Source organism: Chryseobacterium daeguense DSM 19388 (genome assembly GCF_000430825.1).
Classification (GTDB): Bacteria; Bacteroidota; Bacteroidia; order Flavobacteriales; family Weeksellaceae; genus Chryseobacterium; species Chryseobacterium daeguense.
Genome location: NZ_AUMT01000004.1, coordinates 1 through 57183, shown reverse-complemented (window position 1 = coordinate 57183; position 57183 = coordinate 1). Strand labels below are relative to the sequence as shown.

At 35.9% G+C, this 57183-nt stretch carries 63 protein-coding genes and 3 pseudogenes (1 of these 66 only partly in view); 34 read left to right on the top strand and 32 right to left on the bottom strand.

The genetic code is table 11. The features are described from left to right. The 4 genes from H560_RS21250 to H560_RS0106825 all read left to right on the top strand — a co-directional run. A protein-coding gene (locus H560_RS21250; protein ID WP_228372447.1) for an SDR family oxidoreductase crosses the window boundary here: on the top strand, window positions 1-619 show its 3' portion. Its footprint begins 32 nt before the window's first position; 619 of the gene's 651 nt are visible here — the last part of the coding sequence; its start codon lies beyond the left edge, outside the window; the stop codon is at window positions 617-619. Between the two features lie 52 nt (window positions 620-671). Beyond that, complete coding sequence (locus H560_RS22935) at window positions 672-839, top strand: hypothetical protein (protein ID WP_155844975.1); 168 nt, start codon at window positions 672-674, stop codon at window positions 837-839. A 40-nt stretch (window positions 840-879) separates the two neighbouring features. Continuing rightward, window positions 880-2409 carry an FAD-dependent oxidoreductase gene (locus H560_RS0106830; RefSeq protein ID WP_027379347.1) on the top strand — a complete coding sequence of 510 codons (1530 nt, stop codon included), beginning with the start codon at window positions 880-882 and terminating at the stop codon, window positions 2407-2409. Between the two features lie 80 nt (window positions 2410-2489). Continuing rightward, on the top strand, window positions 2490-3146 hold the full coding sequence (locus H560_RS0106825; RefSeq protein ID WP_027379346.1) for a DUF6766 family protein: 657 nt from the start codon (window positions 2490-2492) through the stop codon (window positions 3144-3146). A gap of 45 nt (window positions 3147-3191) precedes the next feature. On the opposite strand, the pseudogene H560_RS21245 reads toward H560_RS0106825, so the two are convergent. From H560_RS21245 to H560_RS0106785, 8 genes and pseudogenes are all read right to left on the bottom strand, one after another. Continuing rightward, window positions 3192-3596, bottom strand: a pseudogene (locus H560_RS21245) (helix-turn-helix domain-containing protein); the annotation flags it as partial. Between the two features lie 101 nt (window positions 3597-3697). Next, complete coding sequence (locus H560_RS0106815; RefSeq protein ID WP_027379345.1) at window positions 3698-4207, bottom strand: pyridoxamine 5'-phosphate oxidase family protein; 510 nt, start codon at window positions 4205-4207, stop codon at window positions 3698-3700. Window positions 4208-4325: 118 nt separating this feature from the next. Beyond that, entirely contained in the window at window positions 4326-4697 is a 372-nt protein-coding gene (locus H560_RS0106810; RefSeq protein ID WP_034752342.1) for a rhodanese-like domain-containing protein, read from the bottom strand. Further along, entirely contained in the window at window positions 4694-4996 is a 303-nt protein-coding gene (locus tag H560_RS0106805) for a DUF3817 domain-containing protein (protein ID WP_027379343.1), read from the bottom strand. The genes H560_RS0106810 and H560_RS0106805 overlap by 4 nt, the downstream gene beginning before the upstream one ends. A 2-nt stretch (window positions 4997-4998) precedes the next feature. Next, window positions 4999-5457 carry a hypothetical protein gene (locus H560_RS0106800; protein WP_027379342.1) on the bottom strand — a complete coding sequence of 153 codons (459 nt, stop codon included), beginning with the start codon at window positions 5455-5457 and terminating at the stop codon, window positions 4999-5001. A 71-nt stretch (window positions 5458-5528) separates the two neighbouring features. After that, window positions 5529-6119: a TetR/AcrR family transcriptional regulator gene (locus H560_RS0106795; RefSeq protein ID WP_027379341.1), complete on the bottom strand. Its 591-nt coding sequence runs from the start codon at window positions 6117-6119 to the stop codon at window positions 5529-5531. A gap of 76 nt (window positions 6120-6195) precedes the next feature. After that, on the bottom strand, window positions 6196-6543 hold the full coding sequence (locus tag H560_RS21240; RefSeq protein WP_051289206.1) for a MauE/DoxX family redox-associated membrane protein: 348 nt from the start codon (window positions 6541-6543) through the stop codon (window positions 6196-6198). A 36-nt stretch (window positions 6544-6579) separates the two neighbouring features. Next, window positions 6580-7464 (bottom strand): NAD(P)-dependent oxidoreductase, encoded by an 885-nt coding sequence (locus H560_RS0106785; protein WP_262486264.1) that lies wholly within the window; start codon window positions 7462-7464, stop codon window positions 6580-6582. Between the two features lie 500 nt (window positions 7465-7964). Here H560_RS0106785 and H560_RS21235 point away from each other — a divergent pair, with 500 nt between their 5' ends. Beyond that, on the top strand, window positions 7965-8306 hold the full coding sequence (locus H560_RS21235; RefSeq protein WP_051289204.1) for a helix-turn-helix transcriptional regulator: 342 nt from the start codon (window positions 7965-7967) through the stop codon (window positions 8304-8306). Window positions 8307-8321: 15 nt separating this feature from the next. Here the strand turns inward: H560_RS21235 and H560_RS0106775 are convergent, their stop codons facing one another. After that, the gene (locus H560_RS0106775) at window positions 8322-9053 is read right to left on the bottom strand and encodes an MBL fold metallo-hydrolase (protein WP_027379339.1); all 732 of its coding nucleotides are present in this window, start codon (window positions 9051-9053) and stop codon (window positions 8322-8324) included. Window positions 9054-9191: 138 nt separating this feature from the next. On the opposite strand from H560_RS0106775, the pseudogene H560_RS21230 reads away from it, so the two are divergent. The 4 genes and pseudogenes from H560_RS21230 (at window position 9192) to H560_RS0106760 (ending at window position 11057) form a co-directional block, all read left to right on the top strand. Next, window positions 9192-9887 (top strand): annotated as a pseudogene (locus tag H560_RS21230) (DsbA family oxidoreductase). Between the two features lie 10 nt (window positions 9888-9897). After that, entirely contained in the window at window positions 9898-10164 is a 267-nt protein-coding gene (locus tag H560_RS23285; RefSeq protein WP_228372435.1) for a nucleoside phosphorylase-I family protein, read from the top strand. Further along, window positions 10122-10424: a nucleoside phosphorylase-I family protein gene (locus H560_RS23280; protein ID WP_228372434.1), complete on the top strand. Its 303-nt coding sequence runs from the start codon at window positions 10122-10124 to the stop codon at window positions 10422-10424. The genes H560_RS23285 and H560_RS23280 overlap by 43 nt, the downstream gene beginning before the upstream one ends. 111 nt (window positions 10425-10535) lie before the next feature. After that, complete coding sequence (locus H560_RS0106760) at window positions 10536-11057, top strand: GNAT family N-acetyltransferase (protein WP_027379338.1); 522 nt, start codon at window positions 10536-10538, stop codon at window positions 11055-11057. A 4-nt stretch (window positions 11058-11061) separates the two neighbouring features. Here H560_RS0106760 and pdeM read toward each other — a convergent pair whose 3' ends face one another. The 5 genes from pdeM to H560_RS0106735 all read right to left on the bottom strand — a co-directional run bounded on the left by pdeM (window position 11062) and on the right by H560_RS0106735 (window position 18510). Further along, a complete protein-coding gene (gene pdeM, locus H560_RS0106755; RefSeq protein WP_027379337.1) occupies window positions 11062-11706 on the bottom strand; it encodes a ligase-associated DNA damage response endonuclease PdeM in 645 nt (214 codons plus the stop codon). A 79-nt stretch (window positions 11707-11785) separates the two neighbouring features. Beyond that, the gene (locus H560_RS0106750) at window positions 11786-14233 is read right to left on the bottom strand and encodes a ligase-associated DNA damage response DEXH box helicase (protein ID WP_027379336.1); all 2448 of its coding nucleotides are present in this window, start codon (window positions 14231-14233) and stop codon (window positions 11786-11788) included. Window positions 14234-14347: 114 nt separating this feature from the next. Next, complete coding sequence (locus tag H560_RS0106745) at window positions 14348-15928, bottom strand: ATP-dependent DNA ligase (protein WP_027379335.1); 1581 nt, start codon at window positions 15926-15928, stop codon at window positions 14348-14350. Beyond that, a complete protein-coding gene (locus H560_RS0106740) occupies window positions 15925-16950 on the bottom strand; it encodes a ligase-associated DNA damage response exonuclease (RefSeq protein ID WP_027379334.1) in 1026 nt (341 codons plus the stop codon). The genes H560_RS0106745 and H560_RS0106740 overlap by 4 nt, the downstream gene beginning before the upstream one ends. A 69-nt stretch (window positions 16951-17019) precedes the next feature. Beyond that, window positions 17020-18510 (bottom strand): aminotransferase-like domain-containing protein, encoded by a 1491-nt coding sequence (locus tag H560_RS0106735; RefSeq protein WP_027379333.1) that lies wholly within the window; start codon window positions 18508-18510, stop codon window positions 17020-17022. A gap of 65 nt (window positions 18511-18575) precedes the next feature. Here H560_RS0106735 and H560_RS0106730 point away from each other — a divergent pair, with 65 nt between their 5' ends. From H560_RS0106730 to H560_RS0106705, 6 genes are all read left to right on the top strand, one after another. Beyond that, a complete protein-coding gene (locus H560_RS0106730) occupies window positions 18576-19199 on the top strand; it encodes a hypothetical protein (RefSeq protein WP_027379332.1) in 624 nt (207 codons plus the stop codon). Further along, window positions 19192-20298 (top strand): aminotransferase class I/II-fold pyridoxal phosphate-dependent enzyme, encoded by a 1107-nt coding sequence (locus tag H560_RS0106725; protein ID WP_027379331.1) that lies wholly within the window; start codon window positions 19192-19194, stop codon window positions 20296-20298. Before H560_RS0106730 ends, H560_RS0106725 begins: the two co-directional genes overlap by 8 nt. A gap of 28 nt (window positions 20299-20326) precedes the next feature. Continuing rightward, window positions 20327-20962, top strand: coding sequence for a dethiobiotin synthase (bioD, locus tag H560_RS0106720; protein ID WP_027379330.1), 636 nt, complete (start codon window positions 20327-20329; stop codon window positions 20960-20962). Beyond that, the gene (gene bioB / locus H560_RS0106715) at window positions 20962-21945 is read left to right on the top strand and encodes a biotin synthase BioB (RefSeq protein ID WP_027379329.1); all 984 of its coding nucleotides are present in this window, start codon (window positions 20962-20964) and stop codon (window positions 21943-21945) included. Before bioD ends, bioB begins: the two co-directional genes overlap by 1 nt. Window positions 21946-22039: 94 nt before the next feature. After that, window positions 22040-23308: an adenosylmethionine--8-amino-7-oxononanoate transaminase gene (bioA, locus tag H560_RS0106710; protein WP_027379328.1), complete on the top strand. Its 1269-nt coding sequence runs from the start codon at window positions 22040-22042 to the stop codon at window positions 23306-23308. Window positions 23309-23365: 57 nt separating this feature from the next. After that, window positions 23366-24073, top strand: a complete 708-nt coding sequence (locus tag H560_RS0106705) for a DUF421 domain-containing protein (protein WP_027379327.1) — start codon at window positions 23366-23368, stop codon at window positions 24071-24073. 161 nt (window positions 24074-24234) lie between these two features. On the opposite strand, the gene H560_RS0106700 is transcribed toward H560_RS0106705, so the two are convergent. From H560_RS0106700 to H560_RS0106690, 3 genes are all read right to left on the bottom strand, one after another. Beyond that, window positions 24235-25050, bottom strand: coding sequence for a ferritin-like domain-containing protein (locus tag H560_RS0106700; RefSeq protein WP_027379326.1), 816 nt, complete (start codon window positions 25048-25050; stop codon window positions 24235-24237). Window positions 25051-25074: 24 nt separating this feature from the next. Beyond that, the gene (locus H560_RS0106695) at window positions 25075-25782 is read right to left on the bottom strand and encodes a ferritin-like domain-containing protein (RefSeq protein ID WP_027379325.1); all 708 of its coding nucleotides are present in this window, start codon (window positions 25780-25782) and stop codon (window positions 25075-25077) included. A gap of 75 nt (window positions 25783-25857) precedes the next feature. After that, window positions 25858-26427, bottom strand: a complete 570-nt coding sequence (locus H560_RS0106690; protein ID WP_027379324.1) for a fasciclin domain-containing protein — start codon at window positions 26425-26427, stop codon at window positions 25858-25860. A gap of 276 nt (window positions 26428-26703) precedes the next feature. Here H560_RS0106690 and H560_RS0106685 point away from each other — a divergent pair, with 276 nt between their 5' ends. Both H560_RS0106685 and H560_RS0106680 read left to right on the top strand, forming a co-directional pair. Beyond that, the gene (locus H560_RS0106685) at window positions 26704-27273 is read left to right on the top strand and encodes an RNA polymerase sigma factor (protein WP_228372433.1); all 570 of its coding nucleotides are present in this window, start codon (window positions 26704-26706) and stop codon (window positions 27271-27273) included. Between the two features lies 1 nt (window position 27274). After that, window positions 27275-28084, top strand: coding sequence for an anti-sigma factor (locus H560_RS0106680; RefSeq protein ID WP_027379322.1), 810 nt, complete (start codon window positions 27275-27277; stop codon window positions 28082-28084). A 60-nt stretch (window positions 28085-28144) separates the two neighbouring features. Here H560_RS0106680 and H560_RS0106675 read toward each other — a convergent pair whose 3' ends face one another. Next, window positions 28145-29413, bottom strand: a complete 1269-nt coding sequence (locus H560_RS0106675) for an NAD(P)/FAD-dependent oxidoreductase (protein ID WP_027379321.1) — start codon at window positions 29411-29413, stop codon at window positions 28145-28147. Between the two features lie 271 nt (window positions 29414-29684). Here H560_RS0106675 and H560_RS0106670 point away from each other — a divergent pair, with 271 nt between their 5' ends. Next, a complete protein-coding gene (locus H560_RS0106670) occupies window positions 29685-30674 on the top strand; it encodes an aldo/keto reductase (RefSeq protein ID WP_027379320.1) in 990 nt (329 codons plus the stop codon). A gap of 133 nt (window positions 30675-30807) precedes the next feature. On the opposite strand, the gene H560_RS22930 is transcribed toward H560_RS0106670, so the two are convergent. Together H560_RS22930 and H560_RS0106665 are read right to left on the bottom strand one after the other, a co-directional pair. Beyond that, window positions 30808-30978 (bottom strand): lmo0937 family membrane protein, encoded by a 171-nt coding sequence (locus H560_RS22930; protein WP_155844974.1) that lies wholly within the window; start codon window positions 30976-30978, stop codon window positions 30808-30810. A 139-nt stretch (window positions 30979-31117) separates the two neighbouring features. Beyond that, window positions 31118-31909: a Cof-type HAD-IIB family hydrolase gene (locus tag H560_RS0106665; RefSeq protein ID WP_027379319.1), complete on the bottom strand. Its 792-nt coding sequence runs from the start codon at window positions 31907-31909 to the stop codon at window positions 31118-31120. A gap of 305 nt (window positions 31910-32214) precedes the next feature. Here H560_RS0106665 and H560_RS0106650 point away from each other — a divergent pair, with 305 nt between their 5' ends. From H560_RS0106650 to H560_RS0106630, 6 genes and pseudogenes are all read left to right on the top strand, one after another. Next, window positions 32215-32673 carry a PA2169 family four-helix-bundle protein gene (locus H560_RS0106650; RefSeq protein ID WP_027379318.1) on the top strand — a complete coding sequence of 153 codons (459 nt, stop codon included), beginning with the start codon at window positions 32215-32217 and terminating at the stop codon, window positions 32671-32673. A 250-nt stretch (window positions 32674-32923) separates the two neighbouring features. Beyond that, window positions 32924-33247, top strand: a complete 324-nt coding sequence (locus H560_RS0106645; protein ID WP_027379317.1) for an ArsR/SmtB family transcription factor — start codon at window positions 32924-32926, stop codon at window positions 33245-33247. Window positions 33248-33251: 4 nt separating this feature from the next. Then, window positions 33252-33401 carry a hypothetical protein gene (locus H560_RS23740; protein ID WP_394330255.1) on the top strand — a complete coding sequence of 50 codons (150 nt, stop codon included), beginning with the start codon at window positions 33252-33254 and terminating at the stop codon, window positions 33399-33401. Next, entirely contained in the window at window positions 33371-33568 is a 198-nt protein-coding gene (locus H560_RS23735) for a hypothetical protein (RefSeq protein ID WP_394330254.1), read from the top strand. Before H560_RS23740 ends, H560_RS23735 begins: the two co-directional genes overlap by 31 nt. An 89-nt stretch (window positions 33569-33657) precedes the next feature. After that, window positions 33658-33876 (top strand): annotated as a pseudogene (locus tag H560_RS21215) (DUF1801 domain-containing protein); the annotation flags it as partial. 50 nt (window positions 33877-33926) lie between these two features. After that, complete coding sequence (locus H560_RS0106630; RefSeq protein WP_027379316.1) at window positions 33927-34484, top strand: DUF4256 domain-containing protein; 558 nt, start codon at window positions 33927-33929, stop codon at window positions 34482-34484. 157 nt (window positions 34485-34641) lie between these two features. Here H560_RS0106630 and H560_RS21210 read toward each other — a convergent pair whose 3' ends face one another. Further along, entirely contained in the window at window positions 34642-35244 is a 603-nt protein-coding gene (locus tag H560_RS21210; RefSeq protein WP_051289200.1) for a hypothetical protein, read from the bottom strand. A 202-nt stretch (window positions 35245-35446) separates the two neighbouring features. On the opposite strand from H560_RS21210, the gene H560_RS0106620 reads away from it, so the two are divergent. Then, entirely contained in the window at window positions 35447-35950 is a 504-nt protein-coding gene (locus tag H560_RS0106620) for a hypothetical protein (protein WP_027379315.1), read from the top strand. Between the two features lie 51 nt (window positions 35951-36001). On the opposite strand, the gene H560_RS0106615 is transcribed toward H560_RS0106620, so the two are convergent. Beyond that, window positions 36002-37033 (bottom strand): threonine aldolase family protein, encoded by a 1032-nt coding sequence (locus H560_RS0106615; protein ID WP_027379314.1) that lies wholly within the window; start codon window positions 37031-37033, stop codon window positions 36002-36004. 84 nt (window positions 37034-37117) lie between these two features. Between H560_RS0106615 and H560_RS0106610 the strand changes: the two genes are divergently transcribed. Continuing rightward, window positions 37118-37771 carry a metal-dependent transcriptional regulator gene (locus H560_RS0106610; protein WP_027379313.1) on the top strand — a complete coding sequence of 218 codons (654 nt, stop codon included), beginning with the start codon at window positions 37118-37120 and terminating at the stop codon, window positions 37769-37771. A gap of 50 nt (window positions 37772-37821) precedes the next feature. On the opposite strand, the gene H560_RS0106605 is transcribed toward H560_RS0106610, so the two are convergent. The 3 genes from H560_RS0106605 to H560_RS0106595 are packed head-to-tail and all read right to left on the bottom strand — an operon-like array spanning window position 37822 to window position 40879. Then, window positions 37822-38961 (bottom strand): hypothetical protein, encoded by a 1140-nt coding sequence (locus H560_RS0106605; protein ID WP_027379312.1) that lies wholly within the window; start codon window positions 38959-38961, stop codon window positions 37822-37824. Window positions 38962-38972: 11 nt separating this feature from the next. Next, window positions 38973-39881, bottom strand: coding sequence for a TssN family type VI secretion system protein (locus H560_RS0106600; protein ID WP_027379311.1), 909 nt, complete (start codon window positions 39879-39881; stop codon window positions 38973-38975). A gap of 56 nt (window positions 39882-39937) precedes the next feature. Next, the gene (locus H560_RS0106595) at window positions 39938-40879 is read right to left on the bottom strand and encodes a type VI secretion system baseplate subunit TssG (RefSeq protein ID WP_027379310.1); all 942 of its coding nucleotides are present in this window, start codon (window positions 40877-40879) and stop codon (window positions 39938-39940) included. A 291-nt stretch (window positions 40880-41170) separates the two neighbouring features. On the opposite strand from H560_RS0106595, the gene H560_RS0106590 reads away from it, so the two are divergent. Beyond that, window positions 41171-41962 carry a S1/P1 nuclease gene (locus H560_RS0106590; protein WP_027379309.1) on the top strand — a complete coding sequence of 264 codons (792 nt, stop codon included), beginning with the start codon at window positions 41171-41173 and terminating at the stop codon, window positions 41960-41962. Window positions 41963-42095: 133 nt separating this feature from the next. On the opposite strand, the gene H560_RS22925 is transcribed toward H560_RS0106590, so the two are convergent. After that, a complete protein-coding gene (locus tag H560_RS22925; protein WP_155844973.1) occupies window positions 42096-42317 on the bottom strand; it encodes a hypothetical protein in 222 nt (73 codons plus the stop codon). Between the two features lie 173 nt (window positions 42318-42490). Here H560_RS22925 and H560_RS0106580 point away from each other — a divergent pair, with 173 nt between their 5' ends. From H560_RS0106580 to H560_RS0106555, 6 genes are all read left to right on the top strand, one after another. After that, window positions 42491-43357, top strand: a complete 867-nt coding sequence (locus H560_RS0106580; RefSeq protein ID WP_002979276.1) for a sigma-70 family RNA polymerase sigma factor — start codon at window positions 42491-42493, stop codon at window positions 43355-43357. 97 nt (window positions 43358-43454) lie between these two features. Next, complete coding sequence (locus H560_RS0106575; RefSeq protein ID WP_027379307.1) at window positions 43455-44045, top strand: hypothetical protein; 591 nt, start codon at window positions 43455-43457, stop codon at window positions 44043-44045. Next, the gene (locus H560_RS0106570; protein WP_027379306.1) at window positions 44045-45163 is read left to right on the top strand and encodes an FAD-dependent monooxygenase; all 1119 of its coding nucleotides are present in this window, start codon (window positions 44045-44047) and stop codon (window positions 45161-45163) included. Before H560_RS0106575 ends, H560_RS0106570 begins: the two co-directional genes overlap by 1 nt. 259 nt (window positions 45164-45422) lie before the next feature. Then, the gene (locus H560_RS22310; RefSeq protein WP_027379305.1) at window positions 45423-46178 is read left to right on the top strand and encodes a hypothetical protein; all 756 of its coding nucleotides are present in this window, start codon (window positions 45423-45425) and stop codon (window positions 46176-46178) included. A gap of 108 nt (window positions 46179-46286) precedes the next feature. Next, window positions 46287-46976 (top strand): hypothetical protein, encoded by a 690-nt coding sequence (locus tag H560_RS0106560; protein WP_155844972.1) that lies wholly within the window; start codon window positions 46287-46289, stop codon window positions 46974-46976. A gap of 14 nt (window positions 46977-46990) precedes the next feature. Then, complete coding sequence (locus H560_RS0106555) at window positions 46991-47788, top strand: hypothetical protein (protein ID WP_027379303.1); 798 nt, start codon at window positions 46991-46993, stop codon at window positions 47786-47788. 44 nt (window positions 47789-47832) lie between these two features. On the opposite strand, the gene H560_RS0106550 is transcribed toward H560_RS0106555, so the two are convergent. The 5 genes from H560_RS0106550 to kdsA form a co-directional block, all read right to left on the bottom strand. Beyond that, window positions 47833-50637 carry a multicopper oxidase domain-containing protein gene (locus H560_RS0106550; RefSeq protein WP_027379302.1) on the bottom strand — a complete coding sequence of 935 codons (2805 nt, stop codon included), beginning with the start codon at window positions 50635-50637 and terminating at the stop codon, window positions 47833-47835. A 210-nt stretch (window positions 50638-50847) separates the two neighbouring features. Further along, on the bottom strand, window positions 50848-51321 hold the full coding sequence (locus H560_RS0106545) for a DUF3347 domain-containing protein (protein WP_027379301.1): 474 nt from the start codon (window positions 51319-51321) through the stop codon (window positions 50848-50850). Between the two features lie 108 nt (window positions 51322-51429). Beyond that, window positions 51430-51807, bottom strand: coding sequence for an HYC_CC_PP family protein (locus H560_RS0106540; protein WP_027379300.1), 378 nt, complete (start codon window positions 51805-51807; stop codon window positions 51430-51432). Between the two features lie 171 nt (window positions 51808-51978). Continuing rightward, a complete protein-coding gene (locus tag H560_RS0106535; protein ID WP_027379299.1) occupies window positions 51979-54225 on the bottom strand; it encodes a TonB-dependent receptor plug domain-containing protein in 2247 nt (748 codons plus the stop codon). Window positions 54226-54374: 149 nt separating this feature from the next. Then, window positions 54375-55184, bottom strand: a complete 810-nt coding sequence (gene kdsA / locus H560_RS0106530) for a 3-deoxy-8-phosphooctulonate synthase (protein ID WP_027379298.1) — start codon at window positions 55182-55184, stop codon at window positions 54375-54377. 488 nt (window positions 55185-55672) lie between these two features. Here kdsA and H560_RS0106525 point away from each other — a divergent pair, with 488 nt between their 5' ends. Then, complete coding sequence (locus H560_RS0106525) at window positions 55673-56680, top strand: T9SS type A sorting domain-containing protein (protein WP_081413936.1); 1008 nt, start codon at window positions 55673-55675, stop codon at window positions 56678-56680. 207 nt (window positions 56681-56887) lie between these two features. On the opposite strand, the gene H560_RS0106520 is transcribed toward H560_RS0106525, so the two are convergent. Continuing rightward, window positions 56888-57183: IS3 family transposase (locus H560_RS0106520; protein WP_027379296.1), on the bottom strand; the 296-nt coding region annotated here is incomplete at its 5' end.

Sequence of the window (57183 nt, the reverse complement as noted above, 5' to 3'; positions counted from 1 at the left end):
TGCGGAAAAAACTAAAACGGAAATTGAAAATTTAGGAAGAAAATCTATCATATTTAAAGGTGATGTTGATGATTATGAATTTTGTGAAGAAACAGCAAAAAAAGTGGCTTCAGAATTCGGAGGAATTGATATTTTAGTAAATAATGCAGGCGTTCAGTTTCCTGCAAAAAGCATTGAGGAACTCGAAGAAAAAAACATCAGAAAAACTTTTGATTCCAATATTATTGGAATGATTTTGCTTACGAAAGTAGTTTTTCCTTATTTAAAACAGGGAGGATCAGTCATCAATACCACGTCTGCAGCGGCTTACCAAGGGCATCCGGAACTGCTGGATTACTCCGCTACCAAAGGAGCCATTGTTTCCTTCACAAGATCGCTGGCTTTACAGGCGAAACCAAAAGGCATCCGAATCAATGCCGTAGCTCCGGGCCCGGTGGCAACACCTTTAACCAAGGAAACATTTGGGGAAAAAGAAGAAGACGAAAGCAAACCACCCTTCGAAAGAAATGCTTCACCGGAAGAAGTAGCCACCAGCTTTCTCTTTCTGGCAAGCGATGACGCAGCACAAATCACGGGGCAGGTTCTCCACCCGAATGGAGGTATTATCGTGAACGGATAACCAATAAAAACTAATTACATTCTATTATAAATTAAAAAACTGGAAAAAGACTATGAAAACAACCGCATTATTATTAGGATTTTTTTGCTTGCTAAGCGCTACATCATGTAAGTGTGATTTTGATGAAGATGAACCAAGAAATAAATACGATAACGCAGAAAACAAAAAAAAAGGCAAAAGTTCAAAGTCAGCCGAGAATGATTCCATTCAATTAAAATAAATTACGCTTACAATTAAATTTAACTAAAAAAACAAAAGCTATGTACAGAGACGGGGCAAGAAAGAGTATATGGCAGGAAGAAATCAAAAGATTCTCGTCAGAAGCCGACCTTCAGCAATTCTACGATGTCGTTATCGTAGGCGGAGGGATCACAGGAGTTTCTACAGCCATACAACTACAGCAATCAGGAAAAAAATGCATCCTTCTGGAGGCTTCCAACATTGGATTCGGGACTACAGGAGGAACCACGGCGCACCTGAACGATTTCTTTGATACTACTTTTAAAGAAGCGATCAGTGATTTCGGACTTGAAAATGCAAAGCTGTTTGCAGAAACAGGTCAGGAAGCCATCAGCATGATAGAAAATAATATCAGGCAATTTAGTATAGACTGTGATTTTGAAAGAAAACCCGGCTATCTTTTTGCTTTGGACGAAAAACAGGAAAAACAGCTACAGGATATTGTGGAGGGAGCTGCTGAAGTGGGCCACGAAATGGCATACACACAGCAGATTCCTTTTCCCATTCCATTTAATAAGGCCGTAATGATCCCGAATCAGGCACAGTTCCATCCAGTAAAATACATTAAGGCTTTATGCGAAGCTTTTTTGAATATGGGAGGTAGCATTCAGGAAGACTGTTTATGTGAAAGTCATGAAGAAAAAGATGATGCTGTAATTATTAAAACTTCAAAAGGTGAATTAAGAGCGAAACATCTGGTTTATGCTACACATATTCCACCAGGACTGAATATTCTTCACATGACCAATGCACCCTATCGAAGCTATGCCATTGCTTTCAGCCTGAAAGACAATAATTATCCGAAAGAGCTGGGATATGACCTTATGGATCCCTATCATTACTACCGAACACAGGAGATCAATGGTGAAACATTACTAATTGCCGGCGGTGAAGACCACAAAACAGGGCATGAAGAAGATACAGGTGAATGCTTTTCTCGATTAGAAAATTATGTACGAAAATATTTCAATGTAGAGACGGCTTATTACAGCTGGTCCAGCCAGTATTATGAGCCGGTAGACGGGTTTCCGTACATCGGGAAACTCCCCGGAAGCGAAGGAAGGATTTTTACCGCAACCGGATTCCGGGGTAACGGAATGATCCTGGGGACAATTTCTGCACAAATTATAACAGACCTTATTGTTAACGGACAAAGCAGGTATGAAAAAGTATTCAGTCCTTCAAGAATAAAACCTATTGCAGGATTTACAGAATTTGTAAGAGAAAGTTCAGTAGTTGCTTTTGATTTCGTAAAAGACAAACTTTTCCGGGAAAAAATCACCTCACTTGCCGATGTTGAGGAAGGAGAAGCAAAAGTGGTAAAATATGAAGGTGAATCGTATGCACTGTACAAAGAAAATACAGGAAAAGTTCATCTCGTAAGAAGTACCTGTCCGCACGCAAAATGTGAGGTGCGGTGGAATAGTGCAGAGCTTTCCTGGGATTGCCCATGCCACGGATCAAGATTTAATGTAAATGGCAAAATCCTTACAGGGCCTACCGTAGATGAGCTTCAGCGCATCGATCCTGATTCTGATCCTAATCTTTAAGATTGAAAACCAGGTAGCAGATATTGAGATGGAAGGTATTAGCTGCCATCTAAAACCTTCAACCAAAACCTAGAAGAATTATGTCTAAAAAAAGTTTTTTTTATCGGAACAGCTTAAGCATCGTCTTAATAATTTTAATGTTGGTGAGCCTTTCCGGTCAATTTTTTACAGGCTGGAAAACAGAAAATAAAGAATTGGCAGAAAATGGAAAAGCTCTTCTCAGCATTGGTGAATATGTGCACAGCGGGCATTTTATTCAGGCAACATTTGAAAATTGGGAAAGTGAATTTCTCCAGATGATGGTGTATGTCCTGCTAACCATTTCATTAAGGCAAAAAGGTTCCAGTGAATCAAAATCTCTGGAAGGAAAAGAAGACGTAGATAAAGAGCCCGAACCACATTCCAAAGCACCATGGCCAGTAAAAAAGGGTGGAATTTGGCTAAAAATATACAAGCATTCTTTATCACTAGCGTTTGCTTTTCTGTTCTTAGTCAGTTTTATATTACATTTTTACGGAAGCCATAAAGATTATAATGAAGAGCAGATAGCGAAAAACAAGCCCACCATAACTGCTTTGGAATATGTTTCAGAATCAAGGTTCTGGTTTGAATCATTTCAAAACTGGCAGAGTGAATTTCTGGCCGTTGCGTCACTTGTAATTCTATCAATCTGGCTTCGTGAAAAAGGCTCACCCGAATCCAAGCCTGTAGATATGGCACATGATGAAACACCTTAAGCTAAACATAAACCCATACATTACCGTGTGGGTATTTTTTATAATTTAATTTCTAATAATTTTCGGTTTTGATTTCATTACTGAAAAATAAGACAGGGAAAAAGCGGATAAGCTTTGATATCCAACCATATAAGCAATTTCACTTAAAGTATATTGTCTTGTATCAATCAGTTCTATACTTTTTAAAATCCTTGTAAGCTGCAGGTATTTTTGGAGCGTGATCCCTGTTTCATTTTTAAAGATTCTCTGGAGACTTCTTACAGACATCTTTGCTTTTTCAGCAAGATTTTCTATGTCAAGATTATATCTAAAATTAGAATTAATAGAGTTACATACGGGAATCAGCCGTTCATCCGAGGGCACTGGAATTTCAAGATTGTTTCCATCAAGACAAAAATTAGGCAGACTTTTTAAAATAGCTTTAAAAAATATATCCTGTTCTTCATTTTCAAGTAGAATTTAAGGCTGTTTTGAAGTTGAATAAATAACAAAAGCTATGAAGGATTTTCATAGCTTTTTACTTTTAAGTTATTAATTTTAAAAATTAAATTCTAAACAGTTGCGTTACCTTCAACACCGTCAGAATTATCTGTAGTAGTGCCTGTAACCGCTGCTGCAACGAAATTAAAAAGACTTACCAGCTTTCCGACTTTTGTATCCCAATAATACGTTTGTTTTGGCTCTACTCTTATAATAGAAACTGCAGGATCATCTTTTCCTTCTTCAAACCATGCCTTTGCCATCGGTGACCATTTGTCTTCGATTGTAGATTTGTCTTTATAAATTGCAGCCGTACCGAATATTGAAAGATACTGATAATCACTATTGTTCATGAAAAATAACTGAACTCTTTTATCTTCTTTAATTTCAAAATTCTTATTGCTGGTATCACTGCTTATAAACCAAAGATTCCCTTCATCATCGGTCTCCTGCAAGGTCATTGGTCTTGAATTGATGGGAAGTGTTTCAAGCTCTGTACAGAACATACAGATTTTCGCGCTTTCAGACAATTCCTTAATTTTTTTAATCGCATCCTGTTGAGTAAGATTTTCTGTTGACATAATATTTATATTTTTAAGTGATTTGAATAAATAAATGAAAATTTAATCAATTATTACTCTTCAAAAATCCGACCACAATTAAAAAATAATATCCAACAGCTGCAAATTTTCCAAAGTATTACTTTTCTGTAATCTTAAGATTCAGGCTTTTTTGCAAATCGCTCCAGGCCCCACCGTTATAAACATTTTTAAAGCCCTTTTCCTTCAGAATATTTTCAACCTTTACACTCCTTAAACCATGAGAACATACCGTAATATATGTTTTTTGAGGATCAAGCTCAGTATACCTTTCACGGATGGTTCCCAAAGATATATTCTGTGATCCTGTAATATGTCCTGTGGCATATTCCTTCTCTGTTCTTACATCCAAAATAACGGCGCCGTTTTTAACCAGCTGTTCCAAACCATTATCCAGAGTTTGATATTTATAAATTCTGTATGCTACATAAACCAAGAGAACAACTCCCAAAACAATTAATATATTTTTCATAATCTGCTTAAAATTTTTCTGTCAATATAAAATGTTCCAAACGGAATAATACACGCCAAAAGTACCTTCCATGTTATTTCCCTGAACTTCCAGTTTTGTTCAATTCCCACGCTTAAAGTATTGAATAAAAACAGCAGAAATAAAGTTCCATGGATAGGTCCCATCATTTTTACAAAAGCAGGATTTCCCAAAACATACTTCACGGGAACCGCTATGAATACAAGGGTCAGCAGTGAAATTCCTTCAAGAATAGCAATAATTCTCAATCTTCCGATCTTTGTTTTAAATAAATTTATCATAATTATCTGAAATAAGGTCTGTTAGCAAGTGGAGAGAAGGGCCACGGAATGGCGATGAAAATAATAAGCAAGGCTACGGTAAACCAAATCAGCATTACTTTAAATTTCTCATTATCGGTTGATTTCCTCTTGGAAACTGCTGATCCTATAGTGATAAGGATAATAGAAAACAGCATTAAAGAAATGTGAATTAATCCAAAAAATATAAGATCAAAAGACTCTTTAGCCTCGTTAAAATTTTTCCAGAAGTATTTGATAATCGGGCTTTGAGTATACAGAACGATCCCAAGAATCAACTGTATATGAGCAATTGTAGCCGTCCAATGCCGCACAGAATTATCTGTTTTTGAAAATTGCTTGTGGAGAAAGTATCCTCTACAGGCTCTGAAAATAGAGTAGACCAGACTCAGCAGCACCAGCCATCTAAAAGTGGAATGCAGGAAAGTAAATGTTTGATACATTGATCATTTTTTATTGATCTGACAAAGGTATAATAAAAACATACTAATTGGTATGTTTTTAATGAAAAAAATTATTTCAATGTATTAAAATAAGCTTTAAGTCCCTTTAAATAAGTAAGATATACACTTTTAGAATTTTCAAGTTTCCCCAGGTTTCTTACTCCCCAATATCCTGAAACTACAAAAACAGCAATCTCTTTGGCATCAACTTCTGGTTTTATCTGTCCTATTTCCTTACCTTTTTCAATAGCATCAATTATCGTATTTTCCCATTGCTTGGAAAGCTCATTCAAAGCTTTTGTAAAATGAACATTCCACGGGGCCATTTCCTGTGTAAAATTAGAAGCCGGGCAGCCATATTCTACTTTCAGGGTTTCATTTTCAATAAGCAAATGATACATCAGATTATATAGCGTATCCAGCGGGTTTTCACCATTTTGAAAAGGTTCAATAAAAGTATTTTTGAAGGTAGGTTTCATGAGTTCATTAATGATCGCTATTCCCATCTCATCCTTCGTTTTGAAATGATAATAAAAAGCTCCTTTCGTAACCTGAGTAGTCGCAATGATCTCATCCACACTGGTCGTCTGATAACCATTGGTATAGATAAGTTCAAATGCCTTTTGAAGAATATTCAGGCGGGTTGCTTCCGATTTTTTCATTAATAAATATAGCTTTCCTGCAAAGGAACAATTTTTTTTCCTGAGAACAAATTTCTAAATAGAATAGAGAAAGGTTTTAATTAATCAATATTTTTTGCTTTAAATTTTTCATAAAACCAAAACAGAGCAAAAATGTAAAACGAATGCAGCCCAAAATCAGGATGCTCATCAAAACCAAAGCAGCATAGAAGGTATATTTTATTTTAAAATTAATGAGCAGTAAAATTCCGATAATAACTTCGGCAACCGGTAAAAAATAGCTAAACGGGATGATTAGACTGCTGGGAATCACAGACTTTTCCATTGTTGTAACCATCCAGTCACTGAATGCGTTAAGCTTCGGCAGACGAACCAAACCATGCCCCAACATAGAAACTGCAACAGGAAGCCTCAGGAAGAAAAAAGCAGTTTTAAAATCTTCCATAGTTTTAAGATATTTAATTTATTTTTTTCAGCAGAGTTAATGTCCATCCTTTTTTTTGAGATAATTGATAATTCCGATTACATCGTCTTGCCCGAAGCCCGCATCATGTGCAGCCTGGTAAGTCTCGATCAAGGTTTTTGATAAAGGAAGGTCGGCACCCGCATTTTTTGCGAGTAAAATATCTTTTAACATCAGGTCTAAAGCAAAGGCAGGATCATAGCTTTCATTGATCAATAGAGGAGTTTTTACTTTTGTAGCACCGCTTCCGCTTGCACTTTCATTGATGATATCCAGCATTTCTTTTCGTTCGATTCCCAATTTATCAGAAAGCAAAATGGTTTCCGCCAATCCCTGATAAAGAGTGGAAATAAAATAATTAACCGACAATTTTGCAGCAATTCCTTTTCCGTTTTTACCCAGATGTTTAATTGTCTTTCCCAATTTTTCGAGATAAGGTTCAGCACGTTTCACATCTTTTTCATCGCCGCCGGCCATGATGATTAAAGTACCTTCGGCAGCTGGTTTTGTACTTCCAGCAACAGGTGCATCTATAAACCCGCCTTCTTTTATTTTAACAGCATCTGCTATTTCGCCGGATGCTTCCTGAGAAATAGTACTCATATCAATAAATAGTTTTCCGGTAATATTCTGGGTAAGAATTTCCTGGTATACTGCTTTTATAGCATTATCATCCGTAAGCATTGTAAAAATAATATCACTCCCCAGAACAACGTCTGTTACACTGTTGCAGACTTTTGATTTTTCTTTAAAATCTTCAGCTTTTTCGGTAGTTCTATTATAGACTGACAATTCAAATCCTGCTTTTTCTAAATTCTTAGCCATTGGATGTCCCATATTTCCTAATCCTATAAACCCGATTCTTTCCATACTGTAATTATTTAATCTAAAAACTAATTTCAATTTAAAAAATATTAAACAGCTAAACAAATTAATATTTGTTATTGTAATGATAAATGATAAAAAGTAAAGACATACGATCTTCTAAATAAAAAACAGGTGTTGATTATAATCATAAAGTCGAGACCATATAATATCCTACTTTTGAACCATAGAATAGAGAATAGAGCGGAAGCAGAAAAAAATTCAAAAATAAAACAGGCATACTATTTTTAAAATTTACGTGGTATGTATGTGGTATTTCAATTGAATAAAATTATAATCATTTTTTCTTTCTTTGCTTTTATTTCTGTTTATAATTTTTTTAAGTCTAAATAAAAAAATAATGAAAATGGCCTAAGTAAGGAGACTAACAATATTTTTATACACGTAGATTTTTGATAAAAATAAACTTCAACAGATAGATTTAGCAAAAAAGAGATGTTGAAGAGAGTAAGTAAAGATTATTTGATTCTGAAAGCCTGTCTGATGCTACAGAACTTATTAGAGATGAGAAAAACATTATGAAAAACGAGAGACCTGAATTCAATTTAGAAGATTTAAACCAAAAGATTTTTGTACAAGATGAAATTTTAGCTTTGGCCAAAGAAAATTCTCCCCGCTTGTTAAATAAATTCAGGCTGGTATATCCTGATTTTTTCGGGAAACTGTCTGCTATTCAGCCTAATCTTAAAAATTCTGAATTGACATTCTGCATTTATCTGAAACTAAACTTTACTACAAAAGAAATCGCAACCTATACTTTTGTAACTCCAAAAGCTATTCAAAACAGGAAAAACAGACTCAGAAAAAAGCTCAGCATTCCTTCTGAGGTTGATATTTATAAATGGTTTAATGATCTTTAAACCATTTCTTTTTAGTTAAAAACTGAGAAAAGCCTTGTCAAGATCGTGGTAAAGCAATACTTTCCAGTGATTTTCGATGGCTTCTTTTTCCCATTTTATTCTTAAGTCCATTGCTTTTCGGCCGTCAAAATCACTTTTATAGGCTAAATGATATTTAAGGTAAGACTCTTGAGGAAGATTATCAGCTCCATAGAAAACTGTTTCGTCATTTTCCCGGATCCAAAAAACCTGCATAAACGGGGTATGTCCGCCCACCACTTCATACGATATTTCATCTGTGATTTGCCCCACATCATCGTCCATCCAGACAATATTTTCGAGTTCAATGAGCTTTTCCAGGCTATCAAAATCAAAAGAAAAGCTCCCTTTATTTTCTAATGCGAAACCAAGCTCACGCTTCTGAATATAAATTTCAGCATTGGGAAAGGTAGGTTGGAAACCATTTCCTGTCCGCGTAATTACAGTTTCAATATGATCTTTATGCAGATGTGAAAGCAACACTTTGGTTACCTGATCCTCCCGGATATGGTTCTGTTTAAAAATTTCCGAAATAATGGTTTCGCCGTTTTCATTTTTCCAGCCAATTCCGGCATCAAGAAGAATAATATCCTTTTCGGTAATCACAAGAAAAGGCTGTACGGACATTTTTATTCCTTCCTCGGTTCCTCTGTTTTCTTCTGTTAATAAAGTAAAGTCTTTGGTCTTGTTGGTAGAAAAATTTCCTTCCTTGAGCGGTATAATTTTCATACTACAAATTTCTTTAATAATTTAATAATAATGAAAATAATTTTTTCAATAAAACACATCGTAAAAAGCGATAGATAATCCGTGGAAGCTTTGTTTAAATTAAGTATTTTTGTGCTTAATCTAATTTTGAATTTATAAATGAAAATAGAAATCTGGTCAGATGTCATGTGCCCTTTTTGCTATATCGGGAAAAATAATTTTGAACAGGCTCTGCAAAAAATGCCATTCAAAGATGACGTGCAGGTAGAGTGGAAAAGCTTTCAGCTGGATCCGGAATTGAACCCGAAAGAATCAAAAAATACAATCGAATATTTTAAAGAGAAAAAAGGTTTTCCTGAAGCTCAGGCCCGTCAAATGATTCAGCAGGTTTCGCAGATGGGAAAAAGCGCGGGAATTGATTTTAATTTCGATAAAGCACTCATTACCAATACTTTTTCCGCCCACAGATTACTGCATCTGGCAAAAAAATATAATAAGTCCAACGAAGCTGAAGAAGCTCTTTTCAAAGCACATTTTATTGAAGGAAAAAATGTTGGAAATATCTAAACGTTAATTTCTATAGCAGAATTTTTAGGCATAAACAAAAGTGAAGCAGAAAAAATTCTGACTACGGAAGAGCTTGATTATAAAGTAAATCAGGATATCATGGAAGCCAGGAATAATGGAATTTCAGGGGTTCCGTTTTTTATCTTAAATGGTAAATACGCAGTTTCCGGTGCACAGCCTGTTGAACTATTCGAAAGTGCACTTCAGCAGACTTATGATGAAACCGTTTCTCAAAATAATACCGGAGAAAAAGGGAGTTCTTGTGATACAGACGGTTGTGAAATTTAATGTTTAGCAAATGATAAAGATTAATAACGAGCATCAATTTGCCGTGGAAGATACGCTTTTTGTTTTTGCTCTTGACTCTGAAGCGGGAAAAGCTTTCAAAGACAAGAATAAACTTATTACAGGTATAGGAAAAGTAAATGCAGCAGTAGAATTAACGAAAGAAATTCATCGAAACAGACCAAAACTTATAATAAATTTAGGTTCAGCCGGAAGTAAAAATTTTATAAAGGAGATGTGGTTTGCTGTACAAAATTCATTCAGCGGGACATGGATGTAAGAGGTCTTGGATTCAGCTTATACGAAACTCCGCTTTCCGGAATTCCACCTGTTTTAGAATATGGATTGCAGAAAGAAAACCTTCCTGAAGGCATTTGCGGAAGCGGCGACAGTTTTGAAATGAACCATTCGGAAACAGATTACAATATTGTAGACATGGAAGCTTACCCATTGGCGCTCATTGCCATGAAAGAAAATATTCCTTTTCTCTGTTTAAAATATATCTCAGATGATGCTGGAAGTGAGGCTGCTGATGACTGAACGGTTCAGGTACACTTGGCTGCAGAAGCATTCAATAAAATTTTATTCTCATAATATTTTATTTTAGAGTAAATCTTTCCGATTCCAAACCTAATTTAAATTTTAAAAAACATGTCTACCATTATAATAAATAAAGCCGTTTCTGAAGATCTTGAAACTCTTCAGACTATAGGAAGGGAAACTTTTTATGAAACTTTCGCAAAAGATAACTCAGAAGAAGAAATGCAGAATTACCTTGATGAGAGCTTTTCTGCTGAGAAATTGATGGGAGAACTGAATAATCCCGATTCCCTGTTCTTCATTGCTTGGGAAGAAGATCAGCCTGTAGGATACCTGAAAGTAAATTCGGGAAAGGCACAGACCGAGCTTCAGGATGAAACCTCATTGGAAATTGAAAGAATTTATGTAAAAAGCTCACATCACGGAAAAAAAGTAGGCCAGCTTTTATATGATAAAGCTTTGGAAACTGCCGAACAGCAAAAGAAAAAATACTTATGGCTGGGTGTTTGGGAAGAAAATCTCAAGGCAGTTAATTTTTACAAAAAAAATGGTTTTGTAGAATTTGATAAACATATTTTCAGACTTGGAAATGACGAACAGACAGATTTAATGATGAAGAAAACTTTAGATTAAAATTTTAAATTTCGTAAATCTCAGAATCAGTAAACACATAGAATCTTCCTTTTTTAGGAAGATTTTTTGTATCCAGGCCCGTAAACTCACTGAAAGCAGGCAGCAGCAATTGGTTTTCTGTTAATACAAAGCAAGGTAGTTTGATATTTTTTACAGAAGAATTAATGACAAATCCGGGATGGATATGCCCAGTAATCTGAAATTTTTCAAGGCTTTTTTTAAAATCATGGATAAGAATAAAATCATCAATTTCAAGAATATCTTCTTTAAAATTTAAACATAATTTTGATTCCAGAGTTTTGGAAATTTTATCGTGATTTCCTTCTATAAGGTGAAATTGTAAATCCGGATACTGGTTTCTCCATGTACAGAATTCATCTACATCAGAGTTATCTCCGGCGTGCAGCAGATCACCTACAACAAGAAATTTCTCAGGCTGGAAATATTCAATCAAAACGGAAAGCCTTTCCAGATCACTTTTCATAATATGATTAGCCAGGGCAATCCCGTTTTTCCTGAAATGGGCTGTTTTGCCAATGTGAAGGTCAGACAGGATCAGGGCTTTTTCCCTTTTCCAAAATACAGCACGCTGATTGGTTAAAGTAAATGTTTCGTTTTTAATTTTTATGTTTTTTACTGAAATATTCATTTTTAATTTAAAATTTTATCTATACTTAACACAGGGAAGCAAAGATTTTTTGACTATTTACTGATCTAAGATTTCATAATTAATGTATTTTTTTCGCCTGTGCAATCATCCTTTGAATTCTTGAGTCCAGCCCTTCACTGGAAAGAGTTTGACGTAAGCTGTCGACTTTAATAGGGAAGCTTAAAGGTGTAAAAGTATTAGCAAATTTCAAAATAATTTTTGATTTTTCTATTCGTTTAAAAGCCTCTACCAATCGCTGTTCCTGAAGCTGCGCATTAAAAACCTCTGTATAGGCCTGCCTTACCAGGAAATGGTTGGGATCATAATCTTCCAACACTTTAAAAATAAGGCCTGCCGAGCTTTGGAGGGATTTATTGGAACGCTGTTTTCCGGCATAATTTTGAATCACCATACCCGAGATTACAGCAATATCGCGAAATTTACGCCTTGCCATTTCTGCAGAATTGATGCTTGAAATTACATCCGTCATCAGATTTTCTCTGGTTAAAATTTTTTCCAAATTTTCTTCATTTAAAGGAATTTCTTTATCACTGAATAACTCAAAACCGTAATCATTCATCGCCATGGAAAAGGAAATAGGCGCCAGCTTTGATATACGATACGCTATTAACGCAGACATTACTTCGTGTACCAACCGCCCTTCAAATGGGTACATAAACAAATGATAACCCTCACGGTTTTTTATTAATTCTACCAGAAATTCATCATCTTTAGGGATATGTGAACGTTCTTCTTGATTGGCTAATAAAGGATGTAAAAATTTCAGTTCCTTTTCTGACGCTTTTGGATTGAGTGCCCCTGATAGTTTTTCCCTTAAGAAATGACCTAAATTTGAACTCAAAGGCAATCTTCCACCCAGATAGCTCGGCGCAAATGCTTTTCCTTTTGCAGCCCGTACATAAACCGTCATATCTTTGATCATAGCCACTTCAAGAACTCTTCCGGCCAGAATAAATTTTTCATCTTTTTTTAATTTTGATATAAAATATTCCTCCACCATCCCGATATAACCCCCGGAAATAAATTTCACCTTAAACATCGCATCACTTACGATAACTCCCATATTCATGCGGTGAAGCATAGCGATTTTCCTTGATGTAACTTTATACAGGCCATCTTCCATGATCACTATCTTATGGAATTCTTCGTAGCTTTTCAAAACACTTCCTCCTATGGTAAGAAAATCAAGGATGCTTTTCCATTCCTCATCCGTCATTTCCTGGAATGCATATACTTTTTTAATCCTTTGATGTAAATCTTCGGGATAAAATCCGTCACCAATGGCTAATGTCATTAAAAACTGAACCAAAACATCAAAGCACAAAACCTGCGGTTCACGGGGTTCAATAACCTTTTGTCTGACAGCTTCTTTTAAGGCAGCTACTTCAATTAATTCCAAAGAATGGGTTGGGACGCAGTAAATTTTTGACGTTTCAAAAGGGGAGTGGCCGCTTCGCCCCGCCCGCTGAAGAAATCTTGCAACCCCTTTCGCAGAACCTACTTGTATCACAGTATCAACAGGTTTAAAGTCGATACCTAAATCTAAAGATGAAGTGGAAACAACCGCTTTCAATTTTCCTGAACTTAAATTTTCCTCAATCCAGATTCTTAAATGTGCATCAATCGAACTGTGGTGGATCGCGATCTGTCCTGCAAAATCAGGATATGCATTTAGCAGCAGCTGGTACCACATTTCGCTCTGGCTCCGGGTGTTTGTGAAAACAATTGTAGATTTTGATTCAAGGATAATCGGAACTATTTTATCAGCCAGTTTTGCGCCCAAATGCCCAGCCCACGGTAAAATTTCAACTTCATCTGGAAAAACAGGAAGGATATCAATCTTTTTATGTTCTTTGGCTGTAATTTTTGTTTTTTTAATATCGTAAGGAATCAAAATATCCATCGCTTCTTCGAGATTTCCTATGGTTGCCGTAATTCCCCATATTTTTATTTTCGGAACATATTTCATGACCTGAGAAATGCCCAGTTCTACGATAACTCCGCGCTTTGATCCTAATAATTCATGCCATTCATCAACAACAATTGCTTTCATTTCTTTAAAGAACCGCTCATGATTTTTTTGGGCTAAAAGAAGGTGCAAGCTTTCAGGTGTAACGATCAGAATTTCAGGCATATTTCTTACCTGCTGCTGACGTACTTTTGGGTCGGTGTCGCCATTCCGAACGCCAACAAGCCAGTCCAGACCAATGTTATCAATAGCTTCCTGCATCGCTTTTGCAATATCTTTTGAAAGGGAACGAAGGGGAGTAATCCAGATCATTTTCAGTCCTTTTTTATATTGATCAGGATGATTTAAGAAATTCGTTAATAAAGCAAGAAATACGGAAAATGTTTTTCCAAAACCTGTGGGCGCAACGACCATTCCACTGTAGCCGTTTTCAAATTTCTGCCAGGTATCAATCTGGAATTTGAACGGAGAAATACCTTTATCAGCCATCCATTGCTGAATGACCTTGAATCCGTTGGTATTTTCAAAATTACTCAAATTTATTTTTTATTTTTAAAGTAAGGTTCACAAAGTTTTTTAAACATATTTTGTTCGCAAAGGCTTTTCACTCAGTATTAAAACAAATCTTTGCGAGATTTGCTTTTTTATAATTTATTGTATTAATTTTTTTATCTCTTCCAGATCATCAATTTCTTCTACTGTTTTATCTTTCCGCCATCTTAAAATTCTTGGAAAACGTAGCGCTACACCGCTTTTGTGACGATTACTAAACCCAATACCTTCAAAAGCAATTTCAAAAACAAGCTCAGCTTTTACAGTTCTTACCGGCCCGAATTTCTCAATCGCATTTTTATTTACAAACTTGCTTACTTCCATGATTTCCTTGTCCGTAAGCCCTGAATAGGCTTTTGCAATGGTAACCAGAGAGTCACCGTTTTTTACCGCAAACGTGTAATCGGTATAGTAGGCACTTCTTCGTCCGCTGCCTTTTTGAGCATAAATTAGGACGGCATCGATGGTAAGAGGGTTGATTTTCCACTTCCACCAGTCACCTTTTTTCCGGCCGGAATGATAGGGCGAATTCTTTTGTTTCAGCATTAAGCCTTCACTGTTGATTTCCCTTGAATTTTCTCTGATGGAATCAAGCTTATCCCAATTTTCAAAATCAATAACCTGGGAGATTTTTATATTTTCAGGCTGTTCATTCAACAATAATTCTTCCAGCATGGCGCGTCTTGCAGAGATAGGTTTTTCCCTGAGATCATTATTTTCCAGTTCCAATAAATCATAAGCAAAAACTTCAATCGGGATTTCGGAAAGCATTTTTTTTGTTAAACTTTTTCTGTTTAATCTTTTCTGTAATTCATTAAAATTAAGAACTTTACCATCCCTCACCGCAAGTATTTCTCCATCTATTACAAAATTACCCTGCATATTCTGTACAACATCTTTTATTTCCGGAAACTGTTCTGTAATTAATTCTTCACCTCTCGACCAGATGAAAACTTCATCGTTTCTTTTGATAATCTGTCCCCGGATTCCGTCCCATTTGTACTCTACAAGCCATTCATCAGGCTCTCCAAGCTCTTGCAGATCCTTTTCAAGCGGATAGGCAAGACAAAAAGGATAGGGTTTTGAATTATCAGGGTTAATTTTTTCCGCCGAAATCAGTTCTTTAAATGAAATTTCATCAGGTGTCCATTTTCCCATAAGGCTGTGCATCAAGGTGCTCGATTCCTGTTCTGAAAACTTAGTCAAAGCATTGATCAGCGTCTTATCTGAAACGCCAATTCTGAAGCTTCCGCCCAATAATTTATTGAAAATCAATCGTTCCGTATAATCAAGACCATTCCATGAATTTAAAACAAATTCTTTTTTCTCAATATCGGTTTTATTTTTTAAGTCAATAATATCGTTCATCCATTGAGAAAGTGAACGGTCAATTTTTTCCGTAGGTGGCGGCAATATCAGCGAAAGGGTTTCACCAAGGTCGCCCACAGAAGAATAGCTTTCCTGAAACAGCCAAAATGGAAGTTTTGTAATATCCAGCGCCCATTCTTTCATGTAGTTGGTATTGACATTTCGTTTCGGTCTTTTTCCTGTAAAAAGGGCTATGAACCAGACTTTATCCTCATCCGGTGCACGTTCCAGATAATCAATAATGGCATCAATTTTAGCATTGGTTTTATTGGTGCTTTCGAGAGCATTGATCAATTCTGCAAAATGTTTCATGGCTCCGGATTTTCAATGATTTCTTTTTCAGCTGCTTCCTCATCATCATCGCCGTACAAGGTTTCCACTACATCAGATTTTATTCCTATTTCATTTAGATATTTAGAAAAAACTTCAGTTTGTCCGTGTGTTACATGAACAATTTCCGCCTCTGTAGCTCGTATTGCTTTCAGCAGACCGTTCCAGTCCGCATGGTCGCTCATGGCAAATCCTGCATCTGCACTTCGCCACCTTCTTGCACCCCGAACCTGCATCCATCCGGAGCAGATGGCCGTTGCCGCATTAGGAATTTTTTTAATAACATTACTATCCAGCAAAGCCGGCGGAACGATAACAATCTCATCCTGAAGATGTTTTACACTTTCCCGGAAATCCGGAATTTCATAATCCGGCAGATCGATTCCCACAGCCTCAAAAGCTTCATTTAATTTCCCGATGGAGTAGTGAACGTGTATTTTTCCCAATTCTTCAACTGCTTTCATAATTCGCTGCGCCTTCCCCAAAGAATATCCGATAAACACCGATGTTTTTCCGTTTTCTTTATTTCTTAAAACCCAGTTCTGAAGCTTTTTATTAAGATCTTCCACTTCCAGCCAGTTATAAATCGGCAGCCCGAATGTACTTTCCGTAACGAATTCATTGCATTTTACCAACTCAAAAGGCGTACTGAGACCATCATCCTGAACCTTGTAATCCCCTGAAACCACACTTACATATCCTTTATATTCAAGCCTTATTTGTGCAGAACCAATGATATGCCCGGCGGGATGCAATGAAACTTTGACACCATTAATATTGATGAATTCACCATACTCAACACTTTGACATTCAATATCTTCGCTTATCCTTTTATGTAAAATAGGTTTTGTAAAATGATGGCAAAGATATTTTTTCATCCCCCAACGGGCGTGGTCGGCGTGGCCATGGGTAATGACCGCCAAATCTACAGGCCTCCATGGATCAATATAAAATTTTCCCTGAGGACAGTAAATGCCTTTGTTTGTAAATGTAATTAATTTCAATGGTGTTGTTGGTTTAAATTTTACACTTCAAAAATCCAACCAAAATATGATTTATTAATAAAATACTGTTCAGTTATCCTGAATTAATTTAATAGAATTATATGAAAAAATTTCAATTGATTTTTCCATTTCATCAAAATTCATATTTCCAAAGCCCAACCGCATTGCTGTAAGATCTTTTGTCTGGTATAAAAGTGTTTTGGGAATAAAAAGATTATCTTTTAGACAGTTTCTTGAAAGCTTCATGAGGTTAACAGGAACTTTCCATTCTGTCCAGATCGCCAATCCCCCCGAAGGCTTTTCAAGATCTAAATATTTTCCTAAATTTTCTCTTAAAAGATGAATAAAATGATCCCGCCGTTCCTGGTAAATTTTTAATGATTTTTTTAAATATCGGTTAATTTCCCCTTCCGCAATCATTTCTCCTAAAACATGCTCCATTAACACGTCACCCTGCCGGTCTATTATCCCCAAATACTTACGCATTTCAGCCATCAGATTTTCAGGAGCCACGATGAATCCCGTACGAAAGCCGGGAGCCAGTGATTTCCCAAAAGATCCGGTGTAAATAACCATTCCGTTCGTATCTGCGCTTGCCAAAGGAAGAATCGGGCTTTTGTCGTAGTGAAAATCGTAGTCATAATCGTCTTCCAAGATGACAAATCCAAATTCATTCGCCAGGTTAAGAAGCTCCAATCTTCGCTGCGCACTCAATGTAACCGTGGTCGGATAATGGTGATGCGGCGTAAGGTATAACATTCTGATTTTTTGCTTTTTACATATTTCTCTGACTTCATCTACATTGATTCCCTCGTTATCAATAGGGATTGTAATGATTTTTACACCTGCCTTCTGAAGGATCATATTCACGGAGAAATAGCTTAAATCTGCAATAAGAACTGCATCTCCCTGAGATAATAAAATTTCCGAGACAATATAGATGCTCATTTCTGTGCTTCGTGTAATAAGAAGATTATGCGTAGAAATAGGAAGTCCTCTTGATAAATTTAAGTATTGAGCTAAGTTTTTCTTAAAAAATTCGCTTCCTTCATGATTATAATAGCCGATTTTATGGGCCTTTCGCTTTAAGGTAGAACTATAAATTCTGGAATGCTGATCAATCTGCGTGAGACGGATATCGGGAATTCCGTCATTAAAAATAAATTCACTGTTGGATTCTTCAAACGGGTTATCTAAAATATTTGATCTTTTAAAAGAAAAACCTGTCGATTTTGGATAATTTACAAGATTTTTTGTATTAAAATCATTAAAATGAATTGGTTTTTGATCATTTTTTCCAATTACAAAAGTTCCTTTGTTCGGAAGGCTTTCTACCCAGCCCTGCGCAAATAATTCATCATAAGTTGTAACAATTGTATTCCTGTGAACTTCCAAAATCTGACTCATAACTCGTGTCCCTGGAAGCTTCGTTCCAACCGGCAGAAAACCGCGCTGTATAGAATTTATAAGCTGGTTGGTGATCTGCATATAGATCGTAACATCTGAATTTCTTTCAATTTTAATAAAACTCTGATAAGGTATTTCAACCGGACTATTCATAATATAAAAACTGGCACCATATAACCATCCGGCAATATACTACTTTTGATTTAAAACAATAAGGAATGGAATTTTATAATCTTTTAGAGAAAATTGTTCAGCATAATGAAACCCACGCAAAATGGCTTAATACGCTTTCCTTTATGGAAAATGCCGGTGCCAGAAAAATTTCTGCCTGCGAACATCCTACAAAAGTAGACTTAATCCAGCTGAAACATGCGGCAGAAGAACATCGTCATGCTTATTATTTAAAGAAACAAATTTTAAAAATCAGTTCGGAAATTTGTAAAAACTATGAACCGTCTGAGCTACTTGCTCCCATTGCAACAAGGCAATATCTTCATTCTTTGGATATCAAAGCCTGCAAATATTTACAGAAAGTCTTTAAGCTGACAAAAGAAGAGCTTAAATATGCGGCTTATCTTTTTGTAACTTATGCTATTGAAGTCCGTGCAGATGAATTGTATCCTGTATATCAGGAAGTTCTTACAAAAAAAGCATCCAAAATCATGGTAAAATCTATCATTTTAGAAGAAGAAGGACATCTTGAAGAAATGATTAATCAGCTTAATGAGTTTTCTGATGACTGGGAAAGCCATGCAGAAGTAGTTTTAGAAATTGAAAAAAAATTACACCAAGAGTGGATCAGCGCTATTTCCCGTGAGGTTTTAGAATACAATTATGCTTAATAATTTTCATCATTTCCAAATAGATTTAGAAAAAAGAAAAGAAGCCGGAACATTAAGGATTTTAAAGAAAAAATTAACAGGAATAGATTTTTATTCTAATGATTATTTAGGCTTGGCACAAAATAAAGATTTTCAAGATCTGTTGTTACAGAATGTTTTACAGAATCCTCAATTGTTGACAGGAAGCACCGGCTCAAGGTTAATTAGCGGAAACAGTTCTAAGGTCACCGAAACAGAAGATTTTATTGCAAAAGAACATCAATATGAATCAGCATTGCTTTTTTCTTCAGGCTATAATGCTAATCTGGCTTTATTCTCATCACTTCCTACGCGGCATGATATCATTATTGTAGATGAAAAAATTCATCGTTCGGTACATGACGCCTGCAAAATGTCTCATGCTAAAAAAATAAAGTTCAGACATAATGGTCTTCAGCATTTAGAGGATATTTTACAAAAACAAAAAGCGAATTGCTTTGTCGCGGTTGAGAGTTTATATTCGATGGATGGAGACCTTGCTCCAATTCAGGAAATTGTAAAAATTACAGAAAAATATAAAGCCGGATTAATCGTAGACGAAGCCCATGCTTTTGGGGTATTTGGATATGGTTTGGTTAATAAATTTAATCTGCAGGAAAAAGTTCTGGCAACAGTTGTCACGTATGGAAAAGCACTCGGCACGCACGGTGCTGCAGTTTTAACCGATGACACTGTAAAATCTTATCTCATCAATTTTGCGTCACCTTTTATTTATACCACTTCAGCGCATGATTTTCTTTGGATGAGCATAAAAGAAGGATATCAATTTTTAAATGCAAATCGTGAATTATCAATCAAATTACAAAATAATATTAAAATTTTCCGTGAGCAGAATTTAGAAATTTCATCCTCTGAAAACAGCCCGATTCAGGCTATTTTGATCCCGGACAACCATCAATTAAAAAGCTTACAGCAAACCTTACTGGAAAAAGGATTTTTAACGTATGCTGTTTTTAGCCCGACTGTGAAAGAAGGAACAGAAAGACTGAGGATTTGTCTCCACAGCTTTAACACAGAAGAAGAAATTCTGGAATTAACAACAATTATCAAAGGATTTTAACGGAAATGATTCAAAATATTGAATGAATATGAAACAGAAAAGTACAGAGCAAAAACTCCTTTTCGTTACCGGAATCGGAACTGAAGTAGGGAAGACGGTATGCTCGGCGGTTTTAACGAAATACTTGAATGCAGATTACTGGAAACCGGTTCAGTCAGGCGATCTGGAATTTTCTGACACTATGAAAATAAAAGCATGGGTAGGAGAAACTACAGTTTGTCATCCGGAAACTTACCGTTTTCAGCTGGCCGCTTCACCTCATCAATCAGCTTTTGAGGAAAATATTGTAATTGATTTAAATGAATTCAATCTTCCGGAAACGGAAAACAATCTAATTATAGAAGGAGCAGGAGGGCTTATGGTTCCCTTAAATGAGAAAGATTTCATAATTGATCTTATTAAAAAATTAAATGTTCCTGCTGCATTGGTAGTAAGAAATTATTTAGGCTGTATCAATCATACTTTGTTATCAATTTTAGCTTTACATCAAAAAAAAATAAAACTTGAATACCTGATTCTTAACGGAAATTTTCCTCCCGACACAGAAAGAATAATATGTAAAAATATTCAGCCGGAAACAAAAATTATAAGAATTCCCGACATTGAAAATATAACAAAAGAAAATATAGAAAGTATTGTAAAACAATTAACAAAAATAGGATAATGGATAAAAAAAGTGAACTTAGAAATGACTGGACAAAAGAAGAAATAGAAGAAATATACAATCTTCCCCTTATGGAGCTTATTTATAAAGCTGCAACAGTTCATCGTGAATGGCACAATCCGGAAGAAGTACAGATATCTACCTTATTATCAATAAAAACCGGAGGCTGCCCGGAAGACTGTTCTTACTGCGGACAGGCAGCCAGACATCATACCAATATTAAAGTTCAGGCTTTACTCCCTACTGAACAGGTGATTGCCCATGCCCGAAAAGCAAAAGACAGCGGCTCCTCCCGTTTCTGTATGGCTGCCGCATGGCGCGAAGTACGTAATAACCGTGATTTTGATAGGGTAATTGATATGGTAAAAGGTGTTAATGATCTCGGAATGGAAGTTTGCTGTACCCTCGGAATGCTGACCGAAGAACAGGCAAAACGCCTTCAGGAAGCGGGTTTATATGCTTACAACCATAATCTTGATACTTCGGAGCAATATTACGAAGAGATTATTTCAACAAGAACTTTTGACAACAGAATTAACACAATAAACAATGTAAGAAAAGCCGGAATTACCGTATGTTCCGGCGGAATTATCGGGCTTGGAGAAACGCATAGAGACAGAATTTCCATGCTTCTGACACTTGCAACCATGCCAAAACATCCGGAATCCGTACCTATCAACGCACTGGCAAGAGTAGAGGGAACTCCGCTTGAAAATAATGAAAAAGTAGACACCTGGGAAATGGTAAGAATGATCGCCACTGCAAGAATTGTACTGCCTTCATCTATGGTAAGACTGAGTGCCGGAAGAATTGAAATGACAGAATTTGAGCAGGGATGGTGCTTCATGGCCGGAGCAAATTCCATCTTTACAGGAGAAAGGGAAACGCTGTTGGTAACACCCAATCCGGGAGTTTCAGAAGATATGAAAATGCTTCAGACGTTAGGTTTAAAACCAATGCAAAGAGAGAAGACGACATGCTAACATGTGAATGGTGAATAGTCAACTGTTAATTGTCAGTTTTTTAATGCTTGAATTCACTATTCACCATTCACTTTTTTCACAATTAATAATTGCTATGAATCTACAAGAGCGCGATAAAGCCGTTAACTGGCATCCCTACACCCAAATGAAAACTGCCGGAGATGCGATCCCAATTGTGAAGGGCAGGGGAGTTTACCTTTTTGATGAAGCAGGAAAACAATATATTGATGCGGTATCCTCATGGTGGGTAACCCTGCACGGTCATGCCAATCCTTATATTGCACAAAGGGTTTTTGAACAGCTGAATACTCTGGAACAGGTAATTTTCGCAGGTTTTACGCATGAGCCCGCCATCCAGCTTTCTGAAAATTTATTAAAGCTTTTACCAGAAAATCAGGAAAAAGTTTTTTATTCTGATAATGGCTCAACAGCCGTGGAAGTCGCATTAAAAATGTGCATTCAGCATGCCTACAATGAAGGAACGGAGAAAAAGAAAATTTTAGCTTTTAAAAATGCGTATCATGGAGATACATTCGGGGCAATGTCCGTGAGCGGCAGAAGTGTCTGGACAAAACCTTTTGGCGAGATGCTATTCGAAGTTATTTTCCTTGATACACCCAATCCCGATAATCTTGAAAATTTAAAAAATCAAATCAGGGAGTACAATGATGAGATTGCCTGCTTTATTTATGAACCGTTGGTTCAGGGGGCCGCAGGAATGCTGATGTATAATCCAGAAGACTTATCAGAATTAATGAATTTCTGCAAAAAGGAGAAAATTATTCTTGTTCAGGATGAAGTTTTTACAGGGTTTGGAAGAACAGGAAAATTATTTGCAGCGGATTATCTTTCGGAAAAACCGGATATTATGTGCTTCTCAAAAGGTCTTACCGGCGGGACAATGCCCATGGGAATTACAACATGTTCCAATGAAATCTTCAATGCTTTTTTATCTGATGATAAGTATAAAACACTATTTCACGGTCATTCATTTACAGCCAATCCGTTGGCCTGTACTGCAGCTTTGGCAAGTATGGAACTTTTATTAAAGCCAGAAACGTTGGAAAATATTGCTAAAATCAGTCAAAAGCATTCAGACTTTTCAGAAACCCTGAAGCAGCATCCGCAGGTAGAAAATGTTCGTCAGTGCGGGACCATTTTAGCCTGGGATTTCAAAACAGAGCAGCAGACTTCTTATTTTAATGATATCGGGAAGAAGGTTTATAATGAATTTTTAAAGCGCGGAATTATTATGAGACCGCTGGGAAATGTGATGTACCTGGTGCCTCCGTATTGTATAACTTTCTCTGAGCTGGATTTTATTTATAAAAATATTCTTGAAGTTCTTTCTGAATCAATATAACAGCTAATGAATGTTCATGGCTTGTTTTTTGGAGCTTAGGATAGTAAATAATTTTCTATGGTATCCCTATTTTTGTTAAAACTCGACTGGAAAGAACTGTTAATGGGTCATGAAGAATGGTCGTTTCTCCTTGAAATCATTCTGCGGACTTTTATCATGTTTGTAACCATCATCATCGGGCTGAGGATTCTGGGAAAGAGAGGAGTGAAGCAGCTTTCACTTTTTGAGCTTGTAGTTATTATCGGCCTGGGTTCGGCAGCTGGAGACCCGATGTTTAATAAGGATGTGGGAATAATATCGTCTATTATTGTCTTCATGGTCATTATCCTGCTGTACACGGTGGTTACTCATTTTATTGGTAAAAGCAAAAAATTTGAAAAGCTGGTAGAAGGAAAATCTATATGTCTTATAGAAAACGGGCAGTTTTCTATTGAAAATTTTAAGAAAGAAAATCTCGGCAGTGATGAATTTTTCGCAGAACTGCGGCTTAAAGGGATATCACAACTCGGCCAGATTGAAAAAGCTATTGAAGAAATTTCCGGAGAAATAAGTGTTTTTTATTTTGAAGATGAGAAGGTGAAATACGGCTTACCGATTATGCCTGATTCTTTGGAAAATCCATTAAATAAAATTACAAAAGACGGCTATTATTCATGTATATTTTGTGGATATACGGAAGAAAAAACTGCCTCTGGTGAAGCCATATGCCCGAAATGTAAAAAAGATGAGTGGATACCTTCCAGCAGTAAAAAACGTGTTACTTAAATGAAAAAGGCTCCAAAGAGGAGCCTAAAAAAAACACAAATGATGAAAAAAAATTATTTCGATTCGCAAATATAGTAAAAATAAATAACTTTTGACAATTCACTTCATAAAAAATCCCTTTCTAAAAAGAAAGGGACTACAGCTAACATAAAGAAATTATCTCAGACTATAAATAATGAGGCTATTGCCTGAGCGTCACTTCCGGTTAAAATTTCGTCATAAGCAGCCGAACCTGCAGCCGCCCCAAAAGCCGCCGCCGTATTGAAACCTGCCTGACTTGTATTATCTTCTCCGGCATACACAGCATTAGTGGCAGCCGGCATATTTCCTCCGTTTGCCAGTTCTATCCAGCCTTTATTGGCTCTCATTCTTCTTACCTGTGATGCATGTCTTGCCTCTACAGAATGGATCTGTAAAGCAGCCTGCAACACCACTTTATTAGACATTACATTTCCAGCCTGCCCTTTGTAAGCTCTTACCCCAGTATCTTCGAATGCCTGTGCAAGGATTAAGAATTGGTTATAATCAGTAAAAGGTGTAAAATTACCTCCCGCCGTAAAATCAAAGTTTGGTTTTGGACCAGGAGTAACCCCAAGGGAAGTCAATGTACTTTTAAGAAAAGTTACATGTGCGGATTCATGCTTTGCAATCTGCATAAAAACAACTTTATCTGCATTGGGAATTAATCCTGTAGCGGCCAGTCCCATTGCATAATATTCATTTTCCAGATATTCTAGCACCAGCGCCAGCTGGAGAGCATCTGTTAAAGCAGTTTTAAAGAAAGTTCCTCCCGAAACGGCTGTTGGTGTTTCTGCTTTTGCGGAAGTTGCCATTACAGTTCCCAGACCCAGAGGAACGGCTGCTACTGCAGCTTTTTTACCAAATGAAGAAGCATTGGTAAGTGTTTCTAATCTTGATGCTTCCATGGTGAAAAATTTGTCATTAGAAAGCTTATCTAGTATTTTTAGAATGTTCATAATAGTAATTTTTTGAATTAATGATTAAACAATTCCCCGTTCTTTCCAGGTAAAAGGTGTTTTGATAAATCCGCCGGCTGCCGTTACAATATCTTTAGGCTCCTTGGCAAGATCCAATCCGTTGGCATCTATTACATCATCACCAGAAAAAGCTGCTGTTCCGGGATTGATTAAATCTCTGATGGCTGCAGCATGTCTCGCTTCCACGGAAACTATTTTTCCGGCAATCACAAGATAATCCGGGTTGGAAATGTATTTTCCGGCTCCGTTATAAGCTGCAACACCGGTGTCTTCCAAAGCTTTGGCTGTGGCCAGTACAGAATTTCTGTCATTGAAGTTTACATTCGGGTACTGAAATTCCAAAGTAGGTAAGACATTGGAAGTTGCTCCGCTTATCGCAGCTTTAAAAAAATCGCGGTGGATTACCTCATGATGGTAAAGATCAGTGAAAATCTGTTTTTCTAGTGTGGAAATCCCGGAGTAGAAATTATTAACCACTTTAGTATAAAAATCTGCTTCCAGCTGTTCCAAAGCATAGGCATAGTTTAGTACTCCCACATCGCCCATACCAAGATCAAAAACCTTATTATCGACAAATTCAAAATTATCATCGTCACACCCGATCAGTGTAAGTCCGGCCATAGCAAGGCCCACACCGCTCAGTTTCAAAAAATTTCTTCTGCTTGTATCAAGGGTAGCTCCCTGAGTAGAAACATTGATGGTTTTTTTCATAATATTATTTGTTTTAAGTGTTATTTAATAGAGAAAACAACATAAAAAGATTATGCTGTTAAAAAAACTAAACTATTATGGCATCAGCACCGTATCAATTACATGAATAACTCCATTTGACTGATTTACATCAGCTATTGTTACTTTCGCATCGTTTCCTTTTGCATCTCTTACATAAAGGTTTTTCCCTTTTGTCCAGAAAGTAAGCTCTTCACCTTCCACTGTTTTCATCATACTTTTTCCGTCATTTGCTTTTACGGCAGCCCAGATTTGTGTAGCGTTAAATTTTCCAGGAAGAACATGATAAGTAAGAATTTTAGTAAGCATTGCCTTATTTTCAGGTTTTACCAAATTTTCCACTGTGCCTTTCGGAAGCTTTGCAAATGCTGCATCTGTAGGAGCCAGCACGGTGAAAGGCCCTGTTCCCTGTAAAGTTTCCACCAGACCTGCAGCTTTTACAGCAGCTACCAATGTCTTATGATCTTTAGAATTAACAGCATTTTCAATAATATTTTTTGAAGGATACATTGCTGCACCGCCCACCATCACAGTCTTTTCTTTCGTCATTTGTGCGAATGCGTTTCCACAGAAGGCAAACGATAAGGCGATCATACCCAGCATTGTGATTTTTGATTTCGTGTTCATTTTCGTTGATTTTTTAATTAATATTTTATTTGAATTTCTTTCTAAAATCATTTACGAGGCTGGTTTTCATTTAGATTTAAATTGTTTTAAATAAATTATAAACAACTATAAATCAGAAACTTAATTTTACATTTAAATTAAAAAACCACGACAATGAATAACAGATAGACAAGAATTAAGTCAAAATTTTAGATATTTTCAAACAATTGTTTAAAATCATTAATAATTCAAAAGAATTTTATGTTTTAGTTTGATATTTGTTTTATTTTATTATTTTTGAGAAGAAAAATTTTCACTATTAAAACAAACTATTCGGAAGAGGAACTTATCGTTTTACTAAAAGAAAAAAACGAAGCTGGTTTTCATCATTTGTATGATAACTATTCCGGCGCGTTGTATGGTATGATTCTCCGAATTGTTCAGTCTAAAGAATACACCGAAGAAGTTATCCAGGATGTTTTTGTGAAAATCTGGAATTCTATCCACCAATACGATTCATCAAAAGGAAGATTTTATACCTGGATGATCAATATTGCAAGAAATACCGCAATAGATTACCTGAAATCAAAAGGTTTCCAAAACGAGCTGAAAAACCAACCGCTTCCTGATTTCGTATATAACTCTGCAGAACTTTCAACAACCAATAATTCATCAGACTTTATAGGATTCAACAATATTCTTAAAAGCCTTGAAGTGGATAAGCAGGAAATGATAGATCTGGCTTATTACCAGGGATACACGCAAAATGAGATATCAGATAAACTGAAAATACCCCTGGGAACGGTAAAAACAAAAATGCGGAATGCACTGATGAAATTAAAAGATTTGCTAAAAGATTATCAATAAATTGAACACTAAAGAATACATATCATCCGGAATTATAGAATCTTATATTCTAGGTCTTGCTTCTCCCGAGGAAGCAGGGATTTTGGAGTGTGTGATGAAAAACAATGCTGAAGTAAAAGCCGCTTTTGAAGAAGCTCAGAAAACTTTGGAAGATCTGGCTACGGCTCAGGCTGTAACACCTCCAAGCAATCTAAAATCTAAGATCTGGAACAAAATCCAGCAGGAACAGGTTTTGGAACCTATTCAGCCGGTTGTTTCCACGGATATTCCTGCTGCAAAACCTCAGGAAGAAATAAAAATACAGGGGAACAGCAACTGGAAAGCATTTGCTATTGCTGCATCCGTTCTTTTTTTGGTAAGTGTTGCCGGAAATCTTTTTTGGATGAATTACCAATCCGATACCAAAAAAGAAATTGCACTCATGCAGGCCGAAAAAAAAGCCCAGGATCTTGCCCTGCAGAAAATGAACAAAAAAATGGAGATGTTCACCAATCCTGATATGAAAATGGTAATGCTGAAGGGTGTTGAAAAGCATGAAGAATCTAAAGCTATGGTTTTCTGGGACAAAAAAACAAAAGAAGTGTACCTGAACGCCGAAAATTTACCGAAAGCTCCTGAAGGCATGCAGTATCAGCTTTGGGCAATTGCAGACGGCAAGCCGGTAAACGCAGGAATGTACACTGAAGAAAAAGACAGCAAAATTGCCCTCGCACAGATTCCTAATGCCCAGGCTTTTGCCATAACACTGGAAAAGCAGGGTGGAAGCCCCGTTCCGACCATGGAGAATATGTATGTAATGGGAGAAATTTAAATTTTAACGATAAAAAAAAGACTAATTTTCACAATTAGTCTTTTTTTTCTAAACTCAACTTTATTCTTTGCTGGTATCTCTTTTGGGCTGCAAAATCAACCGTATCGAAGGGTTATTTGTAATGAATAATCTCAGCCAGTCTAATGCAAGCCGGACTTTGCTTCTGAATCCAACCAAAGGAATAATGTGAATGAAAAGCCAGGTAAGCCACGCAAAAAATCCTTTAAATGAGAACTTAGGAAGATCCACCACCGCATTGAATTTCGAGATAATAGCCATGCTTCCTTTATCATTATATTTAAATGGATTAAGCACTTTTCCGTCCTCAACTCTCTTTAAATTTCTTCCAAAATTCTTAGCATGCTGAATCGCAACCTGAGCTAATTGAGGATGTCCTTTCGGGTATTTTTCTTCTGTAAGCTGTAAAGCAATATCGCCTAAAGCATAAATATTTTTCGTTCCGTGGACTTTATTGTAAGCATCTACCAGTAATCTTCTTCCTTTCCCGATACTTTCCTCAGGAATACCGGGAACTTCACGCCCGATCACACCGGAAGTCCAGATTAATGTTTCCGTATCAATGGTTTTACCGTCTGCAAGAATCACTTTATTGTCTACGTAATCTTTTACCGCCGTATTAAGAATAATTTTCACTCCCAATTTCTCCAATTGCTTATGGGCCGCTTCCTGAGCCAGCTTACTCATAGGAGATAAAAGGGAAGGAAGTGCATCGATAAGGTAAATATTAGAAAGCCCGAGCTTGATTTCAGGATATTCTTTTTCCGCAATATACTGGCCCATTTCAGCAATCATTCCGGCAAGTTCCACACCGGTTGGCCCGCCGCCGGCAATCACAATATTCTGCAGTTTTTGAGCTTCTTTTACATTTTTATTTCTGGCCGCTTCTTCCAAAGTCAGCAACATATAATTCCTTAGATATAAAGCTTCCTCGATTGTCTTCATGGGAAGCGAGCATTTCTGCACGTTTTCCATCCCAAAGAAATTAGATTCCGTACCAAGAGCCAATGCCAGATAATCGTAGCTTAATGTTCCGGCATCTGTTTCAATCATGTTATTCTCCGGAATTACCTTTGTAAGGCTCCCCATGTGAAAGTTAACATTTTTATAATTTGAAATCAGCTTTCTGAAAGGGTAGCTGATATTGGAAGCTTCTATAAATGAAGTGGCAACCTGATAGATAAGCGGCGGAAAAAAGTGATAATTATTTTTATCAACCAGTGTGATCCTGAATCTGTTGTCATTCACCAACGTTTTTATAAGGTTGATTCCCGCGAATCCTCCGCCTACGATTACGATGTGCTTTTTCATATTGTAAGATATTGAAGTGGTACTCATTTTCCTTCAATAATAAAGCCAAATGCAGCTTTTGTAGTATTAATTTTATGTAAGAAACTTTTTACATTATTTATTTTAAGTATAAAAACAGTAAAAAGTAAACTTCAGTTTTCAATTTTTATAATTTAAATCAAAAAGACAGGAAACTTTAAACCTAAACTAATTTAAACTTTAAACGTTCAAACCAACCTCCCTGCACGATGTTTGTATTTCATAAGAAACCAAAATTTTAAATATTAAATTTATGAAATCAGACATTTTAACGGAAAAACATAAGCTAGGATTGGGCGGGGTAGCTATAGGAACTGCTTTTGAAGCTCTTACAGACGGAGATTCTTACGAAGTTCTGCAGAAAGCATGGGATTTAGGAATACGGTATTATGATACCTCTCCCTGGTATGGGCTGACTAAGAGTGAAAGAAGATTCGGGAATTTCCTTCACGGCCAAAACAGGGATGAATTTGTAATTTCTACAAAAGTGGGAAGATTATTTGTGGAAGTTCCTGAATCTGAAGTTCCTCCTACGATGTGGAAAGCTCCTCTGAACTACGACTTTGAGCATAATTATACCGCAGACGCCATTAAAAAATCCATAGAAGACAGTCTGGAAAGAACCCGGCTTAATCATATTGATATCGTTTATGTTCATGATCTTTCGGAAGATCAGGTGGGAGACAGGTATCCTTATTTTCTGAAACAAGCCAGGGAAGGAGCTTTCAAAGTTTTATCAGAATTAAGAGATCAGGGCGTTATCAAAGCATGGGGAATGGGGGTCAATAAAATAGAACCAATTTTGGACTGCCTGGATTCTGCTGATCCTGATATTTGTCTTTCGGCAACTCAATATTCAATTCTTGAGCATGAAGATGCGGTTGACAGGCTTCTGCCGGCTGTAAAAAAAGCAGGTGTAAAGCTGGTTTCCGGCGCGGGATTTAATTCAGGATTTATCAATAGCAGGCCGCGATATAATTATAAGGATGTTATCCCAAAAGGAATGACCGAAAAACGCAATAAAATCAGTGAAATTGCAAAAAGGCATGGAATTGATATTGTAGATGCGGCACTGCATTTTGTACTGGCTGCTGACGAGTTCGCTTCAATTATTCCCGGTGCCAGCAAACCTGAGCAGGTAGAAAAAAATGTGAATGCCCTGCATAAAAAAATTCCGGCAGATTTCTGGAAAGAATTGAAATCAGAAGGCTTGATTTATGAAAAAGCCCAGGTTCCTCAATAGAAATTGATCCTATAAAAAAAGAAAATCTTCTGTAATTCTACAGAAGATTTTTTCACTTTAAAAATAAAAAACTGGAAATTAAGAATGTATGTTTTCCCATTTCCAGCTTTATATCTTCAGTTTCTTAAACGAACTAATCTAAGGGCCTTCTGCCTGTAATAATGTTATAAAGAATTACAATGATGGCAATAACAAGCAATACGTGGACTAGATATCCTGTGCTCATTCCCGGAACAATTCCTAGCATTCCTAAAAGCCATACTACAATACAAATGACTGCGACTAACCATAATATACTTCTCATGACTAAAAAATTTTTAATGTTATATACCTTGTCTAATACACATATTGTGCCTTTTTAAAAAAACAAGTTTAAAATTAATAGCATTAAACAAATTTTAGTTGATTTTTTAAACGTTTAATCAAAAAAATATTGCAGAAGATTAAATAATATTAAAATGCTTCAAAGCCTTTTCAATTCCATCATTATCAACATCTTCCGTAATATAATCTGCAATTTCTTTCACATTATCATTTGCATTTCCCATGGCAATCCCAATTTTTGTGCATTTTAACATCGAAATATCATTTCCGCCATCACCAAATGCCATCGTCTCGGAAATATCAATCCCGAAATGCTCACAAAATATCCCGATTCCGATTTCTTTACTGATGCCTCCCGGATTTACGTCCGCAAAAAGGGGAGTCCATCTGGATGCCGTACTGTTGGGCATTACGTTATCCATAAATTGCTGTTCAGCATCAGGACGAAGAAAAATGTTAGCCTGAAGTACATTATCCGTATCAATATTTTCTTTATTATGAATAGGAGGGACAGGAAGATTAACATGAGCATACATCCCGACAACTTCCGGAGTAGCATCATTAATTTCTACCTTATTTTCATACATCAGCGAAAAGCTGAGCGGATTATTTTCAGCATAATTTACCAACGCCTTTATATCTTTCGGGTCAATTGTCTTTTTGAATAATATCTCACCATCCGTGGTGGCACAATACCCGCCGTTAAAGGTGATGAAACCGTCAAAATCAATATGTGAGATATGTGCTAGAGTATTGATAGATCTGCCCGTAGCAACAATTACTTTTATTCCTTTCCTGCGTAATTCTTTAATCACATTTAGTGTAGAATCCGGTACTTTATTGGTTTTAAAGCTAATTAAAGTCCCGTCAATGTCAAAAAATACAGCTTTAATGGTAGGAGTGTCCTTCATATTATAAGTAAAATTTGGAATTATTTTACAAAAATACAATAATAATATTTTGATTAATGGTTTAAGCTTACATTATTGAATTGTTATTATAAATTTAAAATGGGTGATGCTGGAAGCTGGGAGTTAGGAGAGGGAAGTTTATTAAAGATGAAATTCTATTTAATTTTACGCCAATTCGGAATTATTTAAGCCTGGCAGTAACTTCCAGCTTCATTCTTCCAGCTTCAAGCCAATTATAATAAGTTACAATATCCCTACAGGCATAATAATTGTACAAATTCTTAAACACCACAAAATATTTTATCATGGAAAATCAAAAAGAAATATCTGTATTAAATGATCTTCTGCACATTACAAATGACAGAATTGAAGGTTTTGGAAAAGTAGACGGGAAAATCTGGGAAAAATACCCCGATGTGAAAGATGATTATGAACACATGATTTCACAAACGAAGCTGATGAAAGTTGAGCTCATTGATTTAATCAACGACAAAGGCGGTAAGGCGGAAGATTCTTCATCAGTGGCCGGAGCATTGCACAGAACCTGGATTGATATCAAAAATTCTTTCATGTCTGCTAACGTAAATTCTACATTGGAGCATGTAGTTTTTGGAGAAAAAGCTGCCGTAGAAGCTTATCAGAATGCTTTAAACAGCGGAGAATTGTCACCGGAAAGTTCAAAAATAGTTGAAGAACAATATAGAAGCATTAATGATTCTTATCATCAGTTTGAAAAAATGAAAGAATATAAAAGCAAAGACTAAAATTATTCTACGATTAAAATAAATTCTTATCTAGACAGGTAAGAATTTTTTTGTTTTGAATAATAGCAAAAACTCATTGGTAAGGCTGATTTCACGAATATTTAATTTCCCGGAAATATTCACAATTTAACATAATATAAATTATAGGACTTTTTAAATTTTAGAATTTAAACCCAAAACATCATTTTTTTTAATCAAAATTTGTGTAGTCAAATAACTTCATATATATTTGTAGTCAAATAGCTACATAATGAATTTAAGACGGGATGTATTTCAGGCAATAGCTGACCCTACAAGAAGATCAATTTTGATGCTGGTCGCTGCGCAATCTATGACAGCCGGAGCCATTGCATCTAATTTTGATACGGCCAGACCTACAGTGTCCAAACATATTCAGATTCTTACAGAATGTGAATTATTAACAGCTGAGCAAAGCGGCCGGGAAATCATCTATCACCTGAATCCAAATAAAATGAAAGAAATTGCCGATTTTATAGAACCTTTCCGAAAAATGTGGGACGACAGATTCAATAAGCTGGAAAGCATCATGAAAAATTATCAGCAAAAAAAATAGAAATATGGAACTAAAAACAAAAATTCACGCCGAAGACGGCAAACAGGAAATATTCATTATCAGAGAATTTGATCTTCCTGTAGAACTGCTTTTCAAGGCTTATACATTACCCGGACTTTCCAAATGGAAAATACACCGTTTCCTGTACAGATAGAATTTTTGGAGTTTGAAAAAATTTCTGACGGAAAAAGTAAGATTACCATTCAAACTATTTATAAATCAGTGGATTTCAGGGATCAGCATTTGAAAATGCCTTTTGCACAGGGTATTAATATGGCTCACAACCGCCTGCAGGAAATTATTGAAAAGTTGGAAAATTAGAAGTTAGAGATTTACTCAAATATCTTTTATCTTTTATCTTTTATCTTTTATCTTTTATCTTTTATCTTTTATCTAAAATAAAAAACATCATGAACACAAACATTGATTTCTTTTTTGACAAAGCTAAACAATGGCAGAAAGAATTTGAAAAATTAAGGACCATCGCACTGGATACAGCTCTTGAAGAAGAATTAAAATGGGGATGTCCGTGCTACACCTATCATGGGAAAAATATTTTCCTAATTCACGGTTTTAAAGAATATTGTGCACTGTTGTTTTTTAAAGGTGCTTTACTTAATGATTCAGAAAATTAGACCTTCAGACAGAAAAATTAATCTAAATCCTTAATACTTTTGATATGAACAAAAAGAAACTGTCCGTAGAACAAAGTGAAGAGCTTTTAAAAGTTCTAAAATCACGATTTGAAAAAAATATGAGCCGTCATAAAAATCTCGACTGGCAGAAAATCCTTGCAAAACTCGAAAAAAATACCGAAAAGCTATGGTCATTACATGAAATGGAACAGACTGAGGGTGAGCCAGATGTGATAGACTATGATAAAAAAACAGATGAATATATCTTTGCAGACTGCTCGCCGGAAAGCCCGAAACGAAGAAGTCTCTGCTACGATTATCAGGCCTGGGAAAGCAGAAAAGCCAATAAGCCGGAAAGCAATGTAATTGATAAAGCTTCAGAAATGGGCATTGAACTTCTGACGGAGGAGCAATACCGTAAGCTTCAGGAATTAGGAAAATTTGACCAAAAAACTTCAAGCTGGGTAAAAACGCCTGCAAACATCCGTGAACTTGGAGGGGCTATTTTCTGTGACAGACGTTACAATACTGTTTTCATGTATCATAACGGTGCAGATTCTTACTATGCTACAAGAGGTTTCAGAGGCTGTCTTAAAGTGTAAAAAATTAAGCAAATAAAAATGAGTTGTGAATATTTTTCATAACTCATTTTTTTTATTTCTTCTGAAAATTAAGAACAGTAAAATCAATTTTTTTTCAGCCACGGAGATTCTACACTCCAGAATATGATGTTTACTCCAAGATAATTTTCTGCATAAGCTACAAATTCTTCTTTCGTGAACGGTTTTTTGGTTTTTGGATTTTTATAACACAGCTGAATCCGGTTTTATCACGCTTCATATCAATATCAATGGCGGTTTCCGGTAAATTAATCCCCTGGATTTTACCATCGAACTTTATGGCTAACTCTCCTATCAGCTTTTGAAATCTTTTTCTGACCGCAGGATTCCATTGTTGGGTAACCCACCCGTTTCCTACAGGTTTATTTTCCCCGGGATTATCATACTGAGGCACCAAACCGCCGGAATATTCTTTATCATTCAGTATATAATCAGGTACATATCTTGCTTTGGGCTCGAAAAATCTGTCCTGCAGCTGGATGAATAATTTCCTGTTTAATTTCGTAAGATATTCCAAATCTTTCTCTATCCTTGAAAAATCATAAACATCTTTCGCTGTTTCCAAAGATTTCCAGTTATAAACAATCTGAACTCCTCCGATATCTTTTCTTGTAATAAGCTTTTCAATTTTCTGCAGATCACCAGATGATGTGTAGATATAATTTTGTGGGGGTTCTGCTTTTGAAAAATTAAAGCTTAAAATTAACGAAAATAAAACGCTGAGCTTAAATATCCTTTTCATAATTGTAAATTTTATCAATAATACGCATCACATTCTGTGCCCCTATTATATTTAGTATTATACGGTAAATATTGAGCGAAAAAATTTTAAGCAATTCTCAGCAATTAGGAAAAAATTGTTCAATCACATTAATTTAATAAAAAATTTACTTCACATAAAAATACTATTATTATTTTAGCGTTATTAAATAAATAAACGAGGTATGAAAAAATTAATTTTATTAAGTACATTATCCGTTTTTCTTATGAACTGTAATAAAAAGACCGAGGCTGCGGCTACGGAAGCAGCTCCGGCAGATACTACTGCTGCTACTGAAACGGTGGTGGATACTTTAAAACCAAAATCTTTCTGCTATATGGGTGTTACCGGAAAGGATACCGTTTTTGTAACTCTTGATGATAATCTGGGAACAATTACCGGAAAAATGGTTACCAAAAACAGTGAGAAAGACAGTAATAAAGGAGATTTAAGCGGAATGAAATCCGGAGATACCCTTAAACTGACCTATACTTTTGAAGCTGAAGGAAAATCAGGAAATAAAAATGATATTTATTTTCTTCAGACAAAAGATGGTTTAAGTGAAGGAATCGGTGAAAGAGACGCCGAAACCGGAACAAAATATGCCAGCGGTAAAAAAATAGAATATAAAGGCGGAAGAAATTTAAAAGTTGCTGACTGCAATACTGTCGCAAAAGCTTTTAAATAATTTATATTCCTCAAAAAATAAAAACAGCCTCGAATCGGGGCTGTTTCTTTATTATAGTTCTCTTTTTAAAATCTCTATAAAATCATTTACCGGCTCATCTGCCGTATTCCATGAGGTGATGAGACGTATTGCAGAAAAATTTTCATCAATTTTTTTCCAGACATAAAATTCGAACTTTTCGGATATTTTTTCAATCAAATCATTACTTAAAATAGGAAAGATCTGGTTGGTATAAGTATCAGCAAGGAATTGTACTCCCTTTTCCTTCATTGCATTTTTAATCTTCATGGCCTGCTGATTCGCATGTTTTGCAAGATCAAAATACAGATCATTTTTCATTAGTTCCAAAAACTGGATTCCCAGTAATCTTCCTTTCGCAAGTAAGGCTCCTTTTTGTTTAATATTAAAAGCAAAATCCTGTTGAAGCTCCTTATTATTAATGACAATTGCCTCCCCTATCAACGCGCCGTTTTTAGTTCCTCCCAGATAAAAAACATCCGTAAGCTGAGCAACATTTTCTAAAGTTAGATCACTTATTTCAGAGGTTAAACCATGTCCCAGCCTTGCGCCATCCATAAACAGATACAATCCGTTGTTTCTGCAGAAATCTGACAGCTCTTTTAATTCTTTAAATGTATAAACCGTTCCTAATTCCGTGGAATTTGAAATATAAATCAGCTTCGGCATCACCTGATGAGGGACATTTCTGTGACTTTCCAGCGCAGGAATTATATCTTTTGGAGAAAGTTTTCCGTCTTCTTTTTCTATGCTTAAAACCTTGTGGCCTGTAGCTTCAATGGCTCCGGTCTCGTTATTTAAAACATGTCCTGTAGCAGCTGAAATTGCACACTGATAAGGTCTTAAAATAGAAGAAATTACAATAAGATTGGCCTGGGTTCCGCCGGAAACAAAATAAATTTCCGAGCTCGGGCTTTTCATTTTTTCTTTGATTAATTCTTTTGCCTTTAAAGAATATTGATCTTCTCCGTAACCCGTCTGCTGATCGATATTATTGGCTAAAAGTGATTGTAAAATATTAGGATGACAACCTTCTGAATAGTCGTTTTTGAATGAAAATTTCATGAAGTAAAATTAAAAAAAGTTCATCGAACAAGCATATATTATTGATAATATTTTGTTAGATTTGTATAGAAAACCATCTAACATTTGAAAGCTACACTCACCGAAGAAAATTATCTGAAAGCTTTATTTCATCTCGTTGACAATGAAAGTAAAGTTACGATCAATGAGCTCAGCAAGTTTTTATATGTAAAAATGCCGAGTGTAAACAATATGATGAAAAAGTTTGCGGAAAAAGGCTGGGTAATTTACGAAACGTATAAACCATTGATAGTCACCGAAAAAGGAAGACGAGAAGCGGCTTTGGTAGTAAGAAAACACAGGCTTACGGAAATGTTTCTGGTCAAAACCATGAACTTCGGATGGGAAAATGTGCATGAGATAGCGGAACAGCTTGAGCATGTGCATTCTGCTGTATTTTTCGATAAAATGGATGAAATTCTTGATTATCCCAAATTTGATCCGCATGGTGAGCCAATTCCGGACAAAGACGGAAACATTATTGCCCAAGACCTGCAGAAACTAAGCTCATGTAATGTAGGGGAAACTGTGATTTTTGCTTCTGTAACCCTTTCTGATGATGCTTTTTTAAATTATTTAACGGAAAGAAAGCTTCTTTTAAATACAAAAATTAAGATTATTAAAATTGAAAACTTCGACAAATCCATGGCGGTGGAAGTTGAGGGTAAGCAGGAAATTTTAAGCAAAAAAGCAACTGAAAAAATATTAGTCAAAAAATAAAAAAATCCCGAATTATAAGGTTCGGGATTTATATTTTAAAGTTTTGCTGATTAATCTAAAACACTCCAGCCTCTTTTCGGATTATTGTTATTTGAAACTTCCTGTTCATTAACAATGATATTTTCTTTTCTCTGTCCGATGTAATCCAGCTCGCTTAATTTAGAGAAGATTGTTTCCAGACTTCTCAGCATTTGCTGAATATATAAAAGCGGTTCACCGCAATTGTGATGATCATAATTGGTTTCAGCTACGATGGATAGCTGATTCAGTAAGGTATGAGGAGCAATTTCGCTCCATTCCAGACTGTAATTTAGCATTTCTTCCAGTTCCGCAGGAACCAGAACCTGGGTAGCATTGTATAAGCGCAACGCCAGCTTTGCAAAAGATTCAATTAAAAATACAGGCGGCTGATACGGGGTAATATTTCTGAACTGGAAATACATATCTCCAAACGTATTGATCATCGTGTTACACAGGAACTTAACGTTTTGAGCCAAAGCCGTATTCTGATTTTTATGCGATGCTTTCTGGATGATTTTAAAAGCATACTGCTGCAAATTCCCGATGGATTTCGCAAAAGTATTGTAATAGTCCAACAACGCCGGATGACTCTGAATGGACGTACATGGCGGGATAAAATTAGAATCTACCTGCGCAATATTTCCCTTTAAATCTACTTTCCCTATGATAAGGTAGTTCCCTCCCGAGTAGCTGCTGTTCAGAGAAGTTACAGGGAGAAGCTCAATATGGTGGTTCGATTGTGTATTCGGGTGGCGCGGTGGAATTTCTTCCGGATCAATATCCCCGAACGGAACTTTATCAAACGGGTTAACGGAAATTAAGATATAATAATCTCCATCTGCCTGGTCTTCATTCATTGTTTTGGCCAATGATTTTACGCTTACCCTTCTGTCATTCAGTTCAATCCTGTAACCGGCCATTGTGATGGCGCTGCAATGCTTGATGACTAACTGAACATCATTCGTTGCGGTATTATGAACATCAAAAATAGTCCTGTCTGTAAATTCGTTGGAAATAGGTAAAAGTCCGTAATTATATGTAGTGATTCCCAAAGAATTAGAATCTCTTATGATATCAATTAAAAAATTATCCTGATCATTAAGATGTCTCTGGGAAACCTTCATCCCGTCAACCCAATTGATTGCAAAATGCTTAATAGGCTGTATCATATTCAATATTTTTATGCTGTGTGTGGTTTTCTTACTCCTTCTTCCTCATGCTGGATTACTCTTTTGCAGATCACGACATCGTTTTCTACAATTCTGTTTTCAGTAATATCCTGATCAAAGTCTATATATTTTCTAAAGCTGAAAAATGACTTTTTTGTATAGAAAATCCAGTAATAAGGATCTTTGGCTTCGTCCGAAAGATGGATTATTGAGTTCGGGTTTTTATGGTTATAATCATCCACCACCCTGTAAAACCAGTCTCCGAAAGTAACCCCTGTAGGAAGGGTTTTTGCTTTGATTCTGAAGCGGTTGGAATCTTCAAGATTTTTGCTTAATTCTACATTCAGAACCATGAGACGGTCAAAATCCGCTCCTTCGAAATCAGGAAGTCTCTGTTCCGGGGAATATCTCCATGTCTTATAAATATCCACCGGAATACTGATAAGCTGAATATAACAATAATGAAAAACCAGCGGAACCAGGAAAATCAACATACTTGTAGCTGCCATAATGGGGTAACCGGTACCTTTGCTCATCCAGTTAAAAATCAGGTAAAACAGGTATCCTCCGAAGCCTACACAGGTAAGAGATAGCACGGATTCGAAAAGAATGCTTTTCGTTAAGGAACTGAAATGCTTTTTAAAATAGTGATCAGATAAATTCACATGAATAATCCCTAAAATAAGGTAAACGATCTGCGCAATGAGATACCAGTACGGATTAAAAAGATTTCCAGCAAAACCGAAAATACCCGGAATCGCAAGGCACAAGCTGCAAAGCAGAACATATATAATGATGGTTTTGATCTTAATCGCAGGCTTGTTCCGTCTGATAGCTCCTAAAACTATCATCATAATTACCGCGAATAAAGGCATTAAAATATACCTTAAAAAGATACCTTTTACTGAAGAAATTTCCATTGGTCTTTTTTCAAATTTATATTTTTATTGGTGATTGTAAATATAGTTAAAAATTTTCACAGGAATGTAGAATAGCCGAGCCTGTTTGCATTTCTTTCATCATCTTCCAATGCGAAAGAATATTCTTTTTTTTCTGTGATAAAATTTTCCTCCACATCTACATTTACAGGTAAAAAATAATCATACATTGCCTGTAAAACTTTTCGGAAAGGGCTTCCGTGAATATATTTTTTCATATCCTGATAAGGAATAGGTCCTATGTTCACTACCCAGTTTCTCTGCCCGTCCATGTGCCTTCCGCTTGGAATATAAGTTACACCCAGTCTTGAATTTCCCAGCAGCATAGAATCATCATCTTCCTCAATATCTTCAATGATATTAGGGGTAAAGGTGACCTTTACAGGAACCTGAAGAAAAGCGGTCATGCATCTTTCAAACCATGACTTATCTCCCCTGATCTGGTGAAAAAAAGGCAGAATATAGATAAAAATGTAGGCACTCTTCTTATCAAGCATATTAATTAAAGGCCAGAGCTCGCTTACCGTTTCCAGCAAAGAATCTGTATCACTTGAAATTTCGAAATCAAATTCTTTAAGCAAAGCGCTGATTTCAGTGAAAAATATTTCTAATTCAAATGGTTTAAAAAATCTTCTTGCATCATCTTCTACCCTTTTCTGCTTTCGGATTTCCCGCACTACATTTTCTACATTTTTTCTTGATGCGCCCAGCGAAGGCGGATGAAAAAGACCTTCCGGAAGGTAATCGTAAATGCCTTCCCTATAGGTTTCTATTGTAAAAACTTCTTCATCAAAACCCAAATAGCTGCTCGAAATACTTTTAATATCCTTAAGATAAGCACGGTCATTAATTCCTATTCTATCAATAAAAATATTGCTCACCGCACGATGGTACTTCAGGAGATTTACTGCAACGGCTTCCGCTTTGAAATCTGTCTGAAGTTTATTATAATGCATTTCTACGATATTATTCTCATACATAGTGTTTCCTGTGATTTTTGGCTTGTAAAAATAATATATCTCAAATTCTTGAAAAAATATTTTTCAATTAATTTTATTCTAAAAATAGTAATTATTAAGACTAAAACGAAAAATATAAATCAGAAATAGTAAAAATATAGAAAAAATTAAAGCTAAGACTAAGATTGAGGTTGAGAATCGCAGTCGCAGATTGGGCAAGTTTAAGATTTAGTTAAATTTTTAAATCCTTAGTTTAAGCTTAATCTAAACCTTAAATTAACCGTATCTTTGCACCCTGAAAAATGTTTTATAATGAAAAGTATTTATTCTAAAATTTTAATTTTAGTATGTATTTCAGCATCGCTTTATTCGTATGCATGGGGATTGACGGGTCACAGGGTTATTGCAGAAATTGCTGAGAACCACCTTTCCGGAAAGGCCAGAAGAGAGATTAAAAAAATTATGGGGAATGAACGCTTGGCCTATTGGGCCAACTGGCCGGATTTCATTAAATCTGATACCACCGGTGTATGGAAACAGGCTTCAGCATGGCACTATGTAAACATAGATCCACAGACGGATTTCAAAGCTTTTGAGCAGAATTTAAAAGCGCAGGCCGGAGCAAGCTTATATTCTCAGATCAAGGTTTTATCAAGCCAGATTAAAGATGAAAAAACTTCAGAGAAAGACAGAAAAATAGCATTGGTTTTCCTTATTCATATGATGGGTGACCTTGCACAGCCGCTGCACGTAGGAAGAGCTGAAGATTTAGGCGGAAATAAAATAGATGTAACATATTTTGGAGATAAAACAAACCTTCATTCTGTCTGGGACGGGAAATTGGTAGATTCTCAAAAATACAGCTATACAGAATACGCAAAATTACTGGACATCAAATCAAAAGATGAAGTGGCACAAATCCAGACGGGAACTTTGGAAGACTGGCTTTACGATTCTCATAAAATCGCTAATAAAATCTACGCACAGACACCGGCAGGCTCAAAATTGTCATACGATTATCAGTATAAATTCAATGATATTATGGAAAGACAGCTTCTTTACGGAGGCTTGAGGCTGGCGAAATTGTTGAATGATCTTTTTTAAAATAGTTGACGGGTGATGGTTTAGCCGATTGTCAAACATGGAAAATATAAGAGCGGAACTTTTTGGTTTCGCTTTTTTGTTTTTAAAGTCAAATTAAAAACCTTGAAGGTTTAATAAGAATTTGCACTATTTTTTAATTGTATTGAGGTGCATATTGTTTGAAAGACTGCCTTTCTATGGTGGCTGAGGCTCTCGAAGCCACCAGTCCTGCTGCCCTAGCCCCGATTGCAGTGAAAATCCCGGAATGGAGCGGCGGAGCGAAGCGGAGCCGCGTAATGAGGAATTGCAACGGAAAGCGGGATAAAGCTCCCAATACAATTTTACTGACAACAACTACTCTACACTGTTTTTTCAAAATTTATAGGAAGCCGGAAATGATAAAATCGCCGTTCTGTGACATGAGAGCCATAATTTACAACTAATTTTTGAATTTTAATTTAAATAAATAAAAAATAATTGAAACATGTGTAACCTTTTCACCTTTTGAAACGTATAATATATACTAACTCTTTTTTGAGGATAAAATAGATGAGACAGTTAAAAATTACTAAGCAGGTTACCAACAGGGAAACTGCTTCATTAGACAAGTATTTGCAGGAAATTGGTAAGGTAGAATTGATTACTGCAGACGAAGAAGTAGAATTGGCACAAAGAATCCGTGCAGGTGACAGAGCCGCTTTGGAAAAACTGATTAAAGCCAACCTTCGTTTCGTAGTTTCTGTATCAAAACAGTATCAAAACCAAGGTCTTTCTTTACCCGATCTGATCAATGAAGGTAACTTAGGACTTATGAAAGCTGCAAAAAGATATGATGAGACCAGAGGTTTCAAATTTATCTCTTACGCGGTTTGGTGGATTCGTCAGTCAATTTTACAGGCCTTGGCAGAACAGTCGAGAATTGTAAGATTGCCATTAAATAAAATTGGTTCAATCAACAAAATCAATAAAGCTTACGCTCACCTTGAACAGGAAAATGAAAGACCGCCTTCTCCGGAAGAATTGGCTGAAGTTCTTGACATGAGCGAAGAAGATATTAAGGAATCAATGAAAAATTCCGGTAGACATTTGTCTATGGATGCACCTTTGGTAGAAGGTGAAGATTCTAACCTATATGACGTTTTACGTTCAGGGGAATCTCCAAGTCCGGACAAGGATCTGATGCTGGAATCTCTTCAGATTGAAATTGAAAGAGCATTGAATACTTTGACGCCAAGAGAGGCTGATCTTGTAAGATTGTACTTCGGGTTAAACGGCAAGCATCCGATGACCTTAGAAGAAATTGGTGAAACTTTCGACCTTACGAGAGAGAGAGTTCGCCAGATCAAAGAAAAAGCGATCAAGAGATTGAAGCACAATACCAGAAGTAAGATCTTAAAATCTTATTTGGGTAAATAATTTTAACGAAACAATAAATATCGGAGCCTGAAAAATCAGGCTCTATTTTTTTTGTATTAATTTTAACCATGATATTTTAAATAAAATTAAACTAACCATGAGAAAAATCTTTCTTACTGCTACTCTGCTTTCATTACTATTTTCCTGTAAAGAACAAAAAAATGAAAATGAACATCTTATTGAAAATGCTGTAGAGAATACAGAATCCAGTATTCCCATAAAAAGATTATCCAAGACCCAATCAATGCTTGACGCAATATATTATGAACAAATTAAAAATAATGAAGACCTGAAAAATCTTGATAAACGGTTTCTGTCCCTTCAAAATGACAGTCGAATAATCACCGATCTGCATAATGAAATTATTTCTAAATCAGAAGATTATTATTCAACTGCTAAAGCCTATGCAAATAATATAAAAGATTCTCTCTTGAAAAAAGAAATAGTAAATCTTGTTAAGAACAGTGCCGAGAATTATGATATAAAAGTTAAAAAATTAAATAATATCAAGCGTCAGGTAAATATGAATTATTATAACCTTTTTGGTTACTATAATGCTTTCAAGATCAGGAAAACCCTCCCGGAAATTGAGAAATACCAAAATGAACATCCTTTAAAAGCAGACAGCTTAGAAAATTTCATCAAAAAGCAAAATCAATTAATCAATGAATTGAAAAACCTTAAATAATGGATGAAGTATCAATTATCGGAGCAGGCATAGGCGGTTTAACGCTGGGAAATATTCTGAAACAACGGAATATGAATTTCACCATTTATGAATCCGCACCGGAAATAAAACCCGTAGGAGCCGGAATTATGATGGCCATCAATGCGATGCAGATTTTTGACCAATTAAATGTAAAAGGTAAAATTGAAAACGCAGGAAATAAAATTCATGGGATTTCCATAACTGATGAAAGTTTAAAACCCATCTTAAAGACCAATGCCCTTAAACTCGAAAAGAAATACAACTCCTGCAATGTAGCTATCCACAGAGCAGAATTGCAGAAAATTTTAGCTGAAAAAATTGGCTTTGAACACATTAAACTTAATCATACTTTAATTCAAATTCAAAAAAAGGAAAACTATATTCTTACATTTGACAATAAACAAGAAATTGAAAGCAAAATTATTTTTGGAGCCGATGGAATAAAATCAAAAGTAAGAGATCAGATTATCGAACCCGGGAAAATTCGGAATGCTGAACAAATCTGCTGGCGCGGTCTCGTGGAATTTGATTTACCTGAATCATTCCATCAGGAAGCATTTGAAGCATGGGGAAAAGCAAAAAGGTTCGGTTTTGTAAAAATTTCCCGGAAAAAAGTATATTGGTACGCATTGACTAATAAAAAAAAATTCGACGACACCATTAATCTCATCGATATTTTTAAGAACTTTCATCCCATCATTCTAAAAATTCTTGAAGCCACACCTCTGGAAAATATTATCATCAATGATATTATTGATCTCTCTCCTATATCCAAATGGCATTCTGAAAACCTTTGCCTGATAGGTGATGCAGCGCATGCCACTACCCCAAACATGGGCCAGGGAGCCTGTCAGTCCATTGAAGATGCCTATATTATTGGAAAATTAATGGATATAACTGATAACATTAATGAAGTTTTCGAAAAATTCCAGTCAATAAGAAGAAAAAAAGTAGATTATATTGTAGAAACAAGCTGGAAAATAGGGAAAATATCTCAATGGGAAAAAGGAAATTCAGTAAGAAACTTTTTGATGCGGTTGGTTCCTGAGAAAATGAATCAACAGCTGGTTGAAAAAATCATTAAACTGGAAAAATAATCTTAAGTTATCTTTCCCTAAATTTTACACGTTTGGGTGAATTTTTTTTAAAATTTTCAACTAAATAAAATCAATATCAATCAATAAAATCTATAATTATTTTCATTGATTTATGTCATTTAAAAGAGATTTAAAAATCAAAATATTTAAATCACAAATTATTGAAAATAAACAATTTACAATATTTATTCAAGTATTTGTTGAATGAAAAATAAATTCTATTTTTGACTAAAATTCACAATAACTTGATAACACAATTATGAGGAAATTTTATTTTGTTTTCCCACTTTTAGTAAACATTTTTTTCAATATTTCAGCACAGATAGGTATAGGAACACCTACTATCCAACCGGGAATTGTGCTTCAGGTAGACAGTAATAATAAGGGAGTTTCACTTCCAAATGTAAGCCTTACTTCAACTTCTGTTTTTGCACCCGTAACCGGGACGCCCGTAACAGGATTAACTGTTTACAATACAACCATTGCAGGAGCAGGAACTACGGCTGTAAGTCCGGGGTTATACTATTGGGACAATTCTATTCCGGCTTGGGTGAAAGTTCAGCAGAGAAATGCAAGCGAAACAGCTTTGTTTTCAAATCAGAACACGACTTCTAATATCAATTCCGGAAGTGGAGTTATGACAGATCTTTTTGCCAATGTAAGGTTTAATAATAATCCCGCACTGTATCAGAAAGTAGACAATTCCACTTTAAAAATTAATGAAACAGGCTATTACAAATTGATCCTTAATCTGGATCTTTTTTCCAACGGAAACCGGGATAATTTCGGAATAGAAATTCTTGTTAATAATCTTGAGAATATTGTGACGGATAATTTATATGTGCCTGGAAGAGCCATCAGTGCGCAGCCCAACAGCCGGGCATTCGTGGTCTACGTACCCATTAATGTTGCCGGTTACACGCTTCGGGTAAGATCTTATGAGATTGATCCTAATACAGATGTCTATTTCAGAAATGCCAACACTTCTACAATTTCAATTGAAAAAATAAGATAAAATGGGAAAAAAAATCTTCACTCTACTTTTATATCCAGTTTATTTTCAGGAGCTTTCAGCCAGGTAGGAGTTGCTACAAGCACAATTCCGGATGGCGTAATGCTCCAGATGGGAACTAATAACAAAGGACTTCTTTTTCCAAGAATTCCACTGGTATCAAGAACGTCTACTACTCCGCTGCCGGCTAATATCCCGACAGGAACTTTTGTATTTAATACCGCAACTGCAGGCAGTTTTCCTAATCTTATCAGCCCCGGAATCTACTGGTGGAGCTCAGAAGATCAACAATGGACAAGCCTGAGCACCAATTTTGAAACCGCTACATTAAAGTACACTAATTCTGAAACTTCTACCAATTATAACTCCACCAGCTGGCAGAATGTAAAGCTGTTCGGAAATAAGATCTATAACGAAACAAGCCATATCTACACCGTAAATACGGCAGCACAAACCTTAACTATTAAAAGACAGGGACTATATTCAATTTCTTCCCTGCTGTCTTTCGACAGGCTCAGCAGTGGAAGCAGCTCTATGGTGTCCCTGACTTCCAGAATTTTTGTAAATGGTCTTCCTGCAGGTACAGAACAGGTATTTTCTCCCGAAGAAACGGCCTCTGTAAACGGCAATCGCGGACTATTTTCCCATTCTTTCACAGAATATCTGCAGCTGAACGCCGGAGATATCATCAGCATAAGAATCAAAAAAACAGACGGAACTTTTTCTTCAGGATATGGTGATGCAGACGTAAGGTTTCATGCAAGTGGTGATTCAAGTATTGCCGTTCTCCGTATCCGATAATTTAAACAGAAATCATGAAAAAATCTTATCAGTTATTTCTTACTCTTCTTCCACTTTTACCTCTATCTGGACAGGTGGGAATAGGTACTTCAAATCCTGTATCGTCGGCGGTTCTGGACATTACAAGTACCAACAAAGGAGTTCTTATTCCGCGTGTTGCTCTTGTGGCAACTAATAATAAATTGCCTTTATCCGGAAATATCCCGAACGGAACCCTGGTTTTCAACACAGCAAGCAGCGGCACAGATTCTTTTGCCGTATTTCCAGGGGTCTATCAGTGGTACAACGGAGAATGGCTGTATCCTTCAAGTATGGGAGAACCACGCGCAAAGGCCGTAAAATTCACAAATTCCTCTTCAAGCACAACTAATTTTAATTCTGCATCAACGAGCTCACCTGCAAATATTGATATTTTCAATACGCCAAGCTTTAACGATGATCCCAATATTTTTGAAAAGGTAAATAATTATCAGCTCAGAATAAAACAGACCGGATTATATCTCATTTCGCTTAATCTTGCTTTAAGACAGAATCCCGCCACAGAAGATTCAGAAGTTTACGATTACATTTACTTTAATCTTGACGGTTCACTCGCTTCATCCAGCATTTCCACACTTCCGCCACAGTATGACCCAAGCCGGATCAATATCAGCGGAAGATTTGCCTTTAGCTCAAACTCTTATGTTTATGCCAATGCAGGACAGATTCTTACACTGCAGTCAAAAAGATGGAAAGACGGAAGCACTTATAACGGAACCGTAAATTATGACAGTAATAGCCTGTCAAGCGTTACAATTATCAAACTTAAATAATTGAATTTTGCTGAAAAAGGAACTCATTTTGAGTTCCTTTATTTTTAATAGGTTAAGGTAATTCCGGCTCCCCATCCCATTTCGTTGTCATAGTTTCCGGATACAGACAGCCATTTTTGTAAGATATATCGCAACCCTGTATTGAATTCACCATCAGAATTTACGGTAAAATTTCCTCTCAGTCTTCTGGAAAGCGGAATATCTTCCCTACTTAATTCCAATAATACTTTTCCGTTTTGGTCAACACTTGCATCAGCCGTAATCAGCATCGGCAAAAGATATTGCATTCCCAGAATAAAAGCTCCGCGGGTTTTTGAGGCTTTTTGCTGCCCGAACCATGTTTTCTTACCATGAAATTCCATTCCCATATCTTCCATCATTTGTCTTTCCATGATCTGATGATTTTTTTGAATTCTAAAGCCCGCATAAGGAAGTGCCCACTGGAATTTTCCTAAAAATTTTCCTACTTTAAAATTTCCATCAAAATGATTGAAATCCCAATTGGTATGAAATTCATTCAGATTGGCCCAGCGTGGCCCGAACATCGTCATTGTTTCTGCATGAATTTTATTACTGTTGATATCCAGCATTGCCATAGAACTGATCATTCTGTTGTCTTTAAGAAAGTTTTTCCATGCTAGTTTTCTATTGGGAAGCTGGGGATTCGGTTCAGAATTTTCATAACTGAAAATCCTTCCCATTCCCGCCATCATGTGATATAGAATGTGGCAGTGGAAAAACCAGTCACCATCCTGATTCGCAGCAAACTCAATCGTATTGGTTTCCATCGGCATAATATCAACCACATTTTTCAAAGGTGAATATTCTCCTTTTGAATTGATCAATCTAAAATCATGGCCATGAAGGTGCATTGGGTGGCGCATCATAGAATTATTATACATCGTAATTCTCAGAATTTCTCCTTTTTTAACCAAGATTTTATCCGTTTCTGTAACGGTTTTGTTATCTAATGTCCACAAATAGTGGTTCATGTTTCCTTCCAGCGTAAATTTTAATTCTCTCACATTTTCGGTGGGAAGAATTGTTTTTTCCGGCGATTTCAACATATTATAAGCCAATCGTTTAATAGATTTTTCCTCAGTCATATTCATCCCTGAATGATTAGAATGATTTTCTTTGTCTGCTTTAATTCCCATCATTTCATTCATGTGCTTCATCGTCATTTTTCTCTGGCTTTCAGGCAGTTCGGGATACATTACTTCATTCATATCCATCATTTGATTACTCATCGTCATGTTCATCGGCTTCATATTTCCGCTCATCTCCATCATCCCGTTCATCATTTTCATACCTTCAAAAAGCTTTAACCTTGGTAAATCCGGGGCTTTCATTTTCTCGCCGGAACCCAGCCAAAGTGAGGCATGACCTATTCTGTCTTCAGACGTTGCCCTAAATTCAAAACTTTTGTCTTCAGGGATTGTTACTTCAATATCGTATGTTTCAGACATCCCGACAATAAGACGATCTACTTCCACAGGAACCACATCATTTCCGTCATTCTCAACGACTTTTATTTTTCCACCGCCGAAATTCAGCCAGAAATAGGTTGACGAACCTCCGTTGGCAACTCTCAGCCTGACCTTATCTCCCTTTTTCAAATGAGAATAATCTGAACTTGGAAGTCCATTGATAAGAAATTTATCATAATAAACATCACTTACATCCATCGCTTCCATTCTTTTCCATTCATTAAGGGCTTTTGTACCGAAATTTCCAGATTTTATGGCTTCCCAATAACTCTGAACTGCATTTTTTTTGATCGCGTACCAATCCGTATTTGCCATGTGAAGCCTTCTTGCAATCTGTACCGGATTTTCATCACTCCAATCTCCCAGCAATACAGGAATTTCTTTGGTATAATTCACCTTTGGATCACCTTCCCTTTTTTGAAAAACCAAAATCCCGTTCATCCCGATTTGTTCCTGAAGTGCTTCATGAGAGTGATACCAATATGTTCCGTTTTGGGAAACTTTGAATTTATATAAATGAGTTTCTCCCGGTTGTACAGGCTTTGTCGTAAGATACGGAACTCCATCATGCTCGTTTGGTAAAATCACACCGTGCCAGTGAAAGCCTGTGTTTTCCTTCAGCATATTGTGAAGGTATATTTCTGCTGTATCTCCTTCTGTAAAATATAAAGTCGGAGCCTGCAATTTTCCGTTTACAGCAATTGCCCGGCGGTTTTTTCCTGTAAAATTTACAATCGTATCTTTTACATATAAATCGTAACGAACCGTTTTCCCGCCGAAGCTTACCTTCCCGTTTTCTGAATTTCTTTTTAAAACAGAATTTTCAGTTTCAGGTTCAGATTGAAGCTTGGAATGATTTTCAATTTCAACCAAATCCATCCCACATTTCGGGCATTTTCCGGGTTGATCAGAAATTACTTCCGGATGCATCGGGCAGGTGAATTTTTGAGATTGAGACTGAGTTTTAGGGTTAGTTTTAGAATCTTGTAAAGCTTGAGTTTTAAATTGTATTGGTTTTTGATAATTTAAGTTTGGTTTGACAATTTTGGTTTTGTAGGTTTCCTTGGGTTTCTTTGTTTTTTTAACATCAACCTTTTTCTCAATTCCTAGTTTAACGGTATTTTTAATTTCCGTTGCTTTTATTTCCTTTTTCGGTAAAGTTTTTACCTGTGGCTTTGCTATGACTTTCGGTTTTATGACGATCGTTTTTCTTACTAAAGTCATTCCGCATTTTGGGCAGTCTCCAGGCCTTGAGGATACCACTTCGGGATCCATTGGACAGGTAAAAAACGTTTTTGTAGTTTGTGCAAAAGTGATAGCAGAGAATAAAAACAACAGAAATATTATTATTTTTTTCATAATATTTCGAGGTTTTTAAGTTGTATAACTTAATTTAAACTTGCTCAGATAAAAACAAAGCTTGTAAAGATTTCCTTGAAATTATTGAACATGGTTTTAAGCTCGCAAGATGTTTTGCTTGACAAAGATCTCAAAAGTTCTCAACAATTCGCTTCAAGTAAATTTTAATTTAAGCTATACAACTTATTATTTTTAAATAAAATAGACAGATTATTTTATCTCAGACTTAACACTTCCGCAGGAAAGCATAGAACTTCCGTAGTACGGATTTACAATTTTCTTTTCATCGCTCAGCCAGCTTCCGTCTGCCATAGGACAATACTGAACATAAATCGGATTTTCGGAAAGCTTAAACTCCTTTGTAAGCCCGATCATGTTGTCTGATAAGTTATAAAAAGTTTCACGCTGCGCTGTAATATTTCTGGCTTCCGAAATTGCAGTTGCGTCTTTTCTGAGAATGTTTAAATTTCCCTCAGAAACCATTTTATAATCAACAGTAGAAGCTGTTTTGATGAATTCTGCGGCAGCTTTTGAAGTTTTATATGCATCGTCCGAAGCCAGGGCAGATTTTATAGCAATATAATTCTGATACAGCTTAGAAACCTGTGCATCTTTTTTGGATTGTGCTGAAAGTGAAATGATTGAAAATAAAGATAATGCTGCTGTAATGATATATTTTTTCATTGTTTTAAATTTTAGAATAATAAGTTTTTATAAGAATCGTTACAAAATCGCACGTAACGACAGATCATGTCATTCATAATGATAAGATTATCAAATGACTGACAAATTTTAAATTCTAAAATTACAATAATGAATAAAAATAGGAACTGGCCAATTTTCCGGAGGCGCGTTGATCCGGATCTGAGTGAATTTTGTAGCTGAAAAAGATTTATCTACAAAGAAAAACTCAGGCTGCTGGATTTCTGCAATCTGCTTTACAAAATCAATTTTAAGAAGATCTGATTTTTGACAATCATCAACTTTTACAACTTTAATTTCTGTTTTGCAGCAGTCTTTTTTCGTTTTAACACCGCATTTGCTGCAGGTATCATCAACTTTCTGACTGATGGAAGCTAATTTCTCCATACAATAATGAACGCTGAAAACCGCTCCGGAAGAGAATCCGAAGTAGAAAACAGAAAACAGTATAGCCAGTATCTTTTTCATTAGAGCAAAGATAAAAATATATGTGGTAGGTGTGTTATAAAATTCTGTAATCTTGTTATAAAATTCAGGAAAACAAAAAACTCCTGAGAATCCAGGAGTTTTATTTATAATTTATTTTAAGCAGATGATATACCTATTAGCTAATTCCTAATTCCTAATTCTATAATCTGTTTATTTAATCTTAAACTCTAATTTCACATTAAAGAAACGCCCCGTTAAACGTACCGGAACCGGATACATCAAATTCGTGTTTGCATCTGCAATCCATTGATTAGCCACTGTATTTCTGATGTTGAACGCATTGAAAACCTGAACACCCAAGGTAAGCTCATCAAAGTTACCCCAGAAACCATACGCTTTATTTTTTTCCTTAGGATCAATAAACACATAAGACAATCCTAAATCTACTCTTTTGTATGAAGGCAGTGTTTTCTGATATTGATATCTAGCATCAATATCAGGATGTCCATTTTGATCTAAAACTATAGGAGCACCAGTCGGTAATCCCATTGCATAAGTCAGTGTAAGGTTTACACGCATTTTTGGAAAAGCCGGCATATAGTCCTGATAAAACATTGCAAATCTGAACCTTTGATCTGTAGGTCTCGGGATATCTCCTTTTCCGTCAATATTTTCATAAACCCTTGCATAACTCGCAGATAACCAAGAATCTACACCTGGTACAAATTCCCCGAATAATCTCGCATCAATACCGTAAGAATAACCGGAAGCATTATTCTTCCCTGAGTAACGAATCCTTACATTGTCCATATAATATGGAATGAGGTTATCCATTTTTTTATAGTAAAGCTCTGTAGTAAGCTTAAATGGCCTGTCATACATATAAAATTCATAATCATTGGCTAAAATTGCCTGAATTGATCTCTGAGATTTTATATTGCTGTTAAAATTACCATCCAAATCTTTGATTTCCTTATAGAAAGGTGCCTGATAATAGATTCCTCCCGAAAGCCTGAACAACATATCTGTATCCCAATCCGGCTTGATGGCAAACTGCGCCCTTGGAGAGAAAATAGTTTCATTATTAAAGCTCCAGTGAGCAACTCTGGCTCCCGCGTTCACGAAAACCTTACTGCTTCCCCAGAAAAATTTCTGGGAATACTGTGCGTATGCAGATAATCTCGTTGGTTCAATATGATTTTTTCCGGAAATATTGTACATGAGTTCCAAATCTCCCGGATTTCTCGGATCCGTAATAAATTCTTCATGAGGAAGGCTATATCCGGCAGAATCCAGCAGCTTCCATTCGTTGGTAAGATCTTTAAGGTTTTCCTTTTCGAATTTAAATCCAACTTCAATATCCGTATTCACATTAGGAGAAAAACGCGTTCTGAACTGTGCTCCATACGTTTTTACAAACAAATCATTTCTTGCATGCTCAATCTGCCCGCCTGAATCATAGGACGTCACCGGTGCACCTGTAATGGGGTCAAATGTCTGCAAAATATAAGCTGAGGCGATGGAATAATATTCTCTTTCACGGTTCTGATAGGCAAAACCGTCCAATGTGAATCTCCATTTATCTGAGGGCTTATAGTTCATGGAAACCGTTCCCATCATATTCTTATACTTGTCGTCTTCACGTCCTGCGTAGGCTACATTGAGTTTTAACGGCTGCTGTAGACTTCCGAAGTCCACTTCCCTTTCTTTAGGAATCATTTCGTAATCATTTTTAGAATAATATCCGATGAATGATAGTGTAAATTTCGGGCTGAAATGATAATTAAGATACGTCTGGAAATCCATGTATTTAGGATTAAAATCGGTATCTTCTTTTAAAGTATTAAGAACAAGGTTTGTATTTCTGTATCTTCCTGAAAATAAAGCGGTAAACTTCCTGTTATCATCTTTGCCTTTCCCTGAGGCGTAACCGGCAGTCAGTCTTCCGCCAATTAAGCTGCCTTCCCCGGAAAGCTCAAATTTTTCAGGTTCTCTGTAATAAATATTTAAAGCAGAAGACATTTTATCGCCATATCTCGGTTCAAAACCTCCTGCAGAGAAGTTCACTGTAGAAACCATATCAGGATTGATGATACTTAAACCCTCCTGTTGGGAATTCCTGATCAGGAACGGCCTGTAAATTTCAATATCATTAATGTAGATAAGGTTTTCGTCATAGTTTCCACCACGAACCATGTATTGTGAAGACAGCTCCGTATTGGAGTTTACAGACGGTAACGTCTTGATAATTCCTTCAATACCTCCGGAAATACTTGCTACATTCTGCGCATCTTTCGCTGAAATTTTTACAGTAGTAAGGTCGTTTGTTTTTCCTGTTGTTTTTTTCTGGAAAACTACTTCTTCAATGCTAGTAGTTTTTGTAGTATCCTTCTTTTTTGCCTGGGAGAATACTATTGCGGGAACCAAAAGGCTTAGTGGTAAAACTAGTTTTTTCAAAAGAAATGTTTTAAAATTTCAAACGTGAATATATAAATTTTATTTTAACTTATTTAAACTTTATTTAACATTTAAAAATCAGAACGCTAAACGGACATCAATATCACATTAAACATTCTGATTCTTTGTATAAATATTGTTTGTAAGAGCTACAAAATAGCCTCTCTTACTCTTGTTAACTTCTGTAAAAGGTCTTCCAGCAAATCTAATCTCAGCATATTAGCTCCGTCTGATAAAGCCGTTTCGGGAGTAGGATGTGTTTCTATGAAAATTCCGTCCGCGCCTACTGCAATACCTGCTTTTGCTACAGTTTCTATGAGATCCGGTCTTCCACCTGTAACGCCCGAACTTTGATTCGGCTGCTGTAAAGAATGTGTAACATCCAGAATTACAGGTGCATACTGTCTCATGGTAGGAATTCCCCTGTAATCAACAATTAAATCTGTATATCCAAATGAATTTCCTCTTTCAATAATTGCCACTTTTTGATTATCAGAATCTGTGATCTTCTGAACTGCAAATTTCATGGATTCCGGAGAAAGAAACTGTCCCTTTTTTAAAGTAACACACTTTCCGGTTTTTGCAGCAGCAACCAAAAGGTCTGTCTGACGAACCAGAAATGCCGGAATCTGCAGTACATCAACATATTGTGCTGCCAGAGCCGCATGCTCATTTTCATGGATATCCGTAGTGGTAGGAATATTAAAAGTCTGACCCACTTTTTTAAGGATTTCCAGAGATTTTTCCTCACCGATCGTGGTAAATGAGTCTACCCTGCTTCTGTTGGCTTTCTTAAAGCTTCCCTTGAAAATATACGGAATATTATATTTATTTGTAAGTTCAACCACCTTTTCAGCAATCCTTAATGCCATATCCTCCCCTTCAATAATACAAGGCCCTGCAATCAGGAAAAAATTTTTGGAATCTTTGTGATGAATATTATCTAAATACTGAATCATTTTATTTTTATTAAAAAGTTGAGTAAAAATACTGATAAAGTTTGGGAAATGGAAATTATTTGAGGGCTTTAAAGACTATAGCTGCAATAGTTTTGGTCTTTTGAATTTTTTGATTTTATTTTAAATAAGGCTTCGCCGGGCTCAGTCTTTATTGTTATTCTAAAACTGGAGCATCTTCAATAATACCTTTCAGTGATTCCGGAATAAACGGCCTTCCTCCCGTTGCCGGAACACAAGTACCGGAAAAAACTGAACTTGCAACTATTTTTGAGACAAAATTTATATACTTCTTTACGCTACATTTTTAGATTGGTTAGACATTAAATTTAATATAAAATTATGCCAATTCAAAAATTAGAGTTATATTTGCCGCCGCAATTATTCGTTTTCGATTTGTTTTTTGCAACCAAATATCATTCTACGTTTGATGTTACTTTCTAGATTGATAAAAATGAAATTCAATTAGTTTAGAAAAAATATAATACATAATGAAAAAAAATCAACAACAAAAATCAATTTCTTCTCATTTTCACATAATAAATAAGTTTATTTATGTAGTCATTTTTATAAGCTGTTTAAGTTTTGCACAGAACAATAATTGTTCAAACATTACTCCGCCAAATTTGGTTAGAAATGGCAATTTTGAAGAACACAGTAATCCACCTAGTAATATTGGTCAACTAAATTACTCGTGTGGTTGGCAAGATCTATCTTTTATGACATCTGCCGATTATTTCAATTCAGATGCAACATCATCAGTAGGTGTTCCTTCAAACGCCTTTGGTAATCAAGCGGATAAAATCATTGGAAACCACGCTTATGCTGGTATCGTTGTAGGAAATACTTATAGTGAGCCTTTAAAAACCGAGTTAACGAGTTCTTTGCAACCTAACACCAAATACCGATTGTCTTTTGATGTATCGAGTGCAGAGTATTTTACGTCAAATCCAGTTAAAATGCAAGCATTTATTACAGATGCAAACTTAAACTTAACGGGAGTGAGTATTCCAAGTGCAAATATAACTTCGGATAAAGTTTTTTTAACAAATCCAAGTTTTTCAGGCCCTTCTTCGGCAACTACATGGGAAACTATTACTTTTACATTTACAACCAGCAGCAACTCTAATTTAAAATATCTCTATATTGGAGGATTAAATAATGTGCAATTTCAAAACAGTACTAATCAGAGCAGCTATTTTTATATAGATAATGTTTCGCTAGTTCCTTTTTCGTCACTTGGATTATCGGAATTAAATATTGATAACGATAATATTGAAGTTTTTCCAAATCCCGCCGACTCGATAATCAATATTACAAACTCAAAGTCAGATATAAAATCTATTGAATTGTCTGATATGGGGGGGAGAGTTTTAGAAGTAAAAAAAGTCAATAAAAAAGATATTCAATTTGATATATCAAATTATGAAAATGGCACTTATTTAATTAAAATAATTACAAAAGACGGCAATACCATTAAAAAATTCATTAAATACTAATAAATTTTGGTAACTACATACAATTTTACACAAATTTAGACAAAAAATAATCCCCTTCTTGCGTTGGGGATTTTTTATTATTCTTCATCTTTTGGATTGTAGTCTAATCCTTTTTTAAGTTTTTTATTAAAATCAGACAAGTCTTCTTTTTCATATTTCTCTAATGCTGAACTTGCAACTATTTTTGAGACAAAATTTATATACTCTTTATGCTACATTTTTAGATTGATTAGACATTAAATTTTGATACTCTCTTATGGTTAAATTTCCTAAAGCTGAATGCCTTCTCTGGGTGTTGTAAAATGTTTCTATATATTCAAACACAGAGTTTTTGGCGTGGTCTCTAGTTTCATATTTATTTTGATAGACAAGTTCGGTTTTCAGAGTTTTGAAAAAACTCTCCGCTACAGCATTATCATAGCAATTTCCCTTTCCACTCATACTTCGGGTAATATTTTTCCCGACTATTGACGTAAATTCTGTGCACGCATACTGTATCCCTC

Bases quoted from the DNA above. Each gene is read 5' to 3' on its own strand.
- H560_RS0106580 (WP_002979276.1), top strand. From the start codon at position 42,491: ATGAGACAGTTAAAAATTACTAAGCAGGTTACCAACAGGGAAACTGCT.
- H560_RS0106760 (WP_027379338.1), top strand. From the start codon at position 10,536: ATGTCTACCATTATAATAAATAAAGCCGTTTCTGAAGATCTTGAAACT.
- bioA (WP_027379328.1), top strand. From the start codon at position 22,040: ATGAATCTACAAGAGCGCGATAAAGCCGTTAACTGGCATCCCTACACC.
- H560_RS0106545 (WP_027379301.1), bottom strand. From the start codon at position 51,321: ATGAAAAAATATATCATTACAGCAGCATTATCTTTATTTTCAATCATT.
- H560_RS23740 (WP_394330255.1), top strand. From the start codon at position 33,252: ATGGAACTAAAAACAAAAATTCACGCCGAAGACGGCAAACAGGAAATA.
- H560_RS0106735 (WP_027379333.1), bottom strand. From the start codon at position 18,510: ATGAATAGTCCGGTTGAAATACCTTATCAGAGTTTTATTAAAATTGAA.
- H560_RS0106570 (WP_027379306.1), top strand. From the start codon at position 44,045: ATGGATGAAGTATCAATTATCGGAGCAGGCATAGGCGGTTTAACGCTG.
- bioD (WP_027379330.1), top strand. From the start codon at position 20,327: ATGAAACAGAAAAGTACAGAGCAAAAACTCCTTTTCGTTACCGGAATC.
- H560_RS0106560 (WP_155844972.1), top strand. From the start codon at position 46,287: ATGGGAACTAATAACAAAGGACTTCTTTTTCCAAGAATTCCACTGGTA.
- H560_RS22935 (WP_155844975.1), top strand. From the start codon at position 672: ATGAAAACAACCGCATTATTATTAGGATTTTTTTGCTTGCTAAGCGCT.
- kdsA (WP_027379298.1), bottom strand. From the start codon at position 55,184: ATGATTCAGTATTTAGATAATATTCATCACAAAGATTCCAAAAATTTT.
- H560_RS0106665 (WP_027379319.1), bottom strand. From the start codon at position 31,909: ATGAAGGACACTCCTACCATTAAAGCTGTATTTTTTGACATTGACGGG.
- H560_RS0106745 (WP_027379335.1), bottom strand. From the start codon at position 15,928: ATGAAACATTTTGCAGAATTGATCAATGCTCTCGAAAGCACCAATAAA.
- H560_RS0106605 (WP_027379312.1), bottom strand. From the start codon at position 38,961: ATGATACAGCCTATTAAGCATTTTGCAATCAATTGGGTTGACGGGATG.
- H560_RS0106675 (WP_027379321.1), bottom strand. From the start codon at position 29,413: ATGAAAAAGCACATCGTAATCGTAGGCGGAGGATTCGCGGGAATCAAC.
- H560_RS0106525 (WP_081413936.1), top strand. From the start codon at position 55,673: ATGAAAAAAAATCAACAACAAAAATCAATTTCTTCTCATTTTCACATA.
- H560_RS0106700 (WP_027379326.1), bottom strand. From the start codon at position 25,050: ATGAACATTCTAAAAATACTAGATAAGCTTTCTAATGACAAATTTTTC.
- H560_RS0106690 (WP_027379324.1), bottom strand. From the start codon at position 26,427: ATGAACACGAAATCAAAAATCACAATGCTGGGTATGATCGCCTTATCG.
- H560_RS21235 (WP_051289204.1), top strand. From the start codon at position 7,965: ATGAAAAACGAGAGACCTGAATTCAATTTAGAAGATTTAAACCAAAAG.
- H560_RS0106805 (WP_027379343.1), bottom strand. From the start codon at position 4,996: ATGATAAATTTATTTAAAACAAAGATCGGAAGATTGAGAATTATTGCT.
- H560_RS0106795 (WP_027379341.1), bottom strand. From the start codon at position 6,119: ATGAAAAAATCGGAAGCAACCCGCCTGAATATTCTTCAAAAGGCATTT.
- H560_RS0106810 (WP_034752342.1), bottom strand. From the start codon at position 4,697: ATGAAAAATATATTAATTGTTTTGGGAGTTGTTCTCTTGGTTTATGTA.
- H560_RS0106775 (WP_027379339.1), bottom strand. From the start codon at position 9,053: ATGAAAATTATACCGCTCAAGGAAGGAAATTTTTCTACCAACAAGACC.
- H560_RS0106575 (WP_027379307.1), top strand. From the start codon at position 43,455: ATGAGAAAAATCTTTCTTACTGCTACTCTGCTTTCATTACTATTTTCC.
- H560_RS0106630 (WP_027379316.1), top strand. From the start codon at position 33,927: ATGAACAAAAAGAAACTGTCCGTAGAACAAAGTGAAGAGCTTTTAAAA.
- H560_RS0106800 (WP_027379342.1), bottom strand. From the start codon at position 5,457: ATGTATCAAACATTTACTTTCCTGCATTCCACTTTTAGATGGCTGGTG.
- H560_RS0106705 (WP_027379327.1), top strand. From the start codon at position 23,366: ATGGTATCCCTATTTTTGTTAAAACTCGACTGGAAAGAACTGTTAATG.
- H560_RS0106825 (WP_027379346.1), top strand. From the start codon at position 2,490: ATGTCTAAAAAAAGTTTTTTTTATCGGAACAGCTTAAGCATCGTCTTA.
- bioB (WP_027379329.1), top strand. From the start codon at position 20,962: ATGGATAAAAAAAGTGAACTTAGAAATGACTGGACAAAAGAAGAAATA.
- H560_RS0106670 (WP_027379320.1), top strand. From the start codon at position 29,685: ATGAAATCAGACATTTTAACGGAAAAACATAAGCTAGGATTGGGCGGG.
- H560_RS0106650 (WP_027379318.1), top strand. From the start codon at position 32,215: ATGGAAAATCAAAAAGAAATATCTGTATTAAATGATCTTCTGCACATT.
- H560_RS23735 (WP_394330254.1), top strand. From the start codon at position 33,371: ATGGAAAATACACCGTTTCCTGTACAGATAGAATTTTTGGAGTTTGAA.
- H560_RS22310 (WP_027379305.1), top strand. From the start codon at position 45,423: ATGAGGAAATTTTATTTTGTTTTCCCACTTTTAGTAAACATTTTTTTC.
- H560_RS21210 (WP_051289200.1), bottom strand. From the start codon at position 35,244: ATGAAAAGGATATTTAAGCTCAGCGTTTTATTTTCGTTAATTTTAAGC.
- H560_RS0106695 (WP_027379325.1), bottom strand. From the start codon at position 25,782: ATGAAAAAAACCATCAATGTTTCTACTCAGGGAGCTACCCTTGATACA.
- H560_RS0106730 (WP_027379332.1), top strand. From the start codon at position 18,576: ATGGAATTTTATAATCTTTTAGAGAAAATTGTTCAGCATAATGAAACC.
- H560_RS23285 (WP_228372435.1), top strand. From the start codon at position 9,898: ATGATAAAGATTAATAACGAGCATCAATTTGCCGTGGAAGATACGCTT.
- H560_RS0106615 (WP_027379314.1), bottom strand. From the start codon at position 37,033: ATGAAATTTTCATTCAAAAACGACTATTCAGAAGGTTGTCATCCTAAT.
- H560_RS0106600 (WP_027379311.1), bottom strand. From the start codon at position 39,881: ATGGAAATTTCTTCAGTAAAAGGTATCTTTTTAAGGTATATTTTAATG.
- H560_RS0106645 (WP_027379317.1), top strand. From the start codon at position 32,924: ATGAATTTAAGACGGGATGTATTTCAGGCAATAGCTGACCCTACAAGA.
- H560_RS0106595 (WP_027379310.1), bottom strand. From the start codon at position 40,879: ATGTATGAGAATAATATCGTAGAAATGCATTATAATAAACTTCAGACA.
- H560_RS0106725 (WP_027379331.1), top strand. From the start codon at position 19,192: ATGCTTAATAATTTTCATCATTTCCAAATAGATTTAGAAAAAAGAAAA.
- H560_RS0106815 (WP_027379345.1), bottom strand. From the start codon at position 4,207: ATGTCAACAGAAAATCTTACTCAACAGGATGCGATTAAAAAAATTAAG.
- H560_RS0106550 (WP_027379302.1), bottom strand. From the start codon at position 50,637: ATGAAAAAAATAATAATATTTCTGTTGTTTTTATTCTCTGCTATCACT.
- H560_RS21240 (WP_051289206.1), bottom strand. From the start codon at position 6,543: ATGGAAGATTTTAAAACTGCTTTTTTCTTCCTGAGGCTTCCTGTTGCA.
- H560_RS22930 (WP_155844974.1), bottom strand. From the start codon at position 30,978: ATGAGAAGTATATTATGGTTAGTCGCAGTCATTTGTATTGTAGTATGG.
- H560_RS0106540 (WP_027379300.1), bottom strand. From the start codon at position 51,807: ATGAAAAAGATACTGGCTATACTGTTTTCTGTTTTCTACTTCGGATTC.
- H560_RS0106620 (WP_027379315.1), top strand. From the start codon at position 35,447: ATGAAAAAATTAATTTTATTAAGTACATTATCCGTTTTTCTTATGAAC.
- H560_RS0106555 (WP_027379303.1), top strand. From the start codon at position 46,991: ATGAAAAAATCTTATCAGTTATTTCTTACTCTTCTTCCACTTTTACCT.
- H560_RS0106590 (WP_027379309.1), top strand. From the start codon at position 41,171: ATGAAAAGTATTTATTCTAAAATTTTAATTTTAGTATGTATTTCAGCA.
- H560_RS0106830 (WP_027379347.1), top strand. From the start codon at position 880: ATGTACAGAGACGGGGCAAGAAAGAGTATATGGCAGGAAGAAATCAAA.
- pdeM (WP_027379337.1), bottom strand. From the start codon at position 11,706: ATGAATATTTCAGTAAAAAACATAAAAATTAAAAACGAAACATTTACT.